The sequence below is a fragment of the Roseovarius sp. AK1035 genome, from assembly GCF_003288315.1.
In the GTDB taxonomy this organism is placed as follows: Bacteria; Pseudomonadota; Alphaproteobacteria; order Rhodobacterales; family Rhodobacteraceae; genus Roseovarius; species Roseovarius mucosus_A.
The window spans coordinates 3,180,971-3,236,803 of the sequence record NZ_CP030099.1 but is presented as its reverse complement, the minus strand read 5'-3'; the positions used below and the strand labels follow the sequence as shown (position 1 = coordinate 3,236,803).

Annotated in this window: 53 protein-coding genes and 3 tRNA genes (2 of these 56 only partly in view); 33 read left to right on the top strand and 23 right to left on the bottom strand. The window is 61.9% G+C overall.

Annotated elements, in window-relative coordinates; all coding sequences use genetic code 11:
- Positions 1-597, top strand: the 3' portion of a protein-coding gene (locus RAK1035_RS15465; RefSeq protein WP_008281061.1) for a polyketide synthase. It extends 1,191 nt beyond the left edge of the window; the window shows 597 of its 1,788 coding nt (coding positions 1,192-1,788); the start codon falls outside the window, past its left edge; the stop codon is at positions 595-597.
- A gap of 4 nt (positions 598-601) precedes the next feature.
- Positions 602-2,098 (top strand): AMP-binding protein, encoded by a 1,497-nt coding sequence (locus RAK1035_RS15460; protein ID WP_008281060.1) that lies wholly within the window; start codon positions 602-604, stop codon positions 2,096-2,098.
- On the opposite strand, the gene RAK1035_RS15455 is transcribed toward RAK1035_RS15460, so the two are convergent.
- A complete protein-coding gene (locus RAK1035_RS15455) occupies positions 2,093-2,872 on the bottom strand; it encodes a class I SAM-dependent methyltransferase (RefSeq protein WP_008281059.1) in 780 nt (259 codons plus the stop codon). The two genes, RAK1035_RS15460 and RAK1035_RS15455, sit on opposite strands and share 6 nt — an antisense overlap.
- A gap of 70 nt (positions 2,873-2,942) precedes the next feature.
- On the opposite strand from RAK1035_RS15455, the gene RAK1035_RS15450 reads away from it, so the two are divergent.
- The gene (locus RAK1035_RS15450; RefSeq protein WP_008281057.1) at positions 2,943-3,230 is read left to right on the top strand and encodes an acyl carrier protein; all 288 of its coding nucleotides are present in this window, start codon (positions 2,943-2,945) and stop codon (positions 3,228-3,230) included.
- Between the two features lie 236 nt (positions 3,231-3,466).
- Positions 3,467-3,643, top strand: a complete 177-nt coding sequence (locus RAK1035_RS20415) for a hypothetical protein (RefSeq protein WP_008281056.1) — start codon at positions 3,467-3,469, stop codon at positions 3,641-3,643.
- 4 nt (positions 3,644-3,647) lie between these two features.
- On the opposite strand, the gene RAK1035_RS15445 is transcribed toward RAK1035_RS20415, so the two are convergent.
- The 8 genes from RAK1035_RS15445 to RAK1035_RS15410 form a co-directional block, all read right to left on the bottom strand.
- Positions 3,648-4,721 (bottom strand): 2'-deoxycytidine 5'-triphosphate deaminase, encoded by a 1,074-nt coding sequence (locus RAK1035_RS15445; RefSeq protein WP_008281055.1) that lies wholly within the window; start codon positions 4,719-4,721, stop codon positions 3,648-3,650.
- Between the two features lie 79 nt (positions 4,722-4,800).
- A tRNA-Pro gene (locus RAK1035_RS15440) sits at positions 4,801-4,877 on the bottom strand.
- Positions 4,878-4,944: 67 nt separating this feature from the next.
- Entirely contained in the window at positions 4,945-5,823 is an 879-nt protein-coding gene (locus tag RAK1035_RS15435; protein WP_008281054.1) for a MerR family transcriptional regulator, read from the bottom strand.
- Between the two features lie 14 nt (positions 5,824-5,837).
- Positions 5,838-6,140: an integration host factor subunit alpha gene (gene ihfA / locus RAK1035_RS15430; protein ID WP_008281053.1), complete on the bottom strand. Its 303-nt coding sequence runs from the start codon at positions 6,138-6,140 to the stop codon at positions 5,838-5,840.
- A 111-nt stretch (positions 6,141-6,251) separates the two neighbouring features.
- On the bottom strand, positions 6,252-7,226 hold the full coding sequence (locus RAK1035_RS15425; protein ID WP_008281052.1) for a beta-ketoacyl-ACP synthase III: 975 nt from the start codon (positions 7,224-7,226) through the stop codon (positions 6,252-6,254).
- Positions 7,223-8,329 (bottom strand): phosphate acyltransferase PlsX, encoded by a 1,107-nt coding sequence (gene plsX / locus RAK1035_RS15420; protein WP_008281051.1) that lies wholly within the window; start codon positions 8,327-8,329, stop codon positions 7,223-7,225. Before plsX ends, RAK1035_RS15425 begins: the two co-directional genes overlap by 4 nt.
- Before the next feature lie 23 nt (positions 8,330-8,352).
- Positions 8,353-8,559 carry a 50S ribosomal protein L32 gene (gene rpmF / locus RAK1035_RS15415; RefSeq protein WP_008281050.1) on the bottom strand — a complete coding sequence of 69 codons (207 nt, stop codon included), beginning with the start codon at positions 8,557-8,559 and terminating at the stop codon, positions 8,353-8,355.
- 159 nt (positions 8,560-8,718) lie between these two features.
- Positions 8,719-9,282 (bottom strand): YceD family protein, encoded by a 564-nt coding sequence (locus tag RAK1035_RS15410; protein WP_008281049.1) that lies wholly within the window; start codon positions 9,280-9,282, stop codon positions 8,719-8,721.
- An 88-nt stretch (positions 9,283-9,370) separates the two neighbouring features.
- On the opposite strand from RAK1035_RS15410, the gene RAK1035_RS15405 reads away from it, so the two are divergent.
- From RAK1035_RS15405 to RAK1035_RS15395, 3 genes are all read left to right on the top strand, one after another.
- Complete coding sequence (locus RAK1035_RS15405) at positions 9,371-9,829, top strand: outer membrane protein assembly factor BamE (RefSeq protein ID WP_037297655.1); 459 nt, start codon at positions 9,371-9,373, stop codon at positions 9,827-9,829.
- 78 nt (positions 9,830-9,907) lie between these two features.
- Positions 9,908-10,645, top strand: a complete 738-nt coding sequence (locus tag RAK1035_RS15400; RefSeq protein WP_008281047.1) for a GNAT family N-acetyltransferase — start codon at positions 9,908-9,910, stop codon at positions 10,643-10,645.
- A gap of 41 nt (positions 10,646-10,686) precedes the next feature.
- The gene (locus RAK1035_RS15395) at positions 10,687-12,504 is read left to right on the top strand and encodes an ABC-F family ATP-binding cassette domain-containing protein (RefSeq protein WP_008281046.1); all 1,818 of its coding nucleotides are present in this window, start codon (positions 10,687-10,689) and stop codon (positions 12,502-12,504) included.
- A 3-nt stretch (positions 12,505-12,507) separates the two neighbouring features.
- Here RAK1035_RS15395 and RAK1035_RS15390 read toward each other — a convergent pair whose 3' ends face one another.
- The 4 genes from RAK1035_RS15390 to RAK1035_RS15375 all read right to left on the bottom strand — a co-directional run bounded on the left by RAK1035_RS15390 (position 12,508) and on the right by RAK1035_RS15375 (position 17,173).
- Positions 12,508-13,263 (bottom strand): SDR family NAD(P)-dependent oxidoreductase, encoded by a 756-nt coding sequence (locus RAK1035_RS15390; RefSeq protein ID WP_008281044.1) that lies wholly within the window; start codon positions 13,261-13,263, stop codon positions 12,508-12,510.
- Positions 13,264-13,371: 108 nt separating this feature from the next.
- Positions 13,372-14,424, bottom strand: a complete 1,053-nt coding sequence (locus RAK1035_RS15385; protein ID WP_008281043.1) for an AbrB family transcriptional regulator — start codon at positions 14,422-14,424, stop codon at positions 13,372-13,374.
- Positions 14,425-14,467: 43 nt separating this feature from the next.
- Positions 14,468-16,708 carry a xanthine dehydrogenase family protein molybdopterin-binding subunit gene (locus RAK1035_RS15380; protein WP_008281041.1) on the bottom strand — a complete coding sequence of 747 codons (2,241 nt, stop codon included), beginning with the start codon at positions 16,706-16,708 and terminating at the stop codon, positions 14,468-14,470.
- Positions 16,709-16,711: 3 nt separating this feature from the next.
- Positions 16,712-17,173 carry a (2Fe-2S)-binding protein gene (locus RAK1035_RS15375; protein ID WP_008281039.1) on the bottom strand — a complete coding sequence of 154 codons (462 nt, stop codon included), beginning with the start codon at positions 17,171-17,173 and terminating at the stop codon, positions 16,712-16,714.
- 112 nt (positions 17,174-17,285) lie between these two features.
- Between RAK1035_RS15375 and RAK1035_RS15370 the strand changes: the two genes are divergently transcribed.
- The 4 genes from RAK1035_RS15370 (at position 17,286) to RAK1035_RS15355 (ending at position 22,223) form a co-directional block, all read left to right on the top strand.
- Positions 17,286-18,185, top strand: a complete 900-nt coding sequence (locus tag RAK1035_RS15370; protein ID WP_008281038.1) for a hypothetical protein — start codon at positions 17,286-17,288, stop codon at positions 18,183-18,185.
- Between the two features lie 53 nt (positions 18,186-18,238).
- A tRNA-Thr gene (locus tag RAK1035_RS15365) sits at positions 18,239-18,314 on the top strand.
- Between the two features lie 726 nt (positions 18,315-19,040).
- Positions 19,041-20,462, top strand: a complete 1,422-nt coding sequence (locus RAK1035_RS20555) for an Ig-like domain-containing protein (RefSeq protein ID WP_008281037.1) — start codon at positions 19,041-19,043, stop codon at positions 20,460-20,462.
- 39 nt (positions 20,463-20,501) lie between these two features.
- Positions 20,502-22,223 carry a Hint domain-containing protein gene (locus RAK1035_RS15355; protein WP_008281036.1) on the top strand — a complete coding sequence of 574 codons (1,722 nt, stop codon included), beginning with the start codon at positions 20,502-20,504 and terminating at the stop codon, positions 22,221-22,223.
- Between the two features lie 239 nt (positions 22,224-22,462).
- On the opposite strand, the gene RAK1035_RS15350 is transcribed toward RAK1035_RS15355, so the two are convergent.
- The 4 genes from RAK1035_RS15350 to RAK1035_RS15335 form a co-directional block, all read right to left on the bottom strand.
- Positions 22,463-22,539, bottom strand: a tRNA-Arg gene (locus RAK1035_RS15350).
- Between the two features lie 56 nt (positions 22,540-22,595).
- Complete coding sequence (locus RAK1035_RS15345) at positions 22,596-23,987, bottom strand: sensor histidine kinase (protein WP_008281035.1); 1,392 nt, start codon at positions 23,985-23,987, stop codon at positions 22,596-22,598.
- 27 nt (positions 23,988-24,014) lie between these two features.
- Positions 24,015-25,433 carry a dihydrolipoyl dehydrogenase family protein gene (locus RAK1035_RS15340; RefSeq protein ID WP_008281034.1) on the bottom strand — a complete coding sequence of 473 codons (1,419 nt, stop codon included), beginning with the start codon at positions 25,431-25,433 and terminating at the stop codon, positions 24,015-24,017.
- Positions 25,434-25,435: 2 nt separating this feature from the next.
- Positions 25,436-26,176, bottom strand: coding sequence for a TVP38/TMEM64 family protein (locus tag RAK1035_RS15335; RefSeq protein WP_008281033.1), 741 nt, complete (start codon positions 26,174-26,176; stop codon positions 25,436-25,438).
- A 294-nt stretch (positions 26,177-26,470) separates the two neighbouring features.
- Here RAK1035_RS15335 and rpmH point away from each other — a divergent pair, with 294 nt between their 5' ends.
- The 6 genes from rpmH to RAK1035_RS15305 all read left to right on the top strand — a co-directional run bounded on the left by rpmH (position 26,471) and on the right by RAK1035_RS15305 (position 32,440).
- Entirely contained in the window at positions 26,471-26,605 is a 135-nt protein-coding gene (gene rpmH, locus RAK1035_RS15330; RefSeq protein WP_008281032.1) for a 50S ribosomal protein L34, read from the top strand.
- Between the two features lie 23 nt (positions 26,606-26,628).
- Entirely contained in the window at positions 26,629-27,069 is a 441-nt protein-coding gene (gene rnpA, locus RAK1035_RS15325; RefSeq protein ID WP_037297652.1) for a ribonuclease P protein component, read from the top strand.
- Positions 27,066-27,314 carry a membrane protein insertion efficiency factor YidD gene (gene yidD / locus RAK1035_RS15320; protein WP_008281030.1) on the top strand — a complete coding sequence of 83 codons (249 nt, stop codon included), beginning with the start codon at positions 27,066-27,068 and terminating at the stop codon, positions 27,312-27,314. Before rnpA ends, yidD begins: the two co-directional genes overlap by 4 nt.
- A gap of 78 nt (positions 27,315-27,392) precedes the next feature.
- Positions 27,393-28,841 carry an IMP dehydrogenase gene (guaB, locus tag RAK1035_RS15315; protein WP_008281029.1) on the top strand — a complete coding sequence of 483 codons (1,449 nt, stop codon included), beginning with the start codon at positions 27,393-27,395 and terminating at the stop codon, positions 28,839-28,841.
- Between the two features lie 39 nt (positions 28,842-28,880).
- Positions 28,881-30,032, top strand: a complete 1,152-nt coding sequence (locus tag RAK1035_RS15310; protein ID WP_008281028.1) for an RsmB/NOP family class I SAM-dependent RNA methyltransferase — start codon at positions 28,881-28,883, stop codon at positions 30,030-30,032.
- Positions 30,033-30,130: 98 nt separating this feature from the next.
- Complete coding sequence (locus tag RAK1035_RS15305; protein WP_008281027.1) at positions 30,131-32,440, top strand: hybrid sensor histidine kinase/response regulator; 2,310 nt, start codon at positions 30,131-30,133, stop codon at positions 32,438-32,440.
- 27 nt (positions 32,441-32,467) lie between these two features.
- Here RAK1035_RS15305 and RAK1035_RS15300 read toward each other — a convergent pair whose 3' ends face one another.
- Positions 32,468-33,121 carry a hypothetical protein gene (locus RAK1035_RS15300; RefSeq protein ID WP_008281026.1) on the bottom strand — a complete coding sequence of 218 codons (654 nt, stop codon included), beginning with the start codon at positions 33,119-33,121 and terminating at the stop codon, positions 32,468-32,470.
- 191 nt (positions 33,122-33,312) lie between these two features.
- Here RAK1035_RS15300 and recA point away from each other — a divergent pair, with 191 nt between their 5' ends.
- The 5 genes from recA to RAK1035_RS15275 all read left to right on the top strand — a co-directional run bounded on the left by recA (position 33,313) and on the right by RAK1035_RS15275 (position 38,404).
- Positions 33,313-34,386, top strand: a complete 1,074-nt coding sequence (gene recA, locus RAK1035_RS15295) for a recombinase RecA (protein WP_008281025.1) — start codon at positions 33,313-33,315, stop codon at positions 34,384-34,386.
- Between the two features lie 137 nt (positions 34,387-34,523).
- The gene (alaS, locus tag RAK1035_RS15290) at positions 34,524-37,199 is read left to right on the top strand and encodes an alanine--tRNA ligase (protein WP_037297649.1); all 2,676 of its coding nucleotides are present in this window, start codon (positions 34,524-34,526) and stop codon (positions 37,197-37,199) included.
- Positions 37,200-37,208: 9 nt separating this feature from the next.
- Positions 37,209-37,493, top strand: coding sequence for a DUF1330 domain-containing protein (locus tag RAK1035_RS15285; RefSeq protein ID WP_008281023.1), 285 nt, complete (start codon positions 37,209-37,211; stop codon positions 37,491-37,493).
- Between the two features lie 24 nt (positions 37,494-37,517).
- On the top strand, positions 37,518-37,805 hold the full coding sequence (locus RAK1035_RS15280) for a DUF1330 domain-containing protein (protein ID WP_008281022.1): 288 nt from the start codon (positions 37,518-37,520) through the stop codon (positions 37,803-37,805).
- Positions 37,806-37,858: 53 nt separating this feature from the next.
- Complete coding sequence (locus RAK1035_RS15275) at positions 37,859-38,404, top strand: histidine phosphatase family protein (protein ID WP_008281020.1); 546 nt, start codon at positions 37,859-37,861, stop codon at positions 38,402-38,404.
- A gap of 36 nt (positions 38,405-38,440) precedes the next feature.
- Here the strand turns inward: RAK1035_RS15275 and typA are convergent, their stop codons facing one another.
- Both typA and RAK1035_RS15265 read right to left on the bottom strand, forming a co-directional pair.
- Positions 38,441-40,261 carry a translational GTPase TypA gene (typA, locus tag RAK1035_RS15270; protein WP_008281019.1) on the bottom strand — a complete coding sequence of 607 codons (1,821 nt, stop codon included), beginning with the start codon at positions 40,259-40,261 and terminating at the stop codon, positions 38,441-38,443.
- A 305-nt stretch (positions 40,262-40,566) separates the two neighbouring features.
- Positions 40,567-41,082: a single-stranded DNA-binding protein gene (locus RAK1035_RS15265; protein WP_008281018.1), complete on the bottom strand. Its 516-nt coding sequence runs from the start codon at positions 41,080-41,082 to the stop codon at positions 40,567-40,569.
- A gap of 192 nt (positions 41,083-41,274) precedes the next feature.
- Between RAK1035_RS15265 and RAK1035_RS15260 the strand changes: the two genes are divergently transcribed.
- Complete coding sequence (locus RAK1035_RS15260; RefSeq protein ID WP_008281017.1) at positions 41,275-41,865, top strand: lytic transglycosylase domain-containing protein; 591 nt, start codon at positions 41,275-41,277, stop codon at positions 41,863-41,865.
- A 12-nt stretch (positions 41,866-41,877) separates the two neighbouring features.
- Here the strand turns inward: RAK1035_RS15260 and RAK1035_RS15255 are convergent, their stop codons facing one another.
- Together RAK1035_RS15255 and RAK1035_RS15250 are read right to left on the bottom strand one after the other, a co-directional pair.
- Complete coding sequence (locus tag RAK1035_RS15255) at positions 41,878-43,539, bottom strand: ABC transporter substrate-binding protein (protein ID WP_037297647.1); 1,662 nt, start codon at positions 43,537-43,539, stop codon at positions 41,878-41,880.
- Positions 43,540-43,632: 93 nt separating this feature from the next.
- Positions 43,633-44,439 (bottom strand): helix-turn-helix transcriptional regulator, encoded by an 807-nt coding sequence (locus RAK1035_RS15250; RefSeq protein WP_008281015.1) that lies wholly within the window; start codon positions 44,437-44,439, stop codon positions 43,633-43,635.
- Positions 44,440-44,645: 206 nt separating this feature from the next.
- On the opposite strand from RAK1035_RS15250, the gene RAK1035_RS15245 reads away from it, so the two are divergent.
- From RAK1035_RS15245 to RAK1035_RS15230, 4 genes are read left to right on the top strand one after another with little or no spacing between them, the layout of a single operon-like run.
- Positions 44,646-45,809 carry an isovaleryl-CoA dehydrogenase gene (locus RAK1035_RS15245; RefSeq protein WP_008281014.1) on the top strand — a complete coding sequence of 388 codons (1,164 nt, stop codon included), beginning with the start codon at positions 44,646-44,648 and terminating at the stop codon, positions 45,807-45,809.
- Positions 45,806-46,282 carry a lysozyme inhibitor LprI family protein gene (locus tag RAK1035_RS15240; protein WP_008281013.1) on the top strand — a complete coding sequence of 159 codons (477 nt, stop codon included), beginning with the start codon at positions 45,806-45,808 and terminating at the stop codon, positions 46,280-46,282. The genes RAK1035_RS15245 and RAK1035_RS15240 overlap by 4 nt, the downstream gene beginning before the upstream one ends.
- 4 nt (positions 46,283-46,286) lie before the next feature.
- Positions 46,287-46,577, top strand: coding sequence for a hypothetical protein (locus RAK1035_RS15235; protein WP_008281012.1), 291 nt, complete (start codon positions 46,287-46,289; stop codon positions 46,575-46,577).
- Positions 46,574-48,151 carry an AMP-binding protein gene (locus RAK1035_RS15230; protein ID WP_008281011.1) on the top strand — a complete coding sequence of 526 codons (1,578 nt, stop codon included), beginning with the start codon at positions 46,574-46,576 and terminating at the stop codon, positions 48,149-48,151. The genes RAK1035_RS15235 and RAK1035_RS15230 overlap by 4 nt, the downstream gene beginning before the upstream one ends.
- Before the next feature lie 71 nt (positions 48,152-48,222).
- Here the strand turns inward: RAK1035_RS15230 and RAK1035_RS15225 are convergent, their stop codons facing one another.
- Positions 48,223-48,834, bottom strand: a complete 612-nt coding sequence (locus RAK1035_RS15225) for an OmpW/AlkL family protein (RefSeq protein WP_008281010.1) — start codon at positions 48,832-48,834, stop codon at positions 48,223-48,225.
- A 137-nt stretch (positions 48,835-48,971) separates the two neighbouring features.
- Here RAK1035_RS15225 and RAK1035_RS15220 point away from each other — a divergent pair, with 137 nt between their 5' ends.
- The 6 genes in view from RAK1035_RS15220 to RAK1035_RS15195 are tightly spaced (at most 55 nt apart) and all read left to right on the top strand, a layout consistent with a single transcriptional unit that may run on beyond the window.
- Positions 48,972-50,576 (top strand): carboxyl transferase domain-containing protein, encoded by a 1,605-nt coding sequence (locus tag RAK1035_RS15220; protein ID WP_008281009.1) that lies wholly within the window; start codon positions 48,972-48,974, stop codon positions 50,574-50,576.
- 55 nt (positions 50,577-50,631) lie between these two features.
- On the top strand, positions 50,632-51,789 hold the full coding sequence (locus tag RAK1035_RS15215) for a hypothetical protein (protein ID WP_157132403.1): 1,158 nt from the start codon (positions 50,632-50,634) through the stop codon (positions 51,787-51,789).
- A gap of 12 nt (positions 51,790-51,801) precedes the next feature.
- Positions 51,802-53,742, top strand: a complete 1,941-nt coding sequence (locus RAK1035_RS15210; RefSeq protein ID WP_008281007.1) for an acetyl/propionyl/methylcrotonyl-CoA carboxylase subunit alpha — start codon at positions 51,802-51,804, stop codon at positions 53,740-53,742.
- A complete protein-coding gene (locus RAK1035_RS15205; RefSeq protein WP_008281006.1) occupies positions 53,739-54,398 on the top strand; it encodes a glutathione S-transferase family protein in 660 nt (219 codons plus the stop codon). The genes RAK1035_RS15210 and RAK1035_RS15205 overlap by 4 nt, the downstream gene beginning before the upstream one ends.
- Entirely contained in the window at positions 54,398-55,264 is an 867-nt protein-coding gene (locus RAK1035_RS15200) for a hydroxymethylglutaryl-CoA lyase (protein WP_037297640.1), read from the top strand. Before RAK1035_RS15205 ends, RAK1035_RS15200 begins: the two co-directional genes overlap by 1 nt.
- A gap of 13 nt (positions 55,265-55,277) precedes the next feature.
- On the top strand, positions 55,278-55,833 hold the 5' portion of the coding sequence (locus RAK1035_RS15195) for a crotonase/enoyl-CoA hydratase family protein (protein WP_037297637.1). The gene runs 227 nt beyond the window's last position; 556 of the gene's 783 nt are visible here — the first part of the coding sequence; it begins with the start codon at positions 55,278-55,280; the stop codon falls past the right edge of the window.

Below are 55,833 nucleotides of genomic sequence, written 5' to 3'. Positions count from 1 at the left end.
GGTCTGAATGCGCATATCCTTGTGTCCAATGCCGACATATCACACCATCAGGCGTTGCCTGCTGGTGGTCGTCATCTTTTCCTGCTGTCCGCCGCATCGCCCGACAGTCTGAGAACGCGCACAAGCCAACTGCTGGAGACGCTCCGCGCGCCGGGGGCCGATCTGGGAAAGATCGCCTTGGCGACGCGGCGCCGATGGGTCGGACTGAGCTACCGATCCGGATTTGTCGCGGCATCGCAGGAGGAGGCGCAGGAGGCCCTCACGCGCAGTCTCGCGTCGCCCTCTCCGGGGCCCGTCGCACCGGCGGCAGAGATTGCGCTCAATATCCCCTCAGACAGGGCTGATCTGCATCGGGTGTTGCAGCAGGTCTGGCCCCGCTACGCTCTTGGCTTGTCGCAGGCGGCGGTGCCCGATCCGGGCACCCGTCCCGAGACGATGGAAGACGCGGTCCTTGCCCTGCACCTTGCCGGCGCCACGCTTTGCCTGGATGCGATCAGCCCGTCAGCCGCGGATGGGACGGACCTGCCGGGCTATCCTTTTGACCGACAGCGGCACTGGTTCGACGCAGTACGACCGGCCCGAGCACCTAGGGGATGAGACATTGACCTTTTATCAGCGACTTAAGGCAGGCTGGGCCAACGCGGATGCCATTGCTTTTCACGACGGGGTGGTCACGCTTACCTATGGTGAATTGGACGCGGCGACGGGACGCGCGGCCTCGGCGTTGCTTGCCCAAGGTCTTGAACCCGGTGACCGGATTTGCCTTGCCATGCAGAAATCGCTGGCGCAGATCGTCGTGCTTCTGGGGGCTCTGCGGGCGGGGCTTGTAGTTCTACCGCTGAACCCGGATAGCCCCGCAGAGGTTGTGGCGGACCAGATTTCCCGAACCGGGCCTGTTCTGCTGATCGGGGAGCGCGAGGACGGATGGCGCGCGCGGACGGAGAGCGGACCTGCGGCGGTGCCCCGATGTCTTGACGCTGATCCTGCAAGGCCGCACGATCCCCTCCACGCGACGGACCATACCGACCCGGACAGATTTTCCGTGGATGACGAGGCTGGTGCCATCATCCTGTTTACCTCTGGCAGCACCGGAAGGCCCAAGGCCGTGATCCACAGTCACGGTGCCTTGTTCGCCAACACGGATGCGCTGAGGATCATCTGGGACATCGACGCGTCCGATCGCCTGCTGCATGTCTTGCCAACGACGCATGCTCACGGCCTGATCGTTGCCCCCATGCCGATCCTGCTTGCAGGTGGCACCGTGGTTTGGCGGCCCCGCTTTGATCCGGGCGATGCTGTCGCGTGGTTGCCTCGGGTCACCTGCTTTATGGGCGTGCCCTTTTACTATGGGCAGTTGCTTCAGCATCCGCAGTTCACGGCGGGCGCGGCCCGACAGCTGAGGCTCGCTATCTGCGGCTCGGCTCCGATCCTTCCAGAGGTCCGGGAACAGGTCGAAGACAGGCTGGGGCTGCCGTTGCTCGAACGTTACGGGATGACAGAGACGCTGATTATGACTGCCAACAGCCCCGCACGAAACCGGGCCGGATCGGTCGGTCTGCCTCTTCCGGGGTGGAGCCTGCGCATTAGGTCCCTTGTGACGCACGAAACCGCGCCTCCGCAAGAGATCGGAGAGGTAGAGGCCCGCGGCCCTCTCGCACTGCCCAGCTATCTCGATGACTGGGCGGAAACGGCGCGTAAAACCGCGCCTGACGACTTTTTTCGTACCGGAGATGTCGGATGGGTCGACACGGACGGCTTTCTGCATATCACGGGGCGTGCCGATGACCTCATCATCTACGCAGGCCTGAACATCCAGCCCTCCGAAGTCGAGGCTGCGCTTGTCGCGATCAACGGGGTCGTTGATGTCTGCGTGTTTGGCGTTCCGCATCCGCACGCAGGCCAGGCTGTCATGGCCGCGGTTGTCTCGGCGGCGGGCACAACCCTGACACCTGCCGCCATCCGCGCGGAATTGATCGGCAAATTGCCCGCAACCAAAATCCCCAAGCGTGTTTATGTGGTGTCGACCTTGCCCCGAAACACCATGGGCAAGCTTCGGCGCGATCTTCTTCGCAAGGCCTGCGAGCACGGCACCTTATAACTCATCCGGTTTTTCGGCGACGGCAATCACGTATCCTTTGATGGACCGCTCAAGCCCGCGCGCATAGGCGGCCATCGCGTTGCGTTTCAGCATCCTGACAAAGGGTAGGGTGGTGTCTGCGTGAATATCCTCGACTGTCACGGGCATCAGACCTGCGGCCTCGAGCGCCGAGCGGTAGGCCCTGACCGTGGGAAGAACATTCTCGTGGGGCACAAAGCTCGTTGGCTTTTCAACAAGGACATCGGTAAGGATCAACCGCCCACCGGGACGCAAGAGCCGACGCGCCTCTTCAAGGAATTGCTGGCGCGTGCGGAAATGCATGGCGGTCTCGATAGCATGAATGCAGTCGAAGGTTTCATCCTGAAAGGCGATGCTTTCGGCGCGCATCCGTTGGAAGGAGATGCGCGGGCCTGCGTAAAGGCGGCTTGCATGGTCAATCTGCGCGCTGGAATAATTGATCCCGATCACGTCTGCCTGCGGATAGGCCGATGCGATCTGCGCCGTGCAGGCCCCCAGCCCGCACCCCACATCAAGCACGCGGCGTGCCCGCGCGCGGTTGGGATCTTGTGCGATGTGGCGGCGGACCAATTCGCGGGCCGCTTCGCCGGGATGGTCGATCCGCTGCCCATCTGCGTCATGCCAAAATCCAAAGTTGTAGAGGTCGCTCTCACCATAGAACTGCCGGAACCGTGGATGGAAAATGGCGGTGTCATAGGCTTGCTCTGACAACCGGAGGCTTTCGTTCGCGTCTTGATCTGCTGGGTGTGATTGCATAGCATTAGTTTTTGTTGAATACTGCTGTGCAGGCAATACACAATCGCATTCCAGCTCTGAAAGGTCGATCATGCCCTCTGAAACGCAGCATCCGGCACGTGCCGACGCAAAGAGCATCGAAACTTGGATGGCAAGTTACATCAGCTCTGTGATCGACGTGGCGCAAGACCCGTTTCCGGTGGATGATCGGTTTGACACTTACGGTTTGGATTCGGTCGAGATCACCATCATGTGCGGCATGATGGAAGAAGAGTTCGAGATCGAAGTGAACCCCGATCAAGTGTTCGACCACCCAAGCGTCACCGCCTTTTCCCAACATCTGGCCAAGCGCTTGGACGAGCGGTCCGTCGCAGCCTGAAGAGTCGTGATGATGGTGCAGTGGGGCGGGCCCTGTGAATGGCAGCAGTCCTTGATTCTGCCGCCGCTGCGATTGCCTGTCATCCGGACATCAGGTGCTCGGGCGTTATCGGAGCCTCTGGCGGGGGGATAATTGGGCAAAAATGATACGAAAGTTGCGGATTAATTCTGACTTGCCCTCAAATCGGCACGTTTAGGCATTATGTTGATGCCAGAGGCAGCAAGAGGAGTGGCGCGATGAACGCCAATCAGATGATCAACATGGTGGTGCGGATGATCCTGCAACGGGTGACGCGCAGTGGCATGAATGCGGTAAGCAAACGCATGAGCGGCGGCGATGACGCGGCGGCCCGCAAGACCGTGCAGCGGGGGCGGCAGGCGATGAAAATCGGTCGCAAGATGGGGCGCTTCTGAGGCGTTACGCCTTGAAATGCTTGGACAGTTTCAATCCTTGGCCTTGGTAGTTCGAGGCAATGCCCGCGCCATACAAATGGTCGGGCACCTGATCCATGCGTTCATAGACCAGCCGCCCGACGATCTGGCCATGTTCCAGAACAAAGGGGGCCTCGTGGCAGCGGACCTCAAGCACGCCGCGTGATCCGGTGCCGCCAGCGGCGGCATGGCCAAAGCCTGGATCAAAAAAGCCTGCGTAATGCACCCGGAATTCGCCCACCATGGCCACGTAAGGGGCCATTTCGGCGGCGCATTCGGGCGGGATATGCACGGCTTCTCGGCTGACAAGGATATAGAACGCGCCGGGATCAAGGATGATCTGGCCGTTCTCGGAATGCACCTCTTCCCAATAGGCGGCGGGATCGTAGCGGCCGATGCGGTCAAGGTCGATCACGCCGGTATGCGGCTTGGCGCGGTAGCCCACCAGCGTGCCCGAGACAGGACGCAGATCGACGGAAAAGCCAAGCCCGTCGTCGATCATCGCGGTGCCATCCACCAGCGGCGTTTGTGCGTGGAGCGCGCGCAGGGCATCATCCGAAAGCACCGCCTGACCGGCGCGAAAGCGGATTTGATTGAGGCGCATGCCGGGGCGGACCAGAACCGAAAAGGAGCGTGGGCAAATCTCGGCATAGAGAGGGCCAGCATAGCCGGGCGTCACGCGGTCAAATTCCACACCACCATCCGTGATCAAGCGCGTCAGCAGATCGAGTCGCCCGGTCGAAGATTTGGCGTTGGCCACAGCCTGCACGCCCATGGGCAGGGCAAGCGATTCCATCAGTGGCACAACATAGACGCAGCCTTTTTCCAGCACGGCCCCGGCCTTGAGGTCGATGCGGTGCATCTCGAACTCTGCGAGACGGTCCGTGACCGTGCGCCCGGCCCCGGTCAGAAAAGAGGCGCGCACGCGGTAGGCCACCTGACCCAAGCGCAGATCGAGGCTGGCGGGCTGGACCTGTTCGGGCAAGATCGCGGGCGTGCCCAACAGGGTGCCCGTTTCGATCATGGCGCGGATTTGCTGGCTGGAAAGAACCCCGGTCATCTCTGCCCCCCTCTCGTTGCGCCCCGCGATTTGGTCAGGGTGCCCGAGGGGCCGAGGCGGGCAGGATCGTCGGTAATTATGGTCGGGCTAGCAGGACTTGAACCTGCGACCTTCCGTCCCCCAGACGGACGCGCTACCAGGCTGCGCTATAGCCCGACGATGGGCCGTTCATAGCGATTTTGACCGCAGGGGCAAGAGGTAAATCCCGAAATCGGGCAGGGATTTAGCGGTCTTTTGTGCCAGAGGCTGCGTGGGTCCGGAGGGCCGCGACCAGCGGGGCCAGACGTGCGGCCAATTGCGGCGATACGGGACGGGGCAGGGCGCTGAGGGCCGTGAGCAAACCCGGAGCGGCAGCCACATCATCAGACGGATCGGCGGGCAGATCAGAAGGCGCGCGTGGATGCGGCGCGGTTTGCGCAGGGGGCGCGTCCGGTTCCAAGGACGGGATCTCATCCTCTGCGCCCGCTGCGGTGTCGCCCTCGGGTTCCGGCGCTGTGTGAAAAGAGGGGGCTGTGTCGGACAGTTCTGGCGCGGCGGGTGGTGCCTCGTGAGGCGTCTGGTCTGCTATTGGCGGTAAGGCAGGCGCGTCCAAGTCTTCTTTGGGCGCCGGTGCCTTGGTCTGCGGCGAAAGCGGGGCCTCTGCGTCTGCCTCATATGCGCCGTCATCCAGTGCCTCAGGCTCTACTGCGACCTCAGCCGTGTCCTCTGGGTCAGCGGCGGGGTCATCGGCCCCGTCGGGGCGGGTAAAGGCCAGCACATCGGCGGGGCGGGCGGGAACAGAGGGCACATCAAGCGCAATGCCGCTGAGCGCGCCTTGGGCCTCTTCATCCAAGGGCGGCGACATATCGGATACTTGTTGGATGCCATTCTCGCGCAGGAATTTCTGCGCGCCCTTGATGGTCATGCCTTGATCGTGCAGCAGAACCTTGATGCCCCCAAGCAAGGCCATATCCGCGGGGCGATAGTAACGGCGCCCACCTGCGCGTTTGACCGGCTTGATCTGCGTGAACTTGCTCTCCCAAAAGCGCAGAACATGCGCCGGGACTTCAAGCCAATCCGCGACTTCGCTGATGGTTCGAAAGGCGTCGGCGGCTTTGCCCATGGGCGGCGATATCCTTAGCTTTTGGTGCCGTCGGCGACGCGGTCTTTCATGAGGTGAGAGGGCCTAAAGGTCAGCACACGGCGCGGGTTGATCGGCACTTCTTCGCCAGTCTTGGGGTTGCGGCCCACGCGCGCTGTCTTGTCACGCACCGAGAAGGTGCCGAAAGACGATATTTTAACCTGCTCGCCGCGCACCAGCGCGTCGGACATATGGCCCAGAACGCTTTCGACCAGTTGGGCCGCATCATTGCGCGATAGCCCCACCTCGCGAAAGATGGCCTCGCTCAAATCCATCCGTGTCAATGTCTTGTCAGTCATCACATCCCCGCGATTTTTTTCGGTTACTTTGCGGCGAAGAATTTTACGAGTCAATCTCAACCACTTAGCGGCAGCCGTTCACCCGCGTGTTTTCGCCCATTTTCCGACGTTTTACCAGCGCAGGGCCACCGCGCCCCACGCCAGACCGCCGCCAATCGCCTCGGCAAGGAGGAGATCGCCGCGTTTGATCTTGCCCGAGGCCACGCCAACCGAGAGCGCGAGGGGGATGGAGGCGGCGGAGGTATTGCCATGATCCTGCACGGTGACGATCACGCGCTCCATCGGCAGGCCCAGTTTTTTGGCCGTGCCCTGGATGATGCGGATATTGGCCTGATGCGGGACGATCCAATCCACATCGGAACCGCTGAGGCCGATTTTTGCCAGGGCTGTTTCGGCGGTTGAGGCCAGTTTTTCCACCGCTTGACGAAAGAGCGGGTTCCCTTGCATGCGCAATTTGCCCGCCTCGCCGGTGGTGGACACGCCGCCATCGACATAGAGCATGTCGCGGTAGCGCCCGTCGGAATTCAGATCGGCAGAGAGGATGCCGCGATCCTCGGATGTACCAGCCCCCTCTTCGAGGCCCAGCACCAAGGCCCCTGCGCCATCGCCGAACAGCACGCAGGTGGAGCGGTCTGTCCAGTCCATGATGCGGCTGAAGGTTTCTGCGCCGATCACCAGCACGCGCTGCGCCTGACCCGAGAGGAGGAGGGCGTTGGCGGTGGTGAGCGCGTAGATAAAGCCTGCGCACACGGCCTGCACGTCAAAGCCGAAGCCGCGGGTCATGCCCAATTCGCTTTGCACCATGGTTGCGACCGAGGGAAAGGTCAGATCCGGGGTAGAGGTGGCCACGACGATACCGTCGATGTCATCGGGCGTGAGGCCCGCATGTTCGAGCGCGGCGCGGGCGGCGCGCACGGCAAGATCCGAGGTGGGTTGATCCTTGGCCGCGAAATGGCGGCGTTCTATCCCAGAGCGCGTGCGAATCCACTCATCCGACGTGTCGAGGGTTGCTTCGAATTCCGCGTTGGGAACGATACGTTCAGGCAGATAATGTCCGATGCCTTGGACGACGGCGCGCAGTGTCATTCAGATTCGGCCTCTGGTTGGGGCTCTGGGTGGGCATCCTGATCGAGCAGGGCGGCGGAGGCAACCCGCGCCGCCAGCCGTTCAGAAAAGCCGGATTGGGCCAGCTCGAACGCCAGCTTGATCGCCGAGGAGACGCCCATGGAATCGGCGGCACCATGCGATTTGACCACGGTGCCGTTCAGCCCGAGGAAGACCCCGCCATTGGCGCGGCGCGGGTCGATCCGCTTTTTCAGGCGCGCAAGCGAGGTATAGGCCAGCACCGAGGCCAGCCGCGAGAGAAAGGAATAGGCAAAGGCCTCGCGCAGCAAGTCGGCGATCAGTTTGGCGATGCCTTCGCCGGTCTTCAGAGCGACGTTGCCGGTAAAGCCGTCGGTGACGATCACATCGCATTTGGTGCCGGGCAGGTCGCGGCCTTCGACGAAGCCCACGAAATCGAAATCCGCAATCCGGGCATTGGCGGCGATAAGATCATAGGCCTCTTTCAATTCGGCGCGGCCCTTGTGCTCTTCGGTGCCGACATTGAGCAAGCCGATGCGCGGGCGCTCGAGCCCAAAGCCGTTGCGGGCATAAGACGCACCCATCAGGGCGTATTGCATGAGGTCCTTGGCATCGGCGCGGATATCCGCGCCACCGTCGAGCATGATGTTATGCTTTTGCGGATTTTTCGAGGGCCACATCACGGCAATGGCCGGGCGGTAGATGCCCGGCAGTTTGCGCAGGCGCAGCACAGACATGAGCATGAGCGCGCCGGTATTGCCGCAAGACACACATACGGTTGCCTCGCCCATGCGCACCGATTCGAGCGCGGACCACATAGAGGTGTCACGCCCGTGGCGCACCACATGCGACGGCTTGTCGTTCATGGTGACGACTTCGGGGGCATGCCGGATTTCACACCGTTCAGCCAAGCCGCGACGCTTGGCTATCAGACGCTCAAGCTCTTCTTTCGGGCCGTGAACGATAAAGCCGATATCGGGGTTTTTGGACGCAGAATAGGCAATGCCGGCAACAACCGTTGCCGGCCCCTGATCCCCGCCCATGGCGTCAATCGAGATGATGGTGCGTCCTGCACCCGCCTTGGAATGGTCCCTGCGAGCGGTCATGCAGCAAATCGCCTATTGCGGGTTCAGGCCGCGTCGTCTTCCAGGTCGATTTCTTCCACCAATGCCACGACCTCACGGTCGGCATAGTGTCCACACGCCGAGCACACGTGATGCGGGCGCTTCAGTTCGCCGCAGTTGGTGCACTCGTTCGGGTTGCCTGCAACCAGCGCGTCATGGGCGCGGCGATTGTTGCGGCGCGATTTCGATACTTTGTTCTGTTGGACGGCCATGTCGCAACCTCAATTCCTGTGGGCCGATCTGGCCCTGTTTCACGGGTGTTCGCGGCTCTTAGTATGTTACGAGCCGCCGGTTCAACCCCAAATTCCGGTGAGAGCGGGAAAATACAGAGATTTAATGCCGGGGCAAGCGATTCTTGGCGTGCGGCGGGATCATTCCGTGTCGGGCTTGCCCAGCTTGTCGCGCAGGCCCGAAAGGGCGGCGAATGGTTTGGTTTCCTCATCCTGCATCGGGGTCACGCCCTCTTCGGCCACGGTCAGTTGGCCGAGTTCGGCCCCATCCTTGCGGGGATAGGGGGGCAGGGCGAGGCTCAGCGCCTCGATCATCACGCGCGCAAGGTCGATTTCCGTGCCCAGCGGTTCGAGTGTGTCATCCTCGGGCATCTCGATCTCGGCGCCCGGATCCGGGGCGTCAAGCCGCGCGTCGGGGGAAAAGCGGCGCATCACCGACTCGTCGATGCGGGTCTGCACAGGTTCGAGCGTGACGACACAGGGCTGCGAGACGGTGGCACCCAGTTCGGCCTGCAAGAGCCAGTCGGCGCGCCCCTCTGCCGTGAGCGTGCCGCGCAGGCGCAGCTTGCGCAGACCCAGCACCCCAAGATCGCTTGCGATGCGGGCCATCTCTGCGGCGTCGGGGGCGATATCGAAGGTCACGGGACGGCGCGCCGAAAGGTCGGCCACGCGGATCGCTCGGGTGTTTTGCGGGTGTTGTGACATCTTTCCCCTCGCTTCCTTTCTTGAACCATTGCATCACCTTGCTGTAAACGGGATAAAAGCCGAAGCAGGCCGATACAAGAGGGCAGAAATGACAGCGATCCGAAACCGAGTGATCAGCGCCTTGGCGCTGTGCTGTCTGATGGTCGTCACGGGCTGCGCTGCCACCTATCGCAATCACGGTTATGTTCCACCCGAAGAAGATCTGCAAAACCTCGTGGTGGGCGTGGATAGCCGCGCCACTGTGGATGATGTGATCGGGCCGCCATCGCTCTCGGGGGTGCTGGCGGATGGCGATTATTATTATGTGCGCAGCCGGGTGCGGGAATATGGCATGTTCCGCCCACAGGTGGTGGAGCGCCGCGTTCTGGCGATTTCCTTCAATGACAATGACACGATCGCCAATATCGAGGAATTCGGGCTTGAAGATGGTCAGGTTGTCCCACTTGCGCGGCGCGTGACCGATTCTTCGGTGGTCAGCAACGGCTTCTTGCGTCAGCTCTTGAGCAATATCGGCAACATCAACCCTGTCGAAGGGTTCGGCAACTAGGCCGGGTCATGCCGCTGTCACAGCTTGCGTGCTAGAGCGACCGGGACTAGGGTCGCTCAGCGCAGACGAGGTCGCGGCATGGCAGGGCTTGGCAATCAGCGGTATCAGGCACGGATCGGCACAACGCCCGAGGATCGGGTTGCTGCACAGCGGTTGCGCGCACGGGCCTTTCTGGGCGAGGCCGATGGGCTGGATTGCGACCGTTTCGATGACATTTGCACGCATGTTCTGATTGAAGAGACGGGCAGCGGCGCGTTGGTGTGTTGCTTTCGGATGCTGATGCTGAATGGCGGGGCCGAGATTGCGCAGAGCTATTCGGCGCAATTCTATGACTTGTCAGCGCTTGCGGGGTTCGAAGGCAAAATGGCCGAGATGGGGCGGTTCTGTATCGCACCGGGGCGGCTTGACCCCGATATCTTGCGGGTGGCTTGGGCCGCTATGACGCGGTTTGTCGATGACAATGGCGTTGAGATGCTGTTTGGCTGCTCCTCCTTTCATGGCACCAAGACCGAGACCTATCTGGATGCCTTTGCCATGCTGCGTGAACGGCATCTTGCGCCGCGACGCTGGTGGCCGCAGGTCAAGGCACCGGCCGTGTTCCGCTTTGCGGAGCGGCTGCGGCGGCACAAACCTGACCTGAAGCTGGCGATGCGGCATATGCCGCCCCTCTTGCGCACCTATTTGATGATGGGCGGATGGGTCAGCGATCATGCGGTGATCGACCGGCATCTGAACACCTTGCATGTGTTCACCGGTGTCGAGATCGGGGCCATTCCGGCGACGCGCAAGCGGCTGCTGCGCGCGCTTGCCGGTTGAGGTCTCTTGACGCTGGCGAGGCGGCAGGATAGCCCGCGCCCATGGCACGCGCACCTCTTTTACAGCTCACCGACATTTCGCTTACCTTTGGGGGTGAGCCTGTGTTTCATGACCTCTCGCTAGTGGTGCAACCCGGTGACCGGGTGGCGCTTGTGGGGCGCAACGGGTCGGGAAAATCGACGCTGATGAAGGTGATGGCCGGTCTGGTCGAGCCAGATCGCGGGCTTCGGGTTGTGACGCCGGGGATCAGCGTGGGCTATATGGAACAAGAGCCCGATATGGTCGGGTTCACCACGCTCGGCGACTATGCCGCAAGCCTGTTGGACCCGGCTGAGGCCTACCGCGTGGAGATGGCGGGTGAGGGGCTGAAATTTGATCCTGCGCGCCCGGTCAGCACAGCGTCGGGGGGCGAGCGGCGGCGCGCGGCCCTGGCCAAGCTGATGGCCGAGGCCCCGGATCTGATGCTGCTCGACGAGCCGACCAACCATCTTGATATCGAGGCGATTGCCTGGTTGGAAAATGAGCTGCGCGAGACGCGCAAAGGCTTTGTTCTGATCAGCCATGACCGTGCGTTTTTGCGTGAACTGACGCGCGCAACCCTTTGGATTGACAGGGGAATGACGCGGCGACAGGAAAAAGGGTTCGAGAATTTCGAGGCTTGGCGCGACAAGGTTTGGGATGATGAGGATCAGCAACGCCACAAGCTGGATCGCAAGATCAAGTCCGAGGCGCGGTGGGCGGTCGAAGGCATCAGTGCGCGGCGCAAGCGCAATCAGGGTCGGGTGCGCGCCTTGGCCGAATTGCGCGCCGAGCGTAGCAGCCAGATCCGGCGGCAGGGCACGGCGGCCATGGCGTTTGATTCGGGGCCAACGTCGGGCCGTAAGGTGATCGAGGCTGTTGATATTTCAAAGGCTTACGGTGACAAGCTCATCTTGCAGAAGTTCAGCATCAAGATCCTGCGTGGGGATCGCGTGGCCTTTGTCGGCCCCAATGGGGTGGGCAAGACGACATTGCTCAAGATGCTGCTCAAAGAGATCGAGCCCGACAGCGGTGCCGTGACCCATGGCACAAATCTGGTGCCGGCGGTCTTCGATCAGGCACGAGCGCAGCTTGACCCCGAGATGACCCTCTGGGAGAGCCTGACGGGGGATGCCGATATGCGCGTCTCTGGGCAGGCGGATCAGGTGCTGGTGCGCGGGCAGCCCCGGCATGTGGTGGCCTATCTCAAGGATTTCCTGTTTGACGAGCGGCAGGCGCGTGCGCCGGTCAAGTCGTTGTCCGGGGGAGAGAAGGCCCGGCTTTTGCTGGCTAAGTTGATGGCGCGCGAAAGCAATCTGTTGGTCTTGGACGAGCCGACCAACGATCTCGACATCGAGACGCTGGACCTCTTGCAAGAGTTGCTGGATGATTTCGACGGCACCGTCCTTTTGGTCAGCCATGACCGTGATTTTCTCGACCGTGTGGCGACCACGACCATCGCGATGGAGGGGGATGGCCGGGCCACCACCTATGCCGGTGGCTGGTCGGATTACCGCGCGCAGCGGGGCGCGGATGCCGCCATGGAGGCAGATAAAAAGGCAAATAAAACAGACGCCAAGGCACCGGAGTTGAAGCAATCCAAGGCTGCTGTCACGCGGCTCAGCTTTACAGAAAAGCACCGATTGGAGGAGCTGCCCGCCGTGATGGCACGGCTTGCCGCCGAGATTGGCAAGCTCGAAGAGCTACTTTCGGATGCCGCGCTTTTTGCCCGCGAGCCGGTCAAGTTCAAGAAAGCCACCGAGGCGCTGACCACCCGTCAGAGCGCTCTGGCCGAGGCGGAAGAGGAATGGCTGGCCTTGGCGGAGCGCGCAGAGGGCTGAGCGTTACTGCATCCGCAGCGCGCCATCGAGGCGGATCACCTCGCCGTTGAGATAGCCGCAGTCGATGATGAAGGCGGCAAGCCGGGCATATTCTGCCGGATCACCCAAGCGTTTGGGAAATGTCACCTCAGCCGCCAGACTGTCCTGCACCTCTTGTGGCAATCCGCGCAGCATTGGCGTCGCAAAGGTGCCGGGGGCAATGGCCATAACACGGATGCCTTCGCGCGCCAGATCGCGCGCCATGGGCAGCGAGAGGCCAACAATCCCCCCCTTGGAGGCGGCATAGGCGGCCTGGCCCTTTTGCCCGTCAAAGGCGGCGATGGAGGCGGTGTTGATGATCACGCCGCGCGCGCCGTCTGCGTCGGGCGTGTTCAGCGCCATTTGCGCCGCGGCCAGCCGTGCCACGTTGAACGAGCCCACAAGGTTGATGTCGAGCGTGCGACGAAAGAGATCGAGCGGGTGGGGGCCGTCGCGGCCCAGCACCTTGGCGCCGGTGGCGATGCCTGCGCAATTGATTGCGGCGGTGATCCGTCCCATGGCGGATGTGGCTGCTGCGATGGCGGCGGCGACTGATGCCTCATTTGTCACATCGGTTTCGACGAAATATGCGCCAATGTCGGCGGCGATGGCCGCGCCACGCTCTGCATCGCGGTCGAGCAGCGTCACCTGAGCGCCCATGGTGCGGAAATGCCGCGCGGTCGCCTCGCCCAACCCCGAGGCCCCACCGGTGATGATCGCGGCCGTATCCTCTATGCGCATGGTGCCCTCGTTTGTTTTAAATGAACATATGTTCAAATACTGCCTGCGACCTGTCCTGTCAAAGACTGTCTTGGGCCTCTTCTTGGTACAAATACTCGACTCCGTCGCTTACCCTTTGCGCTGTCGCAGGCGGGTGATGACCCCCAGCGTCAGCACGGTCAGCACGATGCGGTAGATATGGTGGATCGTCACGAAGGCCGGATTTGCCTGAAGGCTGAGCGCCACCAGCGCCATTTCGGTGACACCGCCGGGGGCAAGCGTGATGAGGAGCACATCGACCGCCTCGCCTGTCATCTCGTGCAGCGTAACGGCCAGCACCACACCCAAGGCCAACATGGACCCGACCGCCGCCAAGGCCAGCGCCGTTCCGCGCAGTAAGAGGCCACGGCTGAGCCCGGTAAAGCGCATGCCCAGCGCTGTTCCAAGCACGATTTGTGCCATATTTACAAGCCATTGGGGGATGTCAAAGCTGAGCCAGCCGCTAAGCGACAGGGCTGCGGCAAGGGCCATCGGCCCGGTCATCTGCCCCGCTGGCAGGCGCAGCAGATGGCCCAGCCCCAATCCCCCCAGCCCCGCCAGCACGATCAACGGCAGGTCGGACCAAGGCACATCCGGGCGGGCCATGGTCATACCCGCCGAGCTGCCCACAGGGGCCCCAAGCCAGAGCGAGAGGCCAAGGGGCAGGGCCGTCACCACCACGATGATGCGCAGGAATTGCTGCATCATCAGGCGGGTCACGTCGGCACCTGCTGCCTCGCCCATTTCGATGCTTTCATAAAGCCCGCCGGGGGTGCTGGCGTAAAAGGCGGTGGTGGGGTCATAGCCGCCGAGATGCCGAAAGATCGTATAGCCCATGGTATGGGCCAGAACGACGAAAAGTGTGACAGCACCGAAGGTTAGCGCGTAGTGATGGGCCTCGGTGAAGAGGGCGGGTGTGACTTGGGCACCGATCATCAAGCCGATGATGGCGATGAACATCAGGCGCAGTTTTTGGGGAAAGCGGTAGCCAGAGGGCAAGCGTTCGGGCAGGGCGGTGGCGATCAGGGCAGAGATCGCCAACGGACCCAACAGGAAGGGCAGCGGCAGGCCAATGGCCTGGCCCACAAAGCCCGAAAGAGCAGAGCAGGTCAGCAGCAGGAGGGTGGTCGCATGGATCGGCATGGTGCCTGTTCAAGCACCGGGCGCGGGCAGGGGCAAGGGGCGCTCAGAGGAATTTGACGAATTTCTCAAAGGGCATTTCACGCAGGCGTTGCCCCGTGGCGGCAAAGATCGCATTGGCCAGCGCGGGGGCTGCGGGGGGCACGGGTGGCTCTCCGATGCCCTTGATCTTGGGGCCGTTTTCCAGCCCACGCACGGTGATTTCAGGGCATTGATTGAGGCGAAGCGATTGAAATGTATCGAAATTCATCTGCTCTGCTGCGCCACCGGCATAGGTGATCTGACCGTGCATCGCATGGCCCAGACCAAAGAGCACACCGCCCTTGACCAGCCCTTCGAAGTTGATGGGATCTAGGATGCGGCCCACATCGGCGGCGACGAAGACGTGGTCGAGGCGCAGGCCGTTTTCGGTGTTTGTGACCTCGACGACTTGCGCGCAGGGCACACCGAAGGAGAGGCAGAAGGCCACGCCACGCCCTTGACCGGGGGCAAGCGGGCTGCCCCAGTTCGACATCTCGCCCACCGCCTCGAGCACCTGCCGGGAAGGGGCGTGATTGCAGAGGCGCAGGCGCTCGGCCAAGGGATCGGCCCCGGCGGCGTGGATCAATTCGTCAAGCAGGCTGTCGTGAAAAAACCCGTTGGACGAGGCCCCGACCGAGCGCCAAGATGAGATTGGGGTCAATTCGGGCGTACGGTATCCGGTGACACGGTAGTGAGGAATATCAAAGGGTTGATCCCATGCTCCGGCCACGATTTGCAGGTCTGGACCGGGGGCGGGGATGCCTTGGCGGCCCATTTGCGAGGCGAGAACCGAGGGCATGGCGATGCCCAGATCATAGGCCGCGACCTGACCATTGGCGACGCGCCCGCGCCCGCGCGCCATAGCGATCTGGCGGGGGAAGTCGTGGGTCATATCCTCTTCACGGGAATAGGTGAGTTTCACGGGCCTGCCGGGCAGTTCCATGGCGATGCGGGTGGCGTGGCGCGTCACCTCGTCTTCGAGGCGGTGGCCAAAGCTGCCGCCGATCATCAGGGCGTGAACGTGGATTGCGTCAGGCGTAAGGTTTGTAAGCTTTGCCACGTTATTTTGTACAAAGCGCGGCACTTGGGTGCCGGTCCAGATATCGACCCGCTCGGGTGTGTAGAGCACGGTGGCGTTGAGCGGTTCGAGCGGGGCGTGGGCGAGGTAGGGCGCGCGGTATTCGACCTCAAAATCGGGGCCCTCTGAGAGGGCGGTTTCCACATCGCCCGAGTCGCGGAATTGGCTGTCTTGGCGGTCGGGGGTGAAACTGTCGGAGAGGGCCTGCCAATGGGCGTCCATCTCGGACGGGATGGGGGCGGGGCCCCATTCGACGGGGATGGCGGCGACCGCCTGCATTGCCCGCCAAGTGTTGTCGGCGATGACGGCGACGCCTTGGGGCAGGGCCACGACCTTGATCACGCCGCGCATTGCGAGGGCAGGGGTGGCATCATGGCTAAGGCGTGCGCCGCCCATGGCAGGGTTGAGGCGCAACGCGGCATGGGCCATGTTTGGGAGGGTGACGTCGATGCCATAGTTTTGCGTGCCGGTGGATTTGGCGACGATGTCGATCCGTTGCATCGGTTGGCCGATCAGGCGCCAGTCGGAGGGCGCGCGCAGGGTGACATCGGTTACGGGATCGGTGTTTGCGGCCTCGGCGGCAAGGCTTTGGTAGCTGAGACCGGTGCCATCGGGCAGGATCACCGCGCCACGGTCGGTGCGTAAATCGGTTACGGAGATGTTATGCAGCCGCGCGGCGGTGGCTTTGAGCGTTTCGCGCGCGACGGCCCCGGCGTGGCGCAGTTTGTCGTAACTATCAGGCACGGTGGTGGACCCGCCGGTGATCTGCATGCCCAGAAATTTCATCGGCGCGTCGGCAAGGCCGCGCACGGTTTCGGCAAGCCAGCTATCGTCGGTGGCGCGGAACGGCACGGCATCGCCCGACAGGGCGGTGTTGTAATAGGCGGGGCTGGGGGGGCCGGGATCGGTTTTGATCTGGTCCAGATCCACATCGAGTTCTTCGGCGATCAGGGCCGCCTGGAGGGACACCGCGCCTTGCCCCTTGTCGGCGCGGGGGGTGATGAGGGTGATGGCGTCCGAGGTGATCAGCACATAGGGGGTGAGGGCCGCCGCCCCCTCGGGCAAATCGGTCAAGAGCGGATTGGCATAGGGCGTCTTGTACCGCCAGACACCGAAGGCCACGCCGCCCGCAATTGCGGCGGAGCCGATCAGGACTGTGCGGCGGGCGATGGTTTTGGCGCGACCCATGAGTCATGCCCCCTTGAGCGTGCGCGCGGCGGTTTTGACCGCCTCGCGGATGCGCGGATAGGTGCCACAGCGGCAGAGATTGCCGGAGAGTGCGTCGTCAATCTCGGTATCGGTGGGATCGGGGGTTTCACTCAGGAGGCTTGCGGCCTGCATGATCTGGCCGGACTGGCAATAGCCGCATTGCGCCACCTGATGCGCGATCCACGCGGCCTGCACGGGATGCGGCACGTCGGGGGTGCCCAGCCCCTCGATCGTGGTCACAGGCCCCCAGACATCGCCCACCGCCACCTGACAAGAGCGGGTGGCCACGCCGTCGATATGGACGGTGCAGGCACCGCATTGGGCGATGCCGCAGCCATATTTCGGCCCGTTGAGGCCCAGAACATCGCGCAGCGCCCACAGGAGCGGCATCTCGGGTTCGAGATCCTCAAGAGAATGTACGGTGCCGTTGACGGTGAGTTGCATGGGTGGCCTTTGTGACAGGGATAGGGTCAAGGATAAACTGATCGGTTCAGTTGTCCAGATGGCATGGCAATTGCTGTTTCACTCGGGCGCAAAGACCGTATAGTGAGGGGCAATGATCCAAGAGACCGGAAAACGGATGCAGGTTGTCATTCACGCAGGCGCCCATCACACTGACGAGGACAGGCTGATCAACTGCCTGTCCGCCAATCGCGAGATGCTGGCGCGTCACGGAACCAATGTTCCCGATCCGCAGCGCTATCGCCGTTTGGTGCGCGATGTATTGCACCACGCGCAGGACGCGGGGCTTGCCCCGGATGCGCGTGATGTTTTGGTGGATGCGATCAGCAACGAGGGGGCTGTGGATCGGCTGGTCCTGTCCAATCCGGGGTTTTTCGGCACGCCCAAGATGGCGGTGAATGGGGGCGTATTGTATGGCGCGGCCGAACATCGGTTGAACCTCTTTCGGCAGTTGTTTCCGGATGATCATCTGGAACTGTTTATCGGGGTGGTCAATCCGGCGACGTTCCTGCCGCCTCTTCTGAAAGAGACCGACTTTGACACGGTCGAGGCGCTGTTGCGGGGCCATGATGCGGCGCATCTGCGCTGGTCCGAGTTGATCACGCGGGTGCTGCGGCATCATCCGGATATTCCAGTGACGGTGTGGTGCAACGAAGATACGCCGCTGATCTGGAGCCAAGTGGTGCGGGAAATGGCGGGCATTGATCCTACGGTCGCATTTGAAGGGGAATTCAGCCTGATCGAAGAGATCATGACCCCAGCGGGGCGTGAGCGGTTTCGCGGCTATCTGGCGTCGCATCCCGGCCTGACCGAGGTGCAGAAGAGGCGGGTGGTGGCGGCGTTTCTTGACAAGTTCGCCGATGAGGCGGCGATCGAAGAAGAATTGGATGCGCCGGGCTGGACCGATGCGCTGGTGGCCAAACTGACGGAACTCTATGATGAGGACCTGTATACGATCCAGCGCATGCAGGGCGTTCAAGTTATCACGCCCTGAGCACGCGATTTCTGCTTGCAGAGGTGGAAAGGCTTGGCTAATCAGGCGCGCAAGCCCCTATAGCTCAGCTGGTAGAGCAACTGATTTGTAATCAGTAGGTCCGCGGTTCGAGTCCGTGTGGGGGCACCATTTCCCAAAATGTGATCAAGACGGCGGCAGGTTTAGGCCTGTCATGCGGATGTGGCCGGGGATGTTATCCACAGCTATTCAGAGATTCGCGGCTATCTTTGGAGAGTCGTGTTTCCAATCTGGCAACAGAGACGTTTTGTGTGGTGCATTGTTGCCGAATTTTCCGCTCTGCCTTTTTTTAAACACAGAGGCGCCCTGAAGCCCGTGTTTGCGCGGATATGTCATGGGATCCGAAACAAACACACGCTATGCGTGTGAGTCGTGCTGAAATCCGAGCGTTTTGCTTTAATTTCGCGTAATTTTTGATCAATCCCTGCCCAGAGGCAGAAACAGTTGGCGTGTCTTGGGAGGGGGATTTGTGGCGATAACAAGGCCAAAATTAACCTAAGAGGCGTATTTTCGGCACGTTTGCGCCAGATTCCACTTGGGCCAGACTATTCAAAAGGATAATGTCTGGACAGCCCATCTGGGGGGTCATGTCTGTAGGTCGCGGGGGCGACCGCACACAACCAACGCGATGTTTCGTGGAAAGCTGCCGCAATCCCCGACTCTTTAATGATCGCAGTTATTGGAAGTTTTGGGCTGTTTCGTCCCGTTGTGTAATGCCGTTGGGCATTCCTTCCCTTTGGTTCTGTGCCGGTCGCTCTTGTTCCGTTGAATCGGGATTGATGCAGGCGTTTTGAACAGGGTCGCAAGCATGTGTCGTTGAGGCACGGGAGATGGAACATGGCAATTAACAGAGTCGACGGCGACAATTCCGGAAATAGAATTGATATTGCCTACACGGGCGATCCCGAGGGGGATCGGATTGATGCAAATGATGCGCCCGACGGGTCGAACGATGACGTCGTGGACGGATTTGGCGGCGATGACACCATTCTGGCTGGTGCTGGTAACGATACGGTCTTTGCCGGATCGGGAAGCGACTCGGTCGAGGGCGGCGCGGGCAATGACCTGTTGGTGGGCGACACGCCCGATGCGACGGCAGGTGCGCGGGAAGTGTTCCAGTGGAGCGAGGCGCCCGATCCCAATGATGCCGATCCGATCGACGCGGGCGATCCAATCACAGCGTTTACCCAGAATACCGGCTCTGTCGATGTGACCTTTTCGGTGCTGACCAGCACCGTGACCGATGATACCACCTTTGCCGACAATCCGCAGAATGTGACAGGGGTTGTCACGGATGGCACTGTGGCCGATGGGGGCAGTTCGCTGTCGGCGGATCTGGCAGCGCCGGGATCGACCGATCTCAAGCTTGAATTCTCGTCCGAAGTTTCGAATGTTTCGTTCAATATCAATGACCTGGATGGCACAGAGAATGTGCAAATCTTTGCCTTTGACGCGGCGGATAACCTGATCCCCGTGACCCTTGTCGGCGGCTCTGCCGTGACGGTGCTGAGCGCGGAGCAAGCGATGGGTGCGGGGTCGGGCACCGATGATGGCCCGGCGCATAGTCTTACGGTGTCGATTGCGGGACCGGTATCGCAGCTTGTGATCCGGTATTCTGATGCCGATGGCACGTCGGATGGTCTGAATGTCACGGATGTGTATTTCGGGCTGACGGGCGGCGTGGTCGATGCCGGATTGCCGGGCGACGATACGCTGGTTGGCGGCGAGGGTGACGATACGCTCTTGGGTGAGGCCGGGAACGATGTTCTGTCGGGCGGTGCCGGTGCGGACAATATCTCTGGCGGGGCTGACGAAGACTTGATCATCGGCGGCACGGCGGGCGATGTGGTGGATGGCGGCAGCACGGGCGTGGACAATGACACGCTTGATCTGCGCGGTGCAGGCCCCCTGCGCGTGGTGGATGAGACGGTTGATCCGGATGGCAATTCGACCTCTGGTCGGGTCGAATTTCTGGGCAGCGATGGGGCTGTGACCGGCGACATGACCTTTGCCGAGATCGAAAACCTGATTCGGCCCGACAATACCGTGCCGGATGCTGTCAATGACGACGGTGTCACGACAGGATTTGAAACAGAGGTTACGATTCCGGTTCTGGCCAATGATACCGATGCGGATTTCGACCCGCTGTCGGTGACAGGAGCCACGGATGGGGCCAATGGCACCACCACGGTCAATGGCGACGGCACCGTAACCTATACGCCGAACGCCGGGTTCAGCGGCACGGATACGTTTGATTAAACGATTTCGGATGGCAATGGTGGCACCGATACGGCCACCGTGACAGTCACGGTGGGCATCGCCCCGCCGCCGCCGCCGCCCACCCGTGACGGGATTGTGGATGGCACTGCTGGAGACGATCTGATTGATCTGGGCTATGCAGGCGATCCGGACGGCGATTTCGTTGATAACGATGACGCGCTTTTGCCGGGGGCTGCGCCGAATGATGACAGCATCCGGGCGGGTGCCGGGGATGACGTGGTCTTTGCCGGGGTTGGCGATGATCAGGTTGACGGGGCTGACGGGGCTGATCTGATCTTTGGCGAGGATGGCTCTGATACGATTGACGGCGGCGCGGGCAATGACACCATTGATTCCGGCACCTCTACGTCGACCTTGCCTTTGCCTGATCTTGGTTTTGGCACCACGGTGCCGGCCGATCTTGATCCCGAGAATGACCGCGATCTGGTGTTTGGCGGTGATGGCGACGATGTGATCACCACCGGCGACGATGCGGATACGATTTCCGGCGGGGCCGGGGCGGATTTGATCGACGGGGGCATTGATGCCGATGTGATCGACGGCGATGACGGCAATGACACGCTGATCGGTAGCGAAGGGTCTGACACGATCAACGGCGGTGCCGGGGACGATGTGATCTTTGGCGGGCTTGAAGAAGGCTTTCCCGACTCGATCAATATTCCCGATGCGACCGATCCGGAGCCGGGCAATGGCCGGGACCTGATCGACGGTGGCGATGGCAATGACACGATCTTTGGTCAGGACGATGATGACACAATTCTCGGCGGTGCCGGGGATGATGTGATCGACGGTGGCATTGACAACGATTTCATCGTGGGCGCTGACGGCAACGACTCTTTGATTGGTGGTCAGGGGGATGACACGATCACCGGCGGTGCCGGCAATGATACGATCAGCGGTGGTTTGGGTGCAGATCGTCTTGTTGGCCTCGATGACCGCGATGTGTTCGTTGATGTTGGCGCGGGTGACACGATTGATGGTGGCACCGGCGGCGACGATTTTGACACGCTCGACCTGCGCGGTCTGGGTCGGTTCGAGATTGTCGGGCAAACAACGGACCCGGACGGCGATTCGACCTCGGGCACGGTCAACTTCCAGGATCGTGATGGGACGGTTACCGGATCTTTGGTGTTCGGCGAGATCGAGAACCTTATTCCTTGCTTTACCCCTGGCACGGCGATTGCCACGCCGCGTGGCGAAAAGCTGGTGGAAGAGTTGAAGGTTGGAGACAAGGTGATCACCCGCGACAACGGTCTGCAAGAGATCCGTTGGATCGGTCAGCGGGGGCTGAGCGGGGACGAATTGGCGCGCTCGCCGCATCTGCGCCCAATCCTGATCCGTGCTGGTTCGCTGGGGCATGGTTTGCCGGAGCGGGACATGCTTTTGAGCCCGCAGCACCGCATCCTGCTCAATTCGGATCGTGCCGCGCTCTATTTCGAAGAGCGTGAGGTGTTGGCTGCGGCCAAGCACCTGATCGGGATCGAGGGTGTGAGCCAAGTCGAGACACGCGCAGCGACCTATATCCACTTTATGTGCGATCAGCATGAGGTGGTTCTGTCGAACGGCACCTGGACCGAGAGTTTCCAACCCGGTGAGCAGGTTCTGGACGGCATGGGCGCGGCACAGCGGGACGAGATCTATGACCTCTTCCCGGAGTTGCGGGCGGTCGAGGGGATCGAAGCCTATCAGGCGGCGCGGCGCTCGCTCAAGCGGCATGAGGCGCAATTGCTGGTGCGCTGAACGGCGGGCCTGATTGTTATCAAAACGTGGACAATCCCGGTTAAGAGCCGGGATTGTTTCGTTTTGATGGGTGGTTTGCGAGGGGCGGCTGGGGCAGGGGCGTGAGGGGTGTTTTGTGCGCAGAGGGGCGGCAAAGCACCGCATCTTGCATCGACACGCCTAGGCAAACGCCCCAGATTTTTGGGCCAGCGGGCAGATTCAGATTGTTAGAAGAATTTCAGCTGGATCAAGGGGATAAGTGGCGGACCGAGGAGGATTCGAACCCCCGACCCCTTGATTCGTAGTCAAGTACTCTATCCAGCTGAGCTATCGGTCCGTGAGGGCAGCAATTAGACTCTGACGTCGGGCAATGCAAGGGCGTTTTGGAAGAAATTATGACGTCGCGCCGAAATTTCCCTTGGGCAGGGTGATACAGAAGGCGGTGCCCGTGGCGTCGCTGCGTTCGAGAATGAGCGTGCCGCCATGGCCGCGCACCAGTTCTGCGGCGATGGTCAGGCCAAGGCCGCTGCCGCCCTTGGTGGTGCCGCCCTGAAAGGGTTTGAAGAGATGTTCGCGCGCCCGTCGGGGCAGGCCGGGGCCGGTGTCCGCAACGCGGATCATCCATTCGGCGGCATCCTCATCGGCCATCACGCTGATCTCGCCGGGGCGGCCACTATTGACGATGGCTTGGCGGGCGTTGCGCACGAGGTTGCCGATGATGCGATAGAGCTGTTCGGCATCGGCCAGCACGACGAGGTCGCCGGGCACATCCTCGGCAAAGCTGACATCGGCATCGCCTGCGGCGAGACGCTCGCTGTCGATCACATCGGCCACGACATCCGCGAGATAGAGGCGGGCAAAGACGGGCCCCGGCTCTTCGGCCTTGCCATAGGCCAGCGTGGCTTCGCACAGATGCACGGCGCGGGTGAGGGCGTTGATGAGTTTGGGGGCGAGGCGTTTGACGGTGGGATCTTCGCTGGTCTCGATCCGGTCAGTGAAAAGCTGGGCGGAGGTGAGAATATTGCGCAGGTCATGATTGACCTTGGCCACGGCCCCGCCCAGCTGGGCGAGATGCTCTTTTTGCTTGAGTGCGCCGGTGAGTTGGGTTTGCAGAGATTGCAGGGTTTCCTCGGCCTCGCGCAGTTCCTTGACGCGGGCGGTGGGGCGCAGCACGCGGCGCACATCCTCGGGGGCGGCGGCATAGGTCTGCATGGCGGCAACCACGCGCTTGATCGGTTTGACGAGGGTCACGCGCACGGCGAGAAAGAGCAGCACAGCCGTGAAGATGGAAATCACCAGCGAGAGCCAGAGGATGCGCAGGCCATAGTCGATCATCGCTGCGCGCAAGCCGGAGGAATCGAGCGTAATCTCGATCAACATCCCGCCCATGCGCACCGGCTCGCCGATGACACGGATGATCTGGCGGTCGGGTGTGACGAGCCGCATCATGGCATCGCGGATCAGGGTAATGGCGGGGGCGTCGCGCAAGTCGAAGGTTTGCGCCACGGGTTCGGGCACGGGGGAGGACAGGATCAACTGGCGGGCATCATCGCGCAGCAGCACGACGTTGAACACCTCGGCGTTGCGCAAGAGTTCTTCTTGCAGGTCAGGCGTTACCTCTTCATCGGCCAGAAGCACGAGCGAGGCGATTTGGGACCGTTCCAGCCGGGTCAGCAGGTAATCTTCGCGAAAGCGAGCGATGGAGGGGACAAAGATCAAAATCTCGGCCAGCATCACGAAAATGGCCGTCAGGATCAGGAAGCGCCCGGAAAGCGAATTCAGCAAAATGTCCCCTCCCGAGGATGGCTGCGATCAGGGTAGCCAGCGTTGCACAAAGCCAACGATACGCTTGACGCCTGCGCTGTCAAACAGGCGGGGCGAGAAATAGGCCCCGGCGGCGCGTTTGTTGATTTCGCCCATGGTGGGGTAGGGGGCAACCATATTGGCCACGTGTTTCATCTTGAGCCCGTTGGCAAGGACGAGCGCCCAGAGATTGATGAGTTCGCCCGCTTGTGCACCCGCGATAGAGACTCCGACGGGGCGGCCGCGCACCACCATGACCTTGATCAGACCGGCTGTTTTGCGGTCTGCAATGGCGCGGTCGTTGTGGGAATAATGGAAGCGGACGACTTCGAGATTGCCGCCGTGTTCCTCACGCGCCTGAGCCTCGGTTAGCCCGACTTGGGCCAGTTCGGGATCGGTATAGGTGGCCCAAGGAATGTGATCGGTGCGATTTTTCGCGGGCAGGCCCAAGAGCGCCTGACGGATGATGAGGCCCGCGTGATAGCCCGCAACATGGGTGAATTGCAGCCCGCCCGCGACATCGCCAATGGCATAGACGCGGCGGTTGGTGGTGCGCATGGACGCATCGACCTTGATGCCGCGTTTGGTGGTTTCGATGCCTGCGGCGTCGAGATTGAGGCGATCTGTGTTGGACTTGCGGCCCACGGCCATGAGCAGGTGAGAGCCTTTGAAAATGCGCCCGTCTTTGGCCTCGATCTCGATGGCGCCCGCCTGTCCGCGAATTTCGGCGGCCAAGGCCCCTTCTTCGATCTCGATGCCCTCGGCGCGGAATTGGTCGATCACCACGGCGGCCATTTCGGGATCGTCATTGCCGAGCACCTTGGCCCCCTCGATCACCGTCACGGCGCAGCCCAAGCGGCGGTGCGCCTGCGCCATTTCCATGCCGATCGGGCCGCCGCCCACAACGAGCAGATGGTCGGGGCGTTCGCGCAGATCAAAGAGGGTTTCGTTAGTTTCATAAGGCACAGTGTCGAGCCCCGGAATTGGCGGGACAAAGGGAGATGAGCCGGTCGCAATGACGATGCGGCGGGCGGTGATGATGTGCTCGCCAGCCTTGACCTCGGTCGGTGAGAGGAATTCGCCGTAGTCACGGATCACGCGCACGCCCAAGCCTTCGAAGCGCTCTTGGCTGTCGACGGGTTCGATCTGGGCGATGATATCTGCCACATGGTCCTTGGCGGCAGCGTAATCCACCTTGGGGCTTTGGTCCGCGATGCCGAATTGGGCGGCGTGCGATTGGGCATAGGCCGCTTTGCCGCTGGCGATCAGCGCCTTGGAGGGCACGCAGCCGAAGTTGAGGCAGTCGCCGCCCATCTTGTGCCCTTCGAGCAGGATCACGCTTGCGCCCATTTGCACGGCGCCAGCGGCCAGCGACAGGCCGCCGGAGCCGGCCCCGATGACCAGAAGATCGGTCTTCAATCGTGTCATGTTCAGATTTCCTTTTTGCCACGCAGGGCCTTGAGGATCATCGGCATGGCGGCAAGCGCGCTGAGGCCCAGAATAGGCCCGATGATTTGGGGTTCCCAGAGCAGGGAAAGATCGGGGGTTCCACCCCGGTCAAACACCTCGCCCAAGCCCACGCCAATCCAAGTAAAGACGACGGCACCAGGAATGATGCCCAACACGGTGGTGAAGGCGAAGTTGAAAAAGCGCACGCCGACCAGAGCGGGCAAGAGATTGGCCACGAAAAACGGCACGGCTGGCACGAGGCGCATGAGAAAGAGCACGCTGATCTCGTTCTCATGCAGCCCTTCCTTGAGCCGCTTGAGCGTGCCATCGGAGGTTTCGAGCTTGGCGGCGAGGGTTTGGCCCAGCCCGGCGCGGGCTGCAAGAAAGATGGCGAAGGCCCCGAGTGAGGCGGCGATTACGTTAAAGCCTGTGCCCAGCACGAGGCCGAAGAGAAAGCCGCCCGTGACCGAAGCCACCGCCGCGCCGGGAAGCGAAAAGGCCACGATCACGAAATAGATTGCGATGAAGGCGAGCGCCATCAGGGTGATATTCGCGTCGCGATAGGCCAAGAGCGCCTCGCGATTGTCGCGCAGCGTATCGAAGGTGAGATAATCGCGGAGCGTGATGAACCCGACCACCGCTACGATCAGAATGATCGCAAGCGGCAGATGCCGTGCGACGGAGGGCTTTGCCCCTTTGCTGTTGCCTGTACTGTGATCCATGATCGCTATCGTCTCGCTTTGGGTTGGGCCTCTGACATCTAGTTGCATGCTGCGGGTGCCCTGCGCCAGTGGCCTCACGCGGGGGTGATCATGGGTGATGGGATGACGCGGTGTTGGGCCTGTGTTATGCAGAGTTTGTAACATTCATTGGCCCGGTTGGAGCATGTTTTTGTTGCAAATCTCTGGCCCGGGGTTTGACACGGGAAAATGGGCGCTCTATAGGACGGGCTTCGGATAGATATGATCGTTGCGCGATTCCTCAGACGCGTGGCCCAATAAGTCGGAGACGGAGCGATGAAACGCACCTTTCAACCCTCGAACCTCGTTCGCAAGCATCGCCACGGTTTCCGTGCGCGTATGGCAACCAAAGCTGGCCGCAAGATTCTGAATGCGCGCCGTGCACGGGGCCGCAAGTCGCTCTGCGCATAAGCGCGCGCGATAGCGAGACGAAAATGACACCGCCGGAGGCCCCCCGCAGTGATGCAGGGATAACGCCACCGGCGGTTTCGTCATGTTCACCGCGAGCCACTGAGCCGCAAGGCCATGTACCGGAAAAATGGACAGTGCTGCGCAAGCGCGCTGATTTTCTGGCGGCGGCGCGGGCGCGGCGGCAGGGCACCGGATCAATGCTGGTGCAGGGGCGTGACCGGCGCGATGGTGATACGGCAATCCGGGTTGGGTTTACCTGTTCCAAGAAGGTTGGCAATGCCGTGGCGCGCAACCGTGCCAAGCGGCGGCTGCGCGCCTTGGCGCGCGAGCTTTTGCCCGCTCAGGGCCTGCCGGGATGGGACTATGTGCTGATCGGCAAGGCGGAAGAGACCGGCGCGCGCCCCTATGAGGCGCTTAAGCGTGATCTGGCTTATGCGCTGCGCAAGCTGTCGGGGGGGGCATGAGCCCGCTTGCGCATGTGCTGGCGCTGCCTATTCGGGCCTATCGGCTGATCCTGAGCCCTTGGGTGGGCTGGCATTGCCGCTATCATCCGACGTGCAGCCAGTATGCGCTGGACGCGCTGGAAAAGCATGGCGCGTTGCGCGGGGGGCTGTTGGCGGGCTGGCGTATCCTGCGGTGCAACCCCTGGGGACAATGTGGCCATGACCCGGTGCCCGAGCCGCGCAAGAGGCGGGACGCTGCGGAATAAAAGGACGAATCGCCCTTTTACCTCATGCCTATCCATGCAATAGGGAAGCGCCAAACGAGCTGTCCATGGAGATATGCGATGGAGATTCGCGAGGCCCTCACCTTTGATGATGTTCTGCTGGTGCCGGCGGCATCGAGTGTGCTGCCCAACACGGCGGATACACGGACGCGCGTGACGCAATCCATCACGCTGAACATTCCACTTTTAAGCTCGGCCATGGATACTGTGACCGAGGCGCGTATGGCGATTTCCATGGCGCAATCGGGTGGCATGGGGGTGATCCATCGCAACCTGACCATCGAGGAACAGGCGCGTGAAGTGCGCCGCGTCAAGCGGTTCGAAAGCGGGATCGTCTATAATCCCATCACGCTCAGCCCCGATCAGACGCTGGCCGATGCCAAGGCGTTGCAGGACCGCTATAACGTCACCGGCTTTCCGGTGGTGGATGAGACCGGGCGCGTGGTGGGGATTGTGACCAATCGCGACATGCGCTTTGCCGAGGATGACCGCACGCCGGTGCGGGTGATGATGACGAGCAATGATCTGGCAATCCTGCAAGAGCCTGCGGATCGCGACGAGGCCAAGAGCCTGATGAAGGCGCGGCGGATCGAGAAATTGCTGGTGACAGACAAGGCGGGCAAGTTGACCGGCCTTTTGACGCTGCGTGACACAGAGCAAGCGGTGCTCAATCCGACGGCCTGCAAGGATGATCTGGGTCGGTTGCGGGTGGCGGCGGCGTCAACCGTCGGCGATGCCGGGTTCGAGCGGTCGCAGGCGCTGATTGATGCGGGCGTCGATATGGTGGTGATCGACACCGCGCATGGCCATTCCGAGGGCGTGGCGCGCGCCGTCGAGCGGATCAAGGCGCTGTCCAATGCCGTTCAGGTGGTGGCGGGCAATGTCGCCACAGCCGAGGCCACGCGCGCCCTGATCGGGGCCGGGGCCGATGCCGTCAAGGTGGGGATTGGCCCTGGCAGCATCTGCACCACGCGGATGGTGGCGGGTGTGGGCGTGCCACAGCTGACCGCTGTGATGGACAGCGCGCGCGCCGCTGGCGACGTGCCGGTGATCGCCGATGGCGGGATCAAGTTTTCGGGTGATTTCGCCAAGGCGATTGCGGCGGGTGCGTCTTGTGCCATGGTGGGCAGCATGCTGGCGGGCACCGATGAAAGCCCCGGTGAGGTCATTCTGTATCAAGGGCGGTCGTTCAAGGCCTATCGTGGTATGGGAAGTTTGGGCGCAATGGCGCGCGGTTCGGCGGATCGCTATTTTCAAAAGGATGCCGCCAGTGACAAGCTGGTGCCCGAGGGCGTTGAGGGCCAGGTGCCCTACAAAGGCGCTGCAGGCAGCGTGATCCATCAGCTTGTGGGGGGGCTGCGGGCCGCGATGGGCTATACCGGCTGTGCCACTGTCGAAGAGATGCGCCATAACTGCCAATTCGTGCGGATTACCGGTGCGGGTCTCAAGGAAAGCCATGTGCATGATGTGCAGATCACCCGTGAGAGCCCGAACTATCGGATTGGCTAGGGTTTTCATTGTGTTGTGCGGTGTTCTTGAGGTGAAGCGGTGACGCCCGGCGCGCGCGTCGCCGCAGCCATCGAGGTGTTGGAGCGTATTCGCGCGGGCGAGCCTGCGGAAAAGGCGCTGACCAATTGGGCGCGGACGGCGCGCTATGCTGGCTCCAAAGATCGCGCGGCGTTGCGCGACCATGTGTTTTCGGTGCTGCGCTGTTGGCGGTCTTGTGCTGCGTGGGGCGGCGGTGAGGATGGCCGCGCCCTCATGCTGGGCAGTTTGCGCCTGCAAGGGATTGATGCAGATACGGTTTTCACGGGAGAGGGGCATGCGCCCGCGCCGCTGACGGAGGTTGAGCGCGTATCAGCTGTGCCGGATGCGACGGCGGTGCGTGACCTGCCCGATTGGCTCTGGGAGCGGTTTGAGGCGTCTTTGGGGGCCAATGCAGAGGCTGCTGTTGAGGCTCTGCGCGTGCGGGCCCCGATCATGCTCCGGGTGAATGCACGGCGTGCCACGCGCGCGGCGGCGCAGGCGCGGCTGGCCAGTGAGGGGATCGTGGCACAGCCGGTAGAAATTGCCAGACATGCGCTGCAAGTGATTGACGGCGAGAGGAAAATTACAACATCGCAGTGCTATGCCGAGGGCTGGGTCGAGCTTCAGGATGGCAGCAGTCAGGCGGCGATGGAGGCGCTTGATCTGCCGGACGGGGCGCGGGTTCTGGATTATTGCGCAGGTGGCGGTGGGAAGGTGCTGGCCTTGGCCGCGCGCGTGACAGGCGCGTTCTTTGCCCATGATGCGGCCCCGCAACGGATGCGCGACCTGCCGGTTCGGGCGGCGCGAGCCGGGGTTGATGTGGGCCTTCTTACGCAGCCCGAGGGGGAATTTGACCTTGTTTTGTGCGATGCGCCCTGTTCGGGCAGCGGCACTTGGCGGCGCACCCCCGAGGCGAAATGGGCGTTGACACCGGAGCGGTTGGAAGAGTTGACGCGGCTGCAGCTGGGTATTCTGTCAGAGGCCGCGCCGTTGGTCGCCCCGGCCGGACGATTGGTCTATGCGACATGCTCTGTCTTAAAAGAAGAAAATCAAGACGTTATAGCGCGTTTTGCAAGTGAAAATCCCGAATGGACGGTGCGCTATATGCAGCACTGGCCGATTTCGGAAACGGGTGACGGGTTTTTTCTCTCTCAATTAGAGAGAGTGCGTTAATAATCCATCAACCTTGACGGGTGTATTTGGCCACCGTTAAGTCTCGCTTAACTGTTCGTCCGTAAAACGGTGCAGGAATCGTGAAGCGAGGGCACGGCGTGGCGTTCATCCCGCAGGCAGGAGAACAATTTCAGCAAGCGGCGCTGCGGCTTGGGCCGCGTGCCGGTCTGTTGATGCTGGCGGCGGCGCTTTTTGCGGCTACGGCCTTCTTTGTGCCACCGGGTCAGGGGCAATGGCTTTTGGTGTTGGTCGCGGCGACGCTTGGCGGTGTCGCGCTCTGGGTTATGGTCGTCACGAGGGGGATCAACCGGCGGGCCAAGGGAGGGCGGCAGGCGGTGGCGCATCTGGCACAAGACATGCTGGAGGCGGATCCGGTGCCGCTGGTTTTGACCGGGGGCGCGGGGCATCTGATCCATGCCAATGCCGCCGCGCGGCGCCTGTTGGCGGCGGATCGTGCAACGTCGCTTGTGGGTGCGCTGCGCGAAGTTCTGGCCAATCCCGAACCTATCCTGTTTCGGATGGAGGCGCGCGCGCTGGCCAAAGGGGCGGCGGTTGAGGATTTGGTGACGCGGGGCGGGCATCTGCGTATCGGTGTGCATCGGAGCGGCGACGAGCATTTCCTATGGCGGATCGAAAAATCTACTGAAAATGTGCCGCGCGAGGCCGAGGCGCAGGCCCTGCCGATGCTTACATTGGGCCGTCGCGACGCGGTTCTCTTTATGAATGCGGCGGCGCGGGATCTGGTGGGCGAGCGGGTACGGACGCTGGACCGGCTGTGCGTCGCACCGCCGCTGCGCCCCGGTGCGGTCAATGACATCGCGACCCCGGATGGCCCCATGCCCTGCCTTGTGGTGGTGCGCGAAGGGATGGCCGGGCGGCGTGAGATGTTTCTTTTGCCGGGGGTCGAGGGGGGCGCACGCGCGCTGGATGGCTGGGCGTTTTTCGATGCGCTGCCGGTCCCTCTGTTGAAGGTGTCGGCACGGGGGCTGATCCAGCTGTCAAACCGGCCTGCCCGCGAATTGCTGGGTGTTGAAAGTGTGACGGCCTTGAGTTTGGGAGATACGCTTGAGGGTTTGGGCCGGTCGATCACGGATTGGCTAGGGGATGCGGCGGCGGGGCGTGGCACGGTGCATGCCGAGTTTCTGCGCGTACGCCGCCAGGATCGCGAGGTTTTCGTGCAGGTCACGCTGAACCGTACAATGGAGGGGGACGAGCCGGTTTTGATCGCGGTGCTGAGCGATGCCACCGAACTCAAGACATTGGAGGCGCAATTTGTCCAAAGCCAGAAAATGCAGGCCATCGGGCAGCTTGCAGGAGGGGTTGCGCATGATTTCAACAACCTTTTGACGGCGATTTCAGGGCATTGCGACCTCTTGCTCTTGCGCCACGATCAGGGTGATCCCGATTACGGTGATCTCATGCAGATCAACCAGAATGCCAATCGCGCGGCGGCGCTGGTCAGCCAATTGCTGGCCTATTCGCGAAAACAGACGTTGCGCCCCGAGGTGATTGACCTGCGCGACACGCTTGCAGATCTCACGCATTTGCTAAACCGGCTGGTGGGAGAGAAGATTTCGCTCTCGCTCAGCCACGATCCAACGCTGGCCGCAATTCGTGCCGACAAGCGGCAGCTGGAACAGGTGTTGATGAACCTTGTGGTGAACTCGCGCGACGCCATGCCAGCGGGTGGGGAAATTCGGATTGTTACCCATAACCTGACCTTGACCGAGGCACTGTGTCGGGATCGGGCCGTGGTCCAGCCGGGGCGGTATGTTTCGGTGCAGGTGATCGATGCAGGAGCGGGGATCGCACCGGACAAATTGCAAAAAGTGTTCGAGCCCTTCTTTACCACCAAGCGCACGGGTGAGGGCACGGGCCTTGGCCTCTCGACGGCCTATGGCATTGTAAAACAGACCGGCGGTTTCATCTTTGTGGATAGTACTCTGGGCGAGGGCACCTGTTTTCAGTTGCTGTTTCCGGCCTATTTGGGCGAGCCGCAGAGCGTGCGCGAGGTGCCCCGCCTGGCGGTATCGGAAACGCGCGGCTGTGGCGTTGTACTGCTGGTGGAAGACGAGGCCCCTGTGCGCGCCTTTGCCAGCCGGGCGCTGCAATTGCGCGGCTTTACCGTGCTCGAGGCTGAATCGGCGGAAGATGCTCTGGAAATCCTCGAGGATCCGGATCTCCAGGTTGATGTGTTTGTGACCGATGTGGTCATGCCGGGGATCGACGGGCCCGGCTGGGTGCGGCGGGCGCTGACGACACGCCCTGCGGCACGGGTGGTGTTCATGTCGGGCTATGCCGAAGAGACCTTTGGCGACCGGCAGGCATGCATTCCGCAATCGGTTTTCCTGCCCAAGCCGTTTTCGCTCAATGAATTGACAGAGACGGTGCAGCGCCAGTTGAGGTAAGGGCAAGGCTTGCGAGGGCGCGGGCGATCAGGTCTGCGCGTCTGGCTCGGGCTTTGCTCGGGCGGGTTGGGGCGTATAGGCACCGCCTGCGCCGATCCCGGACCAGAGCGTGAAATCCTCGGCATATTTGCGCCGCAACCGGGTCTCGATCCGGGGCGAGAGGCTGAGGGGCAGGGCGGGGGAGCGGTTGAGCGGGGCAGGGTCGACCGCCACGCCAAGCCGGGCCGCGAGAAAGCTGCGCAACCCCGGCTGATCCTCGTAACGGAAAAGATGGGTAACCTGGGCCCCGCTGCGTTGGGGCTCTAGAAACTTGGCCTGACTGCCGACCCGGGCGTAAGCTGGTGGCTCGCCGGTGCAATAGGCGCTCACGAAATCATCAAAGCTAAGCCCTTGGGTGCTGTTGGCGTGGCCGGCAAGTTCCGGGCGCTGGCGGTAGCGATACCAACTCCCAAGCCAGTCGCGCGGTTCACGCATCACCGCAACGATATCAAACGGGCCGTCAAAGAAGCGCTCGATCATCGGTCGAAAGAATCGGTTGTAGCGAAACACTGGCGCATGTTTGAGCTCGGGCGGGGCCGAGACGGCAATCGCGGCCTGGGGGGCGAGGGCGGTCTCATAGGCGGTGCTGCCGGTCTTGGGGACCGACAAGAGCACCAGCCGCGCCTTGGAAAACACCAGCATTTGCGCCTCTCGCAGGGAAATTTCATCGGTTTCGGCTTGTGTAAACTACTTGTTAATCTTGCGCGCCGAAAGTGGGGGCATCAGAATTTTCTTGAAATGTTCACATTTTGTCCGCATAGAGATGAGAACAAGAGGTGAACGCAGGCAATGATTGCCGCCCGTGACAGGGTGTGGAATAAGGGACCGAACAAATGGCAACGGCAGATCTTCTCTCGATGGATAACAAGCGGAACGCGGACAAGCAAAAGGCGCTCGACAGCGCGCTGGCGCAGATCGAACGGCAGTTCGGTAAAGGCTCGATCATGAAGCTGGGCGGCGACAACGCCGTCAAGGATATCGAGGCCACGTCGACCGGCTCGCTCGGGCTCGACATCGCTCTGGGTATTGGCGGAATTCCCAAAGGCCGGATCGTTGAGATTTATGGCCCCGAAAGCTCTGGCAAGACCACGCTGACACTGCATTGCGTGGCCGAAGAACAAAAGAAGGGCGGGGTTTGCGCCTTTGTCGATGCTGAACACGCGCTCGACCCGGTCTATGCGCGTAAGTTGGGTGTTGATCTGGATGAATTGCTGATCTCGCAGCCCGATACCGGCGAACAGGCGCTCGAGATTGTCGACACGCTGGTGCGCTCGGGCGCAGTGAGCATGATCGTGGTCGATTCCGTCGCCGCCCTTACGCCCAAGTCGGAGCTTGAGGGGGAAATGGGTGATAGCAGCGTGGGCGTGCATGCCCGCCTGATGAGCCAGGCCATGCGCAAGTTGACCGGCTCGATCAGCCGGACCAATTGCACGGTGATCTTCATCAACCAGATCCGCATGAAGATCGGCGTGATGTTCGGCAGCCCCGAGACCACGACCGGCGGCAATGCCCTGAAATTCTACAGCTCCGTGCGCCTCGATATTCGGCGCATCGGCTCGATCAAGGATCGCGACGAGGTGGTGGGCAACACGACCCGCGTCAAGGTGGTCAAGAACAAGGTGGCACCGCCCTTCAAGCAGGTGGAATTCGACATCATGTTTGGGGAAGGGATCAGCAAGACTGGCGAGTTGATCGACATTGGCGTCAAGGCAGGCGTGGTGGAGAAATCCGGCAGTTGGTATAGCTATGGCGACCAGCGAATTGGACAGGGGCGCGAAAACACCAAGGGGTTTCTGCGCGACAATCCGGCCATGGCGATTGAGATCGAGGACAAGATTCGCGCCTCGCATGGGCTTGATTTTCACATGACCGAAAGCTCTGATGACGGCGATGTAATGGAGGCTTGAGGGCCGCTGAGGCGGAACTTGACCGACAGTAAGAGGCCCGTGCGCTGCGCGGGCCTTTTTCTTGCGGTGGACATGCCCGGACGGCCCCGTTAAATCAGCGGAACGCAGGCCCACACACGCCCCGGAAAGAGATGCCCATGCCCACGCTGAATGAAATCCGTTCCACTTTTCTGAGCTTTTTCGAGCGCAACGATCACCGCGTTGTCGACAGTTCACCGCTTGTGCCGCGCAACGATCCGACGCTGATGTTTACCAATTCCGGCATGGTGCAGTTCAAGAACTGTTTTACCGGGGTGGAGCATCGCGATTATGTGCGCGCGACCACCAGCCAGAAATGCGTGCGGGCGGGCGGCAAGCACAACGATCTGGATAATGTGGGCTATACGGCGCGGCATCACACGTTTTTCGAGATGCTGGGCAATTTCAGTTTCGGCGATTATTTCAAGGAACAAGCGATCCCCTATGCTTGGGATCTTTTGACCAAGGATTTCGGGATCGACAAATCCAAGCTTTTGGTCACGGTTTATCATACCGATGATGAGGCCGCGAATATCTGGAAGAAATACGCAGGCCTCAGCGATGACCGGATCATCCGGATCAAGACGGATGATAATTTCTGGTCGATGGGATCGACGGGCCCCTGCGGCCCCTGCACCGAGATTTTCTATGATCATGGCGACAGCATCTGGGGCGGCCCTCCGGGCAGTGCCGAGGAGGATGGCGACCGGTTCATCGAGATCTGGAACCTTGTCTTCATGCAGAATGAGCGGTTCGAGGATGGCTCGATGCGCGCGCTTGACATGCAGTCGATTGACACAGGCATGGGCCTCGAGCGGATTGGCGCGCTATTGCAGGGCAAGCATGACAATTACGACACGGATTTGATGCGCAGCCTGATTGAGGCGAGCGCGCATGCGACGAGCCAGGATCCGGATGGTCCGGGGCGGGTGCATCACCGGGTGATCGCGGATCACTTGCGGTCGACGTCGTTTTTGATGGCTGATGGCGTGATGCCGTCCAACGAGGGGCGCGGCTATGTGCTGCGCCGGATCATGCGGCGGGCGATGCGGCATGCGCATATGCTGGGGGCGAAGGACCCGGTAATGCACCGTTTGGTGCCTGCCTTGGTGGCGCAGATGGGGCAGGCCTTTCCGGAACTGGGCCGCGCACAGGCGATGATCGAAGAGACGCTGAAGCTGGAAGAAACGCGGTTCAAGCAGACGTTGGAGCGCGGCTTGCGGCTGCTGGATGACGAGTTGAGCGATCTGGCCGAGGGCGCGGCCCTGCCGGGTGTGACGGCGTTCAAGCTTTATGATACCTATGGTTTCCCGCTTGACCTGACGCAGGATGCGCTGCGTGAAAAGGGGCGTGACGTGGATACCGCCGGGTTTGACGCGGCAATGGCCGAGCAAAAGGCCAAGGCGCGCGCGGCTTGGGCGGGTACGGGCGAGGCGGCGGATCAAGCGGTCTGGTTCGATATTGCCGAGGAAAAAGGCACGACGGATTTTCTGGGGTATGACACGGAGCGGGCCGAGGGGCAGATCGTGGCCTTGGTGCGTGACGGGGTCCGGGTCAGCGCGGCAACCATGGGCGAGAGCGTTCAGATCGTGCTGAACCAGACGCCGTTTTATGCGGAATCGGGGGGGCAGGTGGGCGATAGCGGCCTGCTCAAGACCGAAACAGGTCAGGTGCGTGTGACCGATACCAAGAAGGTGGCGGGCGTTTTCGTGCATATCGCCGTGGTCGAAACCGGAGAGATCAAGGCGGGGCAGGCGGCACAGTTGGAGGTGTCGCATGCCCGCCGGAGTGCGATCCGGGCCAACCATTCGGCGACGCATCTCTTGCATGAGGCGCTGCGCGGCGCGCTTGGCGAGCATGTAGCACAGCGTGGCTCGCTGAATGCGGAGGACCGGCTGCGGTTCGATTTCAGCCATGCCAAGGCGCTGAGTGCTGCGGAGTTGGAGCGGGTCGAGCGCGAGGTTAACGACTATATCCGCCAGAATGCGCCGGTTGAGACGCGGATCATGGCCCCCGATGACGCGCGTGCGCTTGGCGCACAGGCGCTTTTTGGTGAAAAATACGGCGATGAGGTGCGTGTCGTGTCGATGGGGCAGGCCGAGGGATCGGGCAAGGGTGCTGATGGTCGGACCTATTCGATCGAGCTGTGTGGCGGCACGCATGTGCGGCGCACGGGGGATATCGGTGTTTTCGTGGCGCTTGCGGAGTCGGCGTCGAGTGCTGGCGTGCGCCGGATCGAGGCGCTGACCGGTGCGGCGGCGTTCGATTATCTGAGCGGGCAGGCGGCGCGTTTGGGGCAGGTGGCCTCGGACCTGAAGGCGCGGCCCGAGGATGTGGCGGAGCGCGTCAAAGTGCTGATGGAGGAGCGCCGCGCATTGGCCAATGAGGTGGCGCAGCTGCGCCGCGAATTGGCGATGTCAGGCGGGGCCGGGCAGGGAGGTGGCGCTGAGGCGCGCGAGGTGGGCGGTGTCAAGCTCATCGCGCAGGTGCTAACGGGCGTGCAGGGCAAGGATCTGCCGCCGCTCATCGACGAGCATAAGGCGCGGCTTGGCTCTGGTGCGGTCTTGCTTATTGCCGATACCGGCGGCAAGGTGGCTGTAGCGGCGGGTGTGACCGAGGATCTGACCGACAGGATATCGGCGGTGGAGATGGTGCGCGCGGCGGTGGCCGAACTGGGCGGCAAGGGCGGCGGTGGCCGTGCGGATATGGCGCAGGGCGGCGGTACGAGCATGGACGGGGCGGAGGCCGCGATTGCGGCGGCCACCGGGGTTATCGAGGGGGTCATGACCTCCTAGGGAGGATGGATGAGCGCCTATATCATTGCCCGGATCACGGTTACGAATCCGCTGGATTATCAATCCTATGCCAGTCAAACCGTGGCGACAGCCGAAAAGTTCGGCGGGCGGTTTCTGGTCAAGGGGGGCGCGCAGCAGGTGCTGGAGGGCAATTGCCCCGACCGGCATGTGATCATCGAATTCCCCGACCGGGCAAGGGCACTGGAGTGGTATGGCTCTGACGCCTATCGCCGCATTTTGCCACTGGCGCTAAACAGCAGTGAGCGTGATATCGTCCTTGTGGACGGTATCTAACTGAAACTACAGGAGAGTTCTACAATGCCTGCCCTCTGGATTGCCCATGTGACCGTGACCGACACCGAGGCCTATGGCCGGTATGCCGCCCTTGCCGGGCCTGCGATTGCCAAGCATGGCGGCGTGTTTATCGCACGCGGCGGGCGGTTCGTGCAGTTGGAGGGCAAGGAGCGGCCGCGCAATGTGGTGGCGCGGTTCCCGACTGTCGAGGATGCCGAGGCGTGTTACCACAGTCCGGAGTATCAAGCGGCGCTTGATCATGCGCGCGGGGCCTCTGAGCGGGAGTTGGTGATCGTCGAGATCACTGAATAGGCTGGACCAGCTGCCGCGTGGCCCTAGCTTTTGCGTCAAAGCAGGAGTGGGCGATGCGGTTTTTACTGACATTTTGGATGATCGTGGCGGGCAGTTTGGCCGGGGCTGCGGATCTGTCTGCACTTAAGGCACCGGGCGTGGTGGCGTTGATGCGGCATGCTTTGGCACCCGGAACGGGTGATCCGGCAGCGTTTCGGCTAAGAGATTGCGCAACGCAACGCAATCTGGATGCGCGGGGGCGGGCGCAGGCGCAAGAGACCGGAGCAGCCTTGCGGGCGGCGGGGGTGACTTTTGATCACGTCTGGTCCAGCCGCTGGTGCCGCGCGCTCGACACAGCGGCGTTGATGGAGATTGGGACGGTGGTGGAACAACCGCCGCTCGATTCCTTTTACGCGGGGCAAGGTGACCCCGAGGGGCAGACCAAGGCGACGTTGCAGATGATCGAAACATTGCCCGAGGCGGCGCGGGTGCTGATCGTGACCCATCAGGTCAATATCACGGCGCTGACCGGCCTTGGTGTCGGATCGGGCGAGATCATTGTGACGCGGCGGGGGGCCAAGGGGCTGATCCCCGTCGGGCGTTATATGATCGCGCCTTGAAACAAAGTCCCCGGCGCGGGGCCGGGGACAATCGTTTTAGTCTTTCTTGGACATGCGCTTGCGCTCATGCGGATCGAGATAGCGTTTGCGCAAGCGGATCGATTGCGGTGTCACCTCGACCAATTCGTCATCGTCGATATAGGCGATGGCCTCTTCCAGGCTCATGGTGATGGGCGTGGTCAGGCGCACGGCCTCGTCAGTGCCCGAGGCGCGCACGTTGGTCAGCTTTTTGCCCTTGAGGGGGTTCACCTCGAGATCGTTGTCGCGGCTGTGCTCGCCGATGATCATGCCGGTATAGACCTTGGCCTGTGCGCCAAGGAACATGCGGCCGCGCTCTTCGAGGTTCCAGAGGGCGTAGGCAACCGCCTCGCCATTCTCCATTGAAATGAGAACGCCCGCGCGGCGACCGGGGATCGGGCCGCGATGGGGCGCCCAAGAGTTGAACACACGGTTGAGCACGCCTGTACCGCGCGTGTCGGTCAGGAATTCGCCATGATAGCCGATGAGGCCGCGCGACGGCACATGGGCGATGATGCGCGTTTTTCCGGCACCCGAGGGCTTCATTTCGACCAGATCGCCACGACGCGGGCCGGTGATTTTCTCGATCACGGCGCCGGTGTATTCGTCGTCCACGTCAATCGTGACTTCTTCGATCGGTTCCAGACGTTCGCCCTTGTCACCTTCGCGCATCAGAACCTGCGGGCGCGAAATGCTGAGTTCAAAGCCTTCGCGGCGCATATTCTCGATCAGAACGCCCATCTGCAATTCGCCGCGCCCGGCCACCTCAAAGGCGTCACCGCCGGGGGTGTCGGTGACTTTGATGGCGACGTTTGATTCGGCCTCTTTCATCAGGCGTTCGCGGATCACCCGGCTTTGGACTTTTTTGCCTTCGCGCCCGGCGAGGGGGCTGTCGTTGATGCCGAAGGTCACGGTGATGGTGGGCGGATCAATCGGCTGTGCTTCGATCGGCTCTTCGACGGCGAGGGCGCAGATCGTATCGGCCACAGTTGCCTTGGACATGCCCGCGAGGCTGACGATATCGCCGGCTGTCGCCTCGTCGATGTCTTGGCTGGAAAGGCCGCGGAACGCTTGAATGCGGGTCACGCGGAACTGTTCGATTTTCTGGCCGATGCGGCTCAGGGCTTGCACGGTCTGGCCCACCTTGAGGCGGCCTGATTCGACGCGGCCTGTCAGCAGACGACCAACGAAGGGGTCGGCACCAAGCGTGGTGGCCAACATGCGAAAATCTTCGTCGATATGGGCGAGTTGTTTCGGCGCGGGCACGTGGTTGACGATCAGGTCAAAGAGCGCCGAAAGATCCTTGCGCGGGCCTTCAAGATCGTGATCGGCCCAACCGGCGCGGCCCGAGGCATACATATGCGGGAAATCGAGCTGATCGTCATTCGCATCGAGCGAGGCGAAAAGATCGAAACATTCGTTGAGCGCGCGGTCAGGCTCTGCATCGGGTTTGTCGACCTTGTTGAGCACGACAATGGGGCGCAGCCCGAGGCGCAGTGCCTTGGAGGTTACGAATTTCGTTTGCGGCATCGGGCCTTCGGCGGCATCGACAAGCAAAACGACACCATCGACCATGGACAGGATCCGCTCTACCTCGCCACCGAAATCGGCGTGGCCGGGGGTGTCGACGATGTTGATGCGGGTCTTTTTATAAAGAACGCTGGTGGGTTTGGCGAAGATGGTGATGCCGCGCTCGCGTTCCAGATCATTGCTGTCCATGGCGCGTTCATCGACGGCCTGATTGGCGCGAAAGGCACCGGATTGTTTCAGCAATTGGTCGACGAGCGTGGTCTTGCCGTGGTCGACGTGGGCGATGATGGCGATATTGCGCAGATCCATGGGGTGTAGCTGTCCTGACATTGTTCGCCTGCGCCCTATACGCCGCGACGCGGAAAGACCAGAGGCAAAGCATCCCTCGGGCCGGATCATGCCGCGTGGTTGTGTCGCTTTGGGAACAGGGGGGTGACACGGGGCAGGGCCAGCATACTCGGACCAAGGCGTTGTGCCAAGGCACCGCTGCCCAGTTTGAGGCAGGCAAGGCGGGGGGATTGCGCGGTGTCGGCGGGGCCCTGGATCGGAGATTTACCGGTTCCTGCGCCCGATCAGAGCGCAGGAACCGGCGAGGGCGCGTTAAAGGCAGCGCATCAGAACGGGATTTCGTCATCCATATCGCGCGCGGGGCGCGACCCACCGTCGCTTGATGCGGGGGCCGGGGAAGAGCCGTAGTCGCCGCCATAATCGCCGCCGTAGCCCTGATCCTGACCGCCGCCATAGCTGCCGCCGCCGCCGCCACTGGCCCCGCCTTCGCCACGCCCATCAAGCATGACGAGGGTTGCATCAAAGCCTTGCAGCACGATTTCGGTGCTGTACTTGTCCTGACCGGACTGATCCTGCCATTTGCGGGTTTGCAGCTTGCCCTCCAAATAAACCTTGGAGCCTTTGCGCAGATACTGCTCGGCCACGCGCACCAACCCTTCGGAGAAGATGGCGACGGTGTGCCATTCGGTGCGCTCGCGGCGTTCGCCGCTGTTGCGATCCTTCCACGTTTCGGAGGTGGCGATGCGCAGGTTGCACACCTTGCCGCCGTTCTGAAAGGTCCGGACCTCGGGGTCGCGGCCCAGATTGCCGATGAGAATTACCTTGTTAACAGAGCCGGACATCGCGCCCTCCTTGAATCATGCCGTGGTTCGCGTCTGACGGTTACACCACCGCATCGGCGTGAAGGAAAGGTTAAAATTGTCGGTAAATACGACGAAAGCTGCTGATCCGGGGCCAAGGGGCAAAAGAAGTCTCGAATTTTCGAAATTATTGCATATAGTGCGGCCAAAGTGGTGGATGAGGGCAGGACAGTAATGCGGTGGATCGCAAGCGCGCTTGTGGCCTTTGGGCTGATTGTTCCGGGTGTCTCAGAGGCGGATGTTCTGTCGAGCAAGAGCCGGGTCAGCCTGTTCAAATCTCAGACCAAGGTTCTCGATAACCGCGCGCGCCAGCAATACAACAATTCTGTGCGGCTTCAGCCAGAGCGGGTCAAGACGCCGACGATGTGGGATGATCTGTCCCCGGCGTTCCGGGGGGCCTATCGCGGGCCATATCTTGATTTGGCCAAGCAGGCGGCGCGGCGGTATCAGGTGCCTGAGGATTTGTTTTTGCGGTTGGTGCAGCAGGAATCCGGCTGGCGGGCGGATGCACGCTCGCACAAGGGGGCGATTGGGCTTGCGCAGCTGATGCCCGATACGGCGCGGATTCTAGGTGTCAATCCACATGATCCGCGTGAAAACCTAGAAGGTGGCGCACGCTATCTGGCGGAGCAGTACCGCACGTTTGGGTCGTGGCGTCTGGCGCTTGCGGCCTATAACGCGGGGCCGGGGGCAGTGTCGAAATACGGCGGGGTGCCGCCGTTTAAAGAGACGCGCAATTACGTCAAGGTGATCTTGGGCAGCTGATCCTGTGCGCAGTCAGGCGGCAAAACCGATCCGGTAGAGGTGAATCTCGTTGGCGGGATGTTTTTCGGCATTCACCACTTGGCCGTTGTGATGGTTGAAAAGCGCGCGCCAATAGGGCTGAATGATCACGCCCTCGTCGCGCAGGATGGTTTGTAGCTGTTCCATCACCGTGCGGCGGCGGTCGGCATCGCTCAGGCGGTTGGCCTCATCGAGCAGGGCATCGAATTTCTCATCCGCAAAGCCGCTTTCGTTCCAGGCGGCGTTAGAGCGATAGGCAAGGCTGAGCACCTGCACATCAAGCGGGCGGTGGTTCCACTGTGTTGCGGAAAACGGAAATTCGCGCCAATTGGACCAAAATTCCGGGCCGGGCAGGATGCGGCGGCGCACGGTAAGGCCAGCGTCACGCAATTGCGCCGCGACCGCGTCGCCGGTGTTGCGCTGCCATTCGTCATCGACGGTGACTAGCTCGTGCTCAAAGCCCAAAAGCCCTGCCGCCTCGATGGTCGCGCGGGCCTGCGCGGGGTCATAGGGGGCTGGGCCGATATCGGCATAGGCGGGATGAATCGGGCTGACATGGTGATTGGCCGCTACCGTGCCGCGCCCGCCATAGCCCAGTTCAAGACAGATTTCGTTATCGACAGCGAGCGCCATGGCGCGGCGAATGTCGCGGTTGAGATAGGGGTTGGTGCCAACCATGCGCGCAGATTGTGAGGCGCGGATCACGGTTGTGGCGGCGGTTTCGGTGCGGGTGCTGGCCCAGCCAATCCCGTCCATCGCATCAATGAAATCGCCGACTGTTTCATAGAGAAGGTCAATCTCTCCGCGTTCCGCAGCGCCAAGCCAAGCCGAAGGGTTAAGGCCAAGGTCCACGAACTCTACCCGGTCAAGATAGGGCCCGCCAAACACTTCGGTGCCCCACCAGCGATGCTCGGGATGGCGTTCGAGAATGCACCGTTCGCCGGGAATAAGGCTGACGGGGCGGAACGGGCCGGTGCCGATGCCATTGAGGAACGGATCACCGCCGTCATAGCTTTCGTGCACAAGGGCGGCGGGATAATCGGCCATATTGGCGATGACCGAGATATCAGGTTGCGAGAGGCTGAGCACAAGGGTCAGATCATCAAGCACGGTGATGGCATCCTTGCGCGCCTGACCGGTATCGGGGTCGATCAGCCCTGCAAAGCGGCCAGCCATTGAATTGCGCTCGGCCGTGGTGTCGCACCAGCGGGCGATGTTTCGGGCAACATCCCGCGCTGTAAAGGGATCGCCGTTGTTCCATGTCACATTGGCGCGCAGGTGCAGCAAATAGCGGGTGGCGTCCTCATTCACCTGCCAATTGTCGAGCAGCATGCCGGTAAAGGTGCCGTCGCTTTGGTATTCGACAAGATATTCCAGAAACCCGCGCGTTTGGTTGCCCAGTTCGCTCCAGTCATAGCTGCGCGGATCGCTTAGGGGTTTTACATTCTGCTGGATACGCAGGGTGCCGCCCTGAGCGATGGCGGGCTTTGCGTGCAAAGGTTGGCTGAGACCACCCAGCGCATAGGCTGCACCGGCGCTGAGACCCAAGGCCGTGGCGCGCGTCAGGAATTCGCGCCGCTGCATCCTGCCTGCGCGCAGGGCCTGCGCATCGCAAAGGGTGGCGGAGTGCGGAACGGGGGGGATTTGGCGCGGCATCAGGGGCTTTCGGTCTATGCGAGGCAGTCTGTTCTGCTTCATTAGATAATGCGCGTGCTCAAAGCGCAACCCGCTGCACGATATCGTGCACGCTCAGTGTGCTGCAGCCATCGGTTTGCGTGTGGTCGCGGCCTGACGCAGCGCCGATGGGGTAACGCCCGTGTGTTGCAGGATGAAGCGCGAGAAATAGGCGGCGCTGCCAAAGCCCAAGCTGGCAGCAATCTGGCCAATGGGCAGCTCGCCCGCTTCGAGCATGTCGCGGGCGGCGTGCAGGCTGCGTTCTGTCAGCAGGTCAGCGGCGGTCAGGCCGGAGGCCTGTTTGCACACGCGCGTCAGATGGGTTGGCGTGACGCCCAGCGCGCGCGCATAGACCGCCATGGCACGCCCGCTGGTGAAATCGCGGGCCACAAGGGCCGCATAGGCCTGCATGAGCCGGGTGCTGGAATTGGGCCGCTCTTGCGGTCCTTGGGCAATCATGGCGCGACGCAGCCAGACGGTCAGCATCCGCGCCTGTGCGTTAAGCGCCTCGTCCATGAACTCGCGGCGGGCGGATTGCTCGCGCTGCATCGCCTCGAGAATGGCGGTGAGTTCATTTTGGCTGGTAACATCGCGGATGCGCAGATGTTGCGCGTGATCCGGCATCAAGATGGGACCACCCGCAGGCAGGATGCAGACCAGACCAAAGCCGGTCTTACCTAGATCAAGGGAAAACATCGACCCTGCGGGAATGGCCAGCGCATTATGCACGCCGATACCGCGTCGCACCCCATCGACAATGGCGATTCCCTGCCCACGGGTGATCCAGATGAGCGCGTGATCGGGGCATGTGTGCTGAAGCGTGAGGTGCCAATCGGTGCCCCGCGCCCATTGCGCCACGGTCTTGATCTCGGCATGTGGCATTCTGCGTGACCTCAAAAGTCGGGTTTTGGCAAGTATTGCACGTCAAATATGGCAAGTCAGGGGACAAAGTCTGAAAAATCTAAATAATGGGCCTGTTTCGGCGGTGCTATGCCCAAAGCCTGAGCAGGCTTGTGATTGACGGGTGACAGCATCTGTGTATAAAATGAACAAGTGTTCAATAAAACCGTTTCGAGGGAGGAAGCGCGATGTTCAATGCGGTCATGCAGTTTGATCTGGGCGAGGATGTGAACGCCCTGCGTGAGATGGTGCATCGCTGGGCGCAGGAGCGGGTCAAGCCGATGGCGGCTGAGGTGGACCGCAGCAACGCCTTTCCCAATGCGCTCTGGCAAGAGATGGGGGATCTGGGCCTTCTTGGGATCACCGTGCCCGAGGAATACGGCGGGGCCGGGATGAGCTATCTTGCGCATGTGATCGCGGTTGAGGAAATCGCGCGGGCCTCTGCCTCAGTTTCGCTGAGCTATGGCGCGCATTCCAACCTCTGTGTGAACCAGATCAAGCTGAACGGCACAGAAGCGCAGAAGCGGAAATATCTGCCCGGTCTGGTGAGTGGTGCGCATGTGGGTGCGCTGGCCATGTCGGAGGCGGGTGCGGGCAGCGACGTAGTGAGCATGAAGCTGCGCGCCGAAAAGCGCAATGACCGCTATGTTCTGAATGGCACGAAATACTGGATCACCAACGGGCCGGATGCCGATACTTTGGTGGTCTATGCCAAAACCGATCCGGAGGCGGGCAGCAAGGGGATTACCGCCTTTCTGATTGAGAAGACGATGACCGGGTTCAGCACATCGCCGCATTTCGACAAGCTGGGGATGCGGGGCAGCAATACGGCCGAGTTGATCTTTGACGATGTGGAAGTGCCGTTCGAGAATGTGCTGGGCGAAGAGGGGCGCGGCGTGCGCGTGCTCATGTCGGGCCTTGATTATGAGCGGGTCGTCTTGGCGGGGATCGGGACGGGCATCATGGCGGCCTGTCTGGACGAGATCATGCCCTATCTGGCGGAGCGCAAGCAGTTTGGCCAGCCGATCGGGAATTTTCAGCTCATGCAGGGCAAGATTGCGGATATGTACACGGCGATGAATTCGGCGCGCGCCTATGTCTATGAGGTGGCCAAGGCCTGTGACCGGGGCGATGTGACCCGGCAGGATGCGGCGGCCTGTTGTCTTTATGCCAGTGAGCAGGCGATGGTGCAGGCGCATCAGGCGGTTCAGGCGATGGGTGGGGCCGGGTTTTTGGCTGATGCGCCGGTGGCGCGCCTGTTCCGGGATGCCAAGCTGATGGAGATCGGGGCGGGCACGTCGGAAATCCGGCGCATGTTGGTGGGCCGCGAGTTGATGGGAGCGATGGCATGAGAGCGATCATCTTCGCCGCATTGATGCTGCCGGTTCCTGCCATGGCGCAGGACCTTATCTTTGATATCGCGCCGGTCGCGGCCTGTTTGCAATCGGGTGGTGGCGAGGAGTGCGCAGGCATCGCCGCAGAGGCGTGTATCAACGCCACTCCCGGCGGCTATTCCACTGTGGGCATGGGCGCCTGCACGGAGTACGAGCGGGCCGCTTGGGATGGCTGGCTGAATGAGGTGTATCAGGCGCTGTCCACGAAATTTAAGGCACAGGATGCCGAGGCCCCGCCCTATGCTCCAAAGCAGGCCGACGCCTTGCGCGAGATGCAGCGGGCGTGGATCGGGTTCCGCGATGCGAAATGCAGCTATGTCGCGTCGCAATGGGGGGGCGGCACGGGGGCGGGACCGGCCTCGGTCAGTTGTCATCTGCATGAGACCGCGCGCCAGATGCTCTATCTGCAATCGAGCCAATTGGGGGAATGATCCCATGCCGCGCCGTCTGTTCTTTGTGCCGGTGCTGGCGCTGATTGCGGCGGTGGCTGGCATCGGGCTTTTGCTCGGGGGGCGGGCGGTGTTGACGACCGAGACCGCGGTGATCGAGCGGGTCGCCGCCCGGTATCTGGAAGAGGCGGGGCAAGGGGCGTTGCGCAGCGATTGCGCCGCGCGCCCGGCAACGAGCGCCGATCTGTGGTTGGTGGTGGTGTGCGGGCGCTATGAATATTTCGTCGATGCCTATGGGCGGGTGGCGCATGTGAATGTGGCGGAGGTCACATCATGAACGGGATGCGCCCTTTGCTGCGGTCAGCGCCCTACGCGCAGCTTTGTGATGGGTTCCGGTGGAGCATCCCGGCGCGGCTGAACATGGCGGCGCAGGTCTGTGACAGTTGGGCCGAGGCAGAGCCTGCGCGTGTGGCGATCATTGATCTGTCCGGCGAGGGGCCGCGTGATGTGACGTATGGCGCGCTGCGCATCATGGCGGATGGGCTGGCGCATATTTTGGTGGCGCGCGGAGTGCAGCGCGGCGACCGGGTGGGCGTGCTGCGCAGTCAAGGCGGGTGGTGTGCTGTGGCGCATATTGCGATCTGGAAGATCGGCGCGATTTCGATCCCGCTCTTCAAGCTCTTCAAGGAGGATGCGCTGGTCAGCCGGGTGGGCGATGCGGGGGCCAAGGTGGTTGTGACCGATGTCGAAGGTGCCGCGATGCTGCGCGCCTTGCCGGGGGTGACACCGCTTATACCTGAGCATAGGGCACTGCCTGAGGGACGATTCGCAACCGTGGACACAGGGGCCGAAGAGCCCGCCGTGCTGATCTATACCAGCGGCACCACGGGCAGCCCCAAGGGTGCGCTGCATGCGCACCGCGTGCTGACCGGGCATTTGCCCGGCGTCGAGATGAGCCATGATTTTCTGGGTCAACCCGGCGATTGTCTTTGGACGCCTGCGGATTGGGCGTGGATCGGTGGGCTGTTTGATGTGCTGATGCCGGGCTTGGCGATTGGTGTGCCGGTGGTGGCGGCGCGGATGGCCAAGTTCTCGCCCGAAGACTGCGCGAGAATCATATCGCAAGGCTCTGTTAAAAATGTGTTTTTTCCGCCCACTGCGCTGCGGATGCTCAGGGCTGCTGAGGCGCGCATCGCGGGCCTGCGCAGTGTTGCCAGCGGCGGCGAGCCGCTCGGGGCAGAAATGCTGGAGTGGGGGCGCCGCGCCTTTGGCGTGACCATCAACGAATTTTACGGCCAGACCGAATGCAATATGGTGGGCACGTCTTGTGCGGCGCTCTTTCCGGCAGTGCCGGGCAGTCTGGGCCACGCGGTGCCGGGGCATGATGTGGCGGTGATTGATGCCAACGGCTGCGTCACAGAGGGCGAGGGCGAGATTGCGGTGCGGCGTGGTTCCGCCTCGATGATGCTGGAGTATTGGCAAAGACCGCGTGAGACAGCAGAGAAATTCCGTGGGGATTGGTTGCTGACCGGCGACCGAGGGGTGATCGAGGGCGGGCATATCCGCTTTGTGGGCCGCGAGGACGATGTGATCACGAGTGCGGGCTATCGGATTGGACCAGCGGAGATCGAAGATTGTCTGCTGACCCATCCGGCTGTGGCGACCGTGGGCGTGGTGGGCAAGCCCTGTGCCCTGCGCACCGAAATTGTCAAAGCCTATGTGGTCTTGAAACCGGGCCACGCACCGTCCGAGGCGCTGACGCGGGCGCTACAGGATCACGTCAAAGGGCGGTTGGCGGGCTATTCCTATCCGCGCGAGATTGTCTTTCTCGACGCGCTGCCCATGACCGTGACCGGCAAGGTCATCCGCAAGGACCTGAAGGCGCGGGCCGTGGCGGAGGGGCAGACGTGATGCGCGTTGATCATGAAAAAAGGGCTGGCGTATGTGCCAGCCCTCAGTGTCCGATCCAATTTGGGAGGGGATCAGAATTTCATCACATAGGCGACGTTGAAGACCCACGGGTCGATCTTGACCTTGCCGATCTGCGCGCCGCCAACTTTGACGTCGGTTTCGATGTCGATGTAGCGCACATCAAGACGCACAGCGGATTTCTCGCTGATGGCGTAATCGGCACCTGCGTGCAGCGCGAGACCCCAAGAGTCGTCGAGGTCAAGCGAGACACCGGCCAGCGGACCTTTGCCTTTTTCATCGAAGAAGTAGGTGTAGTTGACGCCGACGCCGACGAAGGGGGTGAAGGCGCTGGAATTGGTGAAGTGGTATTGCAGCGAGAGGGTCGGCGGCAGGTGCTTGACCTCGCCAACCTGACCGGCACCGGCGAGGTCGACGTCATGCTCGAAGGGCAGCGAGGCCAAAAGCTCGATGCCAACATTCTTGGCAATGAAGTATTCCACCGTGATCGTCGGGCTGAGCGCGCCATCGGCGCTCACGCGGCCCACGGCAGTTGTCGTGGCGCTATCGGGTTCGATCCAGCCAAGACCGAGGCCGAGCAGGAAGTCGCCCTTTTCCTGGGCGAAGGCCGGAACTGCCGCAGAGGCAAGCAGAGCCGAAAGGGTGAGGGCGGTAAAATGTTTCATGGTCTGTCCACTCTTGTTCTTACAAGGGGCGGTATGCGCGCATTCGACTCGGAAAACTTTGATATGGGTCAAGTTGGCCCTTGGCCGCGAGGGCGCGGTATATTTGCAACAATCGTGCCAAGGCAGGGAGAGGCTCTATGCGTTTGACATCATCGGTTCTGACGGGGTCTGAGGCGTTCAAGGCCAATCGGGCCGGGCATCTGGAGGCGTTGCGCGTGGTGCGCGAGGCTGCCGAGTGGGCGGCGGCGGGGGGCGGTGCGCAGGCCCGCGAGCGGCATGTGTCACGCGGCAAGATGCTGCCCCGCGACCGGGTGGCGGGATTGCTTGATCCCGGCAGCCCGTTTCTAGAGGTGGGGGCCACGGCGGCGCATGGGCTTTATGAGGGCGCTGCCCCCTGTGCGGGCGTGATTGCCGGCGTCGGGCGCGTCATGGGGCGCGAGGTGATGGTGGTGTGCAATGACGCCACTGTGAAGGGCGGCACCTATTATCCCATGACGGTCAAGAAGCACCTGCGCGCGCAGGAGATCGCCGAGGAATGCCATCTACCTTGCGTCTATCTGGTAGATAGCGGCGGTGCCAACCTGCCCAATCAGGATGAGGTTTTCCCGGACCGCGACCATTTTGGACGGATTTTCTACAATCAGGCGCGGATGAGCGCGAAAGGCATCGCGCAAATCGCGGTTGTGATGGGCAGTTGCACCGCCGGTGGTGCCTATGTGCCTGCGATGTCGGATGTCACCATCATCGTGCGCGATCAGGGGACGATCTTTTTGGCTGGACCACCGTTGGTCAAGGCGGCAACCGGCGAGGTTGTCACCGCCGAGGATCTGGGCGGCGGTGATGTGCATACGCGCCTTTCGGGTGTGGCGGATTATCTGGCCGAGGATGACGGGCATGCGCTGGCATTGGCGCGGCAGGCGGTTGGATCGTTGGGCAAAGCGAATGCGCCGACCCTGCGTTGGGAGGCGTCAGAGCCGCCGGCCTATGACCCCGAGGACTTGCTGGGCGTCGTGCCTGCTGATCTGCGCACGCCCTATGACATCCGCGAGGTGATCGCGCGCGTCGTCGATGGCTCGCGTCTGGATGAGTTCAAGGCGCGGTTCGGCGAGACGCTGGTCACGGGCTTTGCCCATATCAAGGGCTGTCCAGTGGGGATCATAGCCAATAATGGCGTCTTGTTCTCAGAGGCTGCCCAAAAGGGTGCGCATTTCGTAGAATTGTGCAGCCAGCGGCGTATACCCCTGATCTTTTTGCAAAATATCACCGGTTTCATGGTGGGTCGCAAATATGAGAACGAGGGCATCGCGCGTCACGGGGCCAAGATGGTGACGGCTGTAGCGACGACCTCTGTGCCCAAGATCACCATGGTGGTGGGCGGCAGCTTTGGCGCGGGCAATTACGGCATGGCGGGGCGCGCCTATCAGCCACGCTTCATGTGGTCCTGGCCGAATTCCCGCATTTCGGTGATGGGGGGCGAACAGGCGGCGGGGGTGCTGGCCACGGTCAAGCGGGACGCCATCGAGCGCAAGGGGGGCACGTGGTCGGCCGAGGACGAGGCCGAGTTCAAGCGCCCCACGGTCGAGATGTTCGAGCGGCAGGCGCATCCGCTTTATGCATCGGCGCGGCTATGGGATGATGGGATCGTGGACCCGCGCAAAAGCCGCGATGTGCTGGCGCTGTCCTTGCGCGCGGCGCTCAACGCCCCGGTGGAAGAAACGCGCTTTGGCGTGTTTCGGATGTGAGGGGGCAAGCCGTGGAATTTGGGTATTTGAAGACCGATGACGGTGGGGTTCAGGCTTGCTAAACGCGCCCAAAATTGAGGATCGTAATGGGCTTGATGGTAGTTGCGATCTATATCTCGACAGCGTTTTTGTTACGCGCTGTCGTTGCTCATTAGATTTCGGATTAGGCGAGTTTTTATTGGAAGATCCGGTGGCTGACAGTATCAGCTACGAGTTCTCGAGCTTGTCGATCAAAAATGCCGAATTTGTTACGCAAACCGGTGTTTTGAAAGCAGGTGATATCAAAGTCTCTTTCGCCCGCTATAGTCCATCAAGTGGTGGTTTTAGCGTCGATGACACGGTTCTGAACAGGACCTTAGATACAGTGCGCTTAGCACCAGTTTGGCGCATGGTCTGCAACCAAGAAATTACCCTAAGAACACAGCAAGAGTGCGACGAGGTTTATCTGCGTCCAGGATACAAGCGCTTTTGTGTAAATTTAAGTGACGAAATCGTTCTGAAGAGTTTTGCCAAAGGTATAACCTTCATCTCAAGAGGAGCTCTTGGCAACTTGCACCGAGTTGCGCTCGAAATCGCCTTGGGAGGACCAACGAAAGTATTCGCGAAACAGAGCCGCTATGATCTCTCAATTTTTTTGAACGAGTGGCGATCAGAGACCATATATCGGTCTTTTTTCGACAGTTCAAAAGGCGGGGTCTTTAACGAAGAATTGCAAGCCTCTGGACTGAAAGAAGTCTTTCAGAAAGCTGTCTCCTATCAGGAGCGCCAGTCTGACAAAGGAGAGAACTTTCGGTTTGCGGTAAAGGCTTTCATAGACGCGCGCAGCGCCTGTGCAAGTTACACCATCCAAATGCTTGCCGCACTTCAGTTTCTGGAGTGGCTTGATGGGGAAACAACAATGAAACCCCACAAAATGGCTGAAAAATTCGGCATCCCACCAAAAGCTGCAAAAGCAATACTGATTTTGCGAAATGAGTTTTTTCATAACCCGAAACAGAAGGCATCAAACGTCAATCTTTTACTGAGTGTGGAAAAGGCAGGTGAAGCGTTCGAGGCTTGCGGTATTGATATTCAAGGTCTTGGCGGCGGAAGCCGTAACTCTGCAGTTCTGAACTATGTCGTGTCGTTGGCAGGCTACCTTTTGATGCGAGAGATTGGAGCTGATGTGGTGCCGACGTTTTTTATTCCGGGACATGGGGAATACACACCATGAGGAGAAACATACATGTTTGAACGTATCTTGATCGCGAACCGGGGAGAGATTGCCTGTCGGATCATGCGCACGGCGCGGGCGATGGGCGTCGAGGTGGTGGCGGTCTATTCCGACGCGGACCGGGATGCGGCGCATGTGGCGTTGGCGGACCGCGCGGTATGGATCGGCGGCGCGGCCCCGGCGGAGAGTTATTTGCGCGGTGAGGCACTCATTGCGGCGGCGCTGGAAGCTGGGGCTGAGGCCATTCATCCGGGCTATGGGTTTCTGAGTGAGAACCCCGATTTTGTTGAGGCGGTCGCGGCGGCGGGGCTGGTCTTTATCGGGCCGTCGGCGCGGGCCATTCGGGCGATGGGCCTCAAGGATGCCGCGAAAGTGCTGATGGAGCAGGCGGGCGTGCCGGTGGTGCCGGGCTATCACGGGGCCAATCAGGACCCCGAGCATCTGGCCGGGGCGGCGGAGGCCATCGGCTATCCGGTGCTGATCAAGGCCGTGGCGGGCGGCGGCGGCAAGGGCATGCGTCTGGTCGAGCAACCCGAGCACTTTGCCGATGCTCTGGAAAGTGCGCAGGGCGAGGCGCGCACGGCGTTTGGCAATGCCGCCGTGCTGATCGAGAAATACATCCAGAAGCCCCGGCATATCGAGGTGCAGGTGTTTGGCGATGGCAGCCGCGCGGTGCATCTTTTTGAGCGGGACTGCTCGCTGCAACGGCGGCATCAGAAGGTGATCGAAGAGGCCCCCGCGCCCGGCATGACCGAGGCGATGCGCGCGGCGATGGGACAGGCAGCAGTGCGCGCGGCAGAGGCGATTGGCTATAGTGGGGCGGGCACGGTCGAGTTTATCGTCGATGGGTCTGACGGGCTGCGCGCCGACCGGTTCTGGTTCATGGAGATGAACACCCGGTTGCAGGTCGAGCATCCGGTGACCGAGGCGATCACCGGCGTCGATCTGGTCGAATGGCAATTGCGGGTGGCGGCCGGTGAGGGGCTGCCCGCGCAGCAAGAGGAACTGACGATCAACGGCCATGCCTTTGAGGCGCGGCTTTATGCCGAGGATGTACCGAAGGGGTTTTTGCCCGCGACTGGGCGGCTGACGCATCTGAAGTTTCCGGCGCTGGCCCGCGCCGATAGTGGCGTGCGGGCGGGCGATGAGATCAGCCCTTGGTATGATCCGATGATCGCCAAAGTGATCACCCATGGCCCGACGCGCGCTGTGGCGTTGCGGCGTCTATCGGCAGCACTGGAAGGCACAGAAGTGGCGGGCACGGTCACGAACCTTGGGTTTCTGGGGGCCTTGGCGCGGCATGCGGGCTTTGCCGGAGGGCAGGTTGATACCAGGCTGATCGCGCGCGATATCGAGACATTGGTGGTGGTGCCTGAGGCGGGGCCGCAGCATTTGGCCTTGGCCGCACTGGCGGGGCTGGGGCTGCTGGAGGGCGCGCCGTCTGATGCGGGCTTTGTTCTATGGGCCCCGCTGGAGCGTGAGGTGCGATTGATCCATGGCGGTGCAGAGATCGTGGTGCGGGTGGCCACGCAGGGCGCTGCGGCGCATGATCTGCAGGTTGCTGACGTGCGGGTCGAGGCGCGGCATGTGGGCGGCAGTTGGCGGCTGGATGGTCAGCCTGCACCGGCAGTGGCGGTCGATGGCCACCGGATCACGGTATTCGCACGCTATGGGCTGGTCTTTGATCTGGTTGATCCCTTGGCGCGGGAGGGGGCCGCCGGGGGTGATGCCACGTTGATCGAGGCCCCGATGCCGGGGCTGGTCAAGGCGGTCTATGCCACGCCGGGGCAGGCGGTGGTGAAGGGCGACCGGCTGGCGGTGCTGGAGGCGATGAAGATGGAACACAGCCTTTTGGCCGCGCGCGATGGTGTGGTGGCCGAGGTGCTGGTTGCGCCCGGGGATCAAGTCAGCGCCGGGGCGGCGTTGGTGCGGCTGGAGGAGGAGGCCGCATGATCCGGCTTCATCATGTGCCGCTGGCGCGGTCGCTGCGGGTCATGTGGCTTTTGGAGGAGCTGGGGCTGGACTATCAGGTCGCGTATTATTCGATCCGCGACGGCTCGATGCGCAGCGCGGAGTTTCTGGCGCTGTCGCCTGCCGGTCGCGTGCCGGTACTGGAGCATCAGGGCGCAGTCTGGTTCGAGAGCGGCGCGATTGTGCAGCTTTTGTGCGAGACCTATCCAGAGGCTGGCTTGATGCCTGCGCTAGGGAGTGCGGAACGGGCGCGGTGTCTGGAGATTTTCGGCTATGCCGAAACGGTGGGGTGTCTTTTGGAAAACCTTAATCTCAATCAGGTCTTTTTGCGCCCGCCCGCGCAGCCCGCGCCGGTGGTGGTCAAGCTGCTGAATGCCCGCCTGCGCGCCAGCCTTGCGGCGATGGAGGCGCGGATGGAGGGGGAGTATCTGTTGCCTTCCGGCTTTTCGGCGGCGGATGTGATGTTTGCCTATGGGTTTGAATTGGCGCGATATTACGTTGATCTGGACGCGTATCCGCGCCTTATGGCCTATTGGGCACGATTGCGCGCGCGGCCTGCCTATGTGCGGGCCAAGGCGCGGGACGGGGTGCAGGATCTCTATACCCAAGAGTTTTATCCGGTGCCGGAGGGGGCATGATGGGCGCGCGTGTCGAGATTTTCGAAGTTGGTCCGCGAGACGGGTTGCAGAACGAGGCGCGGCACATTCCCACGCGAGACAAGATCGCGCTGGTGGATTGTCTAAGCGATGCGGGCTTTGCGCGGATCGAAGTGGCAAGTTTCGTCAGCCCCAAATGGGTGCCGCAGATGGCGGATTCGGGCGAGGTGCTGCGTGGTATTCGGCGCGCGCCGGGGGTGCGCTATGCAGCGCTTGCACCGAATATGCGCGGGCTTCACGATGCGCTGGAGGCCGGGGCAGATGAGGTGGCGATCTTTGGTTCTGCGTCAGAGGGGTTCTCGCGTGCTAATATCAACGCCACGATTGACGAAAGCCTTGCGCGGTTCGCGCCGGTAATGGCGGCGGCGGGGGCCGAAGGGCTGCGGGTGCGGGGCTATGTCTCTTGTGTGGTCGAGTGCCCCTATGACGGGCCGGTGGCCCCGTCCGAAGTGGCGCGGGTGGCCGAGGCGCTGTGGGCGATGGGGTGTTACGAGATCAGCCTTGGCGACACCATCGGGCGCGGCAGCCCCGAGGCGGTTGCCGCGATGCTGGCGGCGGTTGCCGAGGTGGTGCCGGTGGAGCGTTTGGCGGGGCATTTCCACGATACGTCGGGCCGCGCCCTTGAGAATATCGAGGTGGCCTTGGCGCAGGGGGTGCGGGTGTTCGATGCGGCTGTGGGCGGTCTTGGGGGGTGTCCCTATGCGCCGGGTGCGGCGGGAAATGTGGCCACTGAAGCCGTTCATGCGCGGCTTGCGGCGCTTGGGTATGAGACGGGGCTGGATGCGGGTGTGTTGGCGCGGGCGGCAGATATGGCGCGGGCGATGCGCGGTGCGGGGCAAGGCTCGTGACAAGGGGATGGCGATGAGCGAGACGATCAGCATTGAAAGAGACGCGCGGGGGGTGGCAACCCTTACGCTGGCGCGGGAAGACAAGCATAATGCCCTGTCGGCGCAGATGATTGCGGAATTGCATGAGGCCGCCGAAGCACTGGGTGCGGATGACGGCGTGCGGGTTGTTGTTCTGGCGGCGCGCGGCAAGACATTTTGCGCAGGGGGCGATCTGGGCTGGATGCGCGATCAGTTCGACGCCGAACCGGTGCAGCGCGGGCGTGAGGCCGCCAAGCTTGCGCAGATGCTGCGCGCGCTCGATTCGATGCCCAAGCCATTGATTGGCCGGGTGCAGGGGAATGCCTTTGGCGGAGGTATCGGCCTGATGAGCGTTTGCGATGTGGCGATTGGGGCGGATCACGCGCTGATGGCGCTGACCGAGACGCGTCTTGGGCTGATCCCGGCCACGATTGGCCCTTATGTGGTGGCGCGGATGGGGGCGGCCCGCGCGCGGCGCGTTTTCATGTCTGGCCGCCGGTTCGATGCCGCCGAGGCGGTGCAGCTTGGCCTATTGGCGCGGGCGGTGCCCG

What these genes read in the sequence shown, in the direction of transcription:
- RAK1035_RS15375 (WP_008281039.1), bottom strand. Translation starts at nt 17,173, where the DNA reads ATGCAACTCACCGTCAACGGCACCGTACATTCTCTTGAGGATCTCGAA.
- RAK1035_RS15210 (WP_008281007.1), top strand. Translation starts at nt 51,802, where the DNA reads ATGTTTGAACGTATCTTGATCGCGAACCGGGGAGAGATTGCCTGTCGG.
- RAK1035_RS15235 (WP_008281012.1), top strand. Translation starts at nt 46,287, where the DNA reads ATGCCGCGCCGTCTGTTCTTTGTGCCGGTGCTGGCGCTGATTGCGGCG.
- RAK1035_RS15405 (WP_037297655.1), top strand. Translation starts at nt 9,371, where the DNA reads ATGACAGCGATCCGAAACCGAGTGATCAGCGCCTTGGCGCTGTGCTGT.
- RAK1035_RS15425 (WP_008281052.1), bottom strand. Translation starts at nt 7,226, where the DNA reads ATGACACTGCGCGCCGTCGTCCAAGGCATCGGACATTATCTGCCTGAA.
- RAK1035_RS20415 (WP_008281056.1), top strand. Translation starts at nt 3,467, where the DNA reads ATGAACGCCAATCAGATGATCAACATGGTGGTGCGGATGATCCTGCAA.
- yidD (WP_008281030.1), top strand. Translation starts at nt 27,066, where the DNA reads ATGAGCCCGCTTGCGCATGTGCTGGCGCTGCCTATTCGGGCCTATCGG.
- RAK1035_RS15250 (WP_008281015.1), bottom strand. Translation starts at nt 44,439, where the DNA reads ATGCCACATGCCGAGATCAAGACCGTGGCGCAATGGGCGCGGGGCACC.
- RAK1035_RS15220 (WP_008281009.1), top strand. Translation starts at nt 48,972, where the DNA reads ATGCGTTTGACATCATCGGTTCTGACGGGGTCTGAGGCGTTCAAGGCC.
- RAK1035_RS15205 (WP_008281006.1), top strand. Translation starts at nt 53,739, where the DNA reads ATGATCCGGCTTCATCATGTGCCGCTGGCGCGGTCGCTGCGGGTCATG.
- RAK1035_RS15335 (WP_008281033.1), bottom strand. Translation starts at nt 26,176, where the DNA reads ATGGATCACAGTACAGGCAACAGCAAAGGGGCAAAGCCCTCCGTCGCA.
- rnpA (WP_037297652.1), top strand. Translation starts at nt 26,629, where the DNA reads ATGACACCGCCGGAGGCCCCCCGCAGTGATGCAGGGATAACGCCACCG.
- RAK1035_RS15380 (WP_008281041.1), bottom strand. Translation starts at nt 16,708, where the DNA reads ATGGGTCGCGCCAAAACCATCGCCCGCCGCACAGTCCTGATCGGCTCC.
- RAK1035_RS15275 (WP_008281020.1), top strand. Translation starts at nt 37,859, where the DNA reads ATGCGGTTTTTACTGACATTTTGGATGATCGTGGCGGGCAGTTTGGCC.
- alaS (WP_037297649.1), top strand. Translation starts at nt 34,524, where the DNA reads ATGCCCACGCTGAATGAAATCCGTTCCACTTTTCTGAGCTTTTTCGAG.
- RAK1035_RS15240 (WP_008281013.1), top strand. Translation starts at nt 45,806, where the DNA reads ATGAGAGCGATCATCTTCGCCGCATTGATGCTGCCGGTTCCTGCCATG.
- RAK1035_RS15455 (WP_008281059.1), bottom strand. Translation starts at nt 2,872, where the DNA reads ATGCAATCACACCCAGCAGATCAAGACGCGAACGAAAGCCTCCGGTTG.
- guaB (WP_008281029.1), top strand. Translation starts at nt 27,393, where the DNA reads ATGGAGATTCGCGAGGCCCTCACCTTTGATGATGTTCTGCTGGTGCCG.
- recA (WP_008281025.1), top strand. Translation starts at nt 33,313, where the DNA reads ATGGCAACGGCAGATCTTCTCTCGATGGATAACAAGCGGAACGCGGAC.
- rpmF (WP_008281050.1), bottom strand. Translation starts at nt 8,559, where the DNA reads ATGGCCGTCCAACAGAACAAAGTATCGAAATCGCGCCGCAACAATCGC.
- RAK1035_RS15400 (WP_008281047.1), top strand. Translation starts at nt 9,908, where the DNA reads ATGGCAGGGCTTGGCAATCAGCGGTATCAGGCACGGATCGGCACAACG.
- RAK1035_RS20555 (WP_008281037.1), top strand. Translation starts at nt 19,041, where the DNA reads ATGGCAATTAACAGAGTCGACGGCGACAATTCCGGAAATAGAATTGAT.
- RAK1035_RS15390 (WP_008281044.1), bottom strand. Translation starts at nt 13,263, where the DNA reads ATGCGCATAGAGGATACGGCCGCGATCATCACCGGTGGGGCCTCGGGG.
- RAK1035_RS15385 (WP_008281043.1), bottom strand. Translation starts at nt 14,424, where the DNA reads ATGCCGATCCATGCGACCACCCTCCTGCTGCTGACCTGCTCTGCTCTT.
- RAK1035_RS15285 (WP_008281023.1), top strand. Translation starts at nt 37,209, where the DNA reads ATGAGCGCCTATATCATTGCCCGGATCACGGTTACGAATCCGCTGGAT.
- RAK1035_RS15280 (WP_008281022.1), top strand. Translation starts at nt 37,518, where the DNA reads ATGCCTGCCCTCTGGATTGCCCATGTGACCGTGACCGACACCGAGGCC.
- RAK1035_RS15255 (WP_037297647.1), bottom strand. Translation starts at nt 43,539, where the DNA reads ATGCCGCGCCAAATCCCCCCCGTTCCGCACTCCGCCACCCTTTGCGAT.
- RAK1035_RS15410 (WP_008281049.1), bottom strand. Translation starts at nt 9,282, where the DNA reads ATGTCACAACACCCGCAAAACACCCGAGCGATCCGCGTGGCCGACCTT.
- typA (WP_008281019.1), bottom strand. Translation starts at nt 40,261, where the DNA reads ATGGATCTGCGCAATATCGCCATCATCGCCCACGTCGACCACGGCAAG.
- RAK1035_RS15245 (WP_008281014.1), top strand. Translation starts at nt 44,646, where the DNA reads ATGTTCAATGCGGTCATGCAGTTTGATCTGGGCGAGGATGTGAACGCC.
- rpmH (WP_008281032.1), top strand. Translation starts at nt 26,471, where the DNA reads ATGAAACGCACCTTTCAACCCTCGAACCTCGTTCGCAAGCATCGCCAC.
- RAK1035_RS15445 (WP_008281055.1), bottom strand. Translation starts at nt 4,721, where the DNA reads ATGACCGGGGTTCTTTCCAGCCAGCAAATCCGCGCCATGATCGAAACG.
- RAK1035_RS15300 (WP_008281026.1), bottom strand. Translation starts at nt 33,121, where the DNA reads ATGCTGGTGTTTTCCAAGGCGCGGCTGGTGCTCTTGTCGGTCCCCAAG.
- RAK1035_RS15265 (WP_008281018.1), bottom strand. Translation starts at nt 41,082, where the DNA reads ATGTCCGGCTCTGTTAACAAGGTAATTCTCATCGGCAATCTGGGCCGC.
- RAK1035_RS15395 (WP_008281046.1), top strand. Translation starts at nt 10,687, where the DNA reads ATGGCACGCGCACCTCTTTTACAGCTCACCGACATTTCGCTTACCTTT.
- RAK1035_RS15450 (WP_008281057.1), top strand. Translation starts at nt 2,943, where the DNA reads ATGCCCTCTGAAACGCAGCATCCGGCACGTGCCGACGCAAAGAGCATC.
- RAK1035_RS15340 (WP_008281034.1), bottom strand. Translation starts at nt 25,433, where the DNA reads ATGACACGATTGAAGACCGATCTTCTGGTCATCGGGGCCGGCTCCGGC.
- RAK1035_RS15435 (WP_008281054.1), bottom strand. Translation starts at nt 5,823, where the DNA reads ATGGGCAAAGCCGCCGACGCCTTTCGAACCATCAGCGAAGTCGCGGAT.
- RAK1035_RS15260 (WP_008281017.1), top strand. Translation starts at nt 41,275, where the DNA reads ATGCGGTGGATCGCAAGCGCGCTTGTGGCCTTTGGGCTGATTGTTCCG.
- RAK1035_RS15225 (WP_008281010.1), bottom strand. Translation starts at nt 48,834, where the DNA reads ATGAAACATTTTACCGCCCTCACCCTTTCGGCTCTGCTTGCCTCTGCG.
- RAK1035_RS15230 (WP_008281011.1), top strand. Translation starts at nt 46,574, where the DNA reads ATGAACGGGATGCGCCCTTTGCTGCGGTCAGCGCCCTACGCGCAGCTT.
- plsX (WP_008281051.1), bottom strand. Translation starts at nt 8,329, where the DNA reads ATGACCGCTCGCAGGGACCATTCCAAGGCGGGTGCAGGACGCACCATC.
- RAK1035_RS15200 (WP_037297640.1), top strand. Translation starts at nt 54,398, where the DNA reads ATGGGCGCGCGTGTCGAGATTTTCGAAGTTGGTCCGCGAGACGGGTTG.
- RAK1035_RS15370 (WP_008281038.1), top strand. Translation starts at nt 17,286, where the DNA reads ATGATCCAAGAGACCGGAAAACGGATGCAGGTTGTCATTCACGCAGGC.
- ihfA (WP_008281053.1), bottom strand. Translation starts at nt 6,140, where the DNA reads ATGACTGACAAGACATTGACACGGATGGATTTGAGCGAGGCCATCTTT.